We start from the raw sequence: 57,671 nt of genomic DNA, 5'->3' as shown, positions 1-57,671 counted from the left end.
GCGGGACCGCGGCGCCGGGTGGTCAGCCGGTGGCCTTGCCGACGAACTCCGTGGTGTACGTCTTGGACAGGTCGATCGACCCCTCCTTGCCCTTGACGTCCGGGTGGAACGCCGCGAGCACCGAGAGCACGGTCTTCGGGCCGTCGGCCGGCATCACGCCGTCCGTGGTGAACATCGGCAGCGTCGCCTTGATCGCCGCCGCGTACTGCTCGGCGCCGCCCTGCGCGTAGTCGGCGGGCATCTTCGCGGCGATCTCCTCGGGGGTGTGGGTGGACATCCACCTGAGGGTCTTCACGAAGGCGTTGGCGAGCTTCTGGGTGGTGTCCTTGTTCTTCTCCACCCAGTCGATGTTCATGTACAGCGAGGACGACGGGTACAGCCCGCCGAGGGCCTGGCGGGAGCCCTCGGGGGTGCGCATGTCGTAGAGGACCTTGCCGAGGCCCTTGTCCAGGATGGTGGTGACGGTCGGGTCCGTGGTCATCCCGGCGTCGATGCTGCCCTGCTGGAGGGCGGCGATGAAGGTCTGGCCGGCGCCGACCGCGATCGGGCTGAACTCGCTGACGGCGGCGCCGTTCTTGACCGCGAGGTACTTGGTGAGGAAGTCGGTCGAGGAGCCGATGCTGGTGACGCCGAGCTTCTTGCCCTTGAAGTCGGCGCCGGACCTGACGGCGTCGGCCTGCTTGGTGGAGACCACCTCGACCTCGCCGGGCGCCTGGGCGAACTGCACCACGGACTCGACGTTCTTGCCCTTGGCCTGCAGGTCGATGGTGTGGTCGTAGAAGCCGACGGCGCCCTGGACGTCCCCGGCGAGCAGGGCGGTGGTGGCGTTGACGCCGGCGGGCTCGGTCATCAGCTCGACGTTGACGCCGGCCTCGGCGAAGTAGCCGAGCCGCTGGGTGAGCATCGCGGGCAGGTAGATGACCTTGTCGAGGCCGCCGACCATGATCTTGACCTTGGGCCCGTCGACCTGCTGACCGGCCGGGGCGGCGACCGCCCCGTGGCCGACGGTGGCGGCGTCGTTGGCGCAGGCGGAGAGCGGGAGGAGCAGGGCGGCGGCGAGGACGGTGGCAGCGGCTCTGCCAGTGGAGTTCGGGCGCATGGGTGGGGGTGCCTCTCTCTTCTTACCGGCGGGGGGTGTCAGCGGCCGTCGCCCGCGTCGGCGGGCTTCCAGCGGAACAGCTTCTTCTCGGCGAAGGTCAGCAGCCCCTCGGTGAGCAGCGCGACGACGGCGAGGATGGTCATGGCGGCGTACACGCCGGCCGCGTTGAAGGTGCCCTGGGCGGCCGCGACGAGCAGGCCGAGGCCCTTGGTGGCGCCGATGTACTCGCCGACGATGGCGCCGATCAGCGCGAAGCCGAAGCTGACGTGCAGGCTGGTGAAGATCCAGGTGGTGGCGGCCGGGATGACCACCTGAAGGGTGACCTTGCGGTTGTCGGCGCCCAGGATGCGGGCGTTGGCGACGAGGTTGCGGTCCACCTCGCGGGCGCCCTGGAAGGCGTTGAAGAAGACCGGGAAGAACACCAGCACCACGGCGGAAGCGACCTTGGAGGCCGGGCCGAGGCCGAACCAGATCAGGAAGATCGGCGCCAGCACGATGCGCGGGATCGCGTTGAGCACCTTGATGTACGGGCCGAACACGTCCGCCAGGAAGCGGATCCGGCCGAGCGCGATGCCCAGCAGCACCCCGCCGACGACGCCGATCACCCAGCCGGTGAGGGCCTCGTAGAGGGTGTATCCGATCTGCTCGCCGAGCGAGCCCTGCGCGGTGCCGTGGGTGATCCACTGCCAGATCTGGTCCCAGATCCTCGACGGCTGCGAGAAGTTGAACGGGTCGATGACGCCCGTCCGGGCGCAGACCTCCCAGAGGCCGAGGAAGGCGGCGAGGACCGCGGCCCTGACGCCGTGGACGCCCAACTTCCGGTTGCGGGCGGCCCGTTCACGGGCCTCGGTTCTCGTCGTGACGGCCGGGGGCTTCCCGGCGACGGGCGATGCGGTCTCGGACGCGGTCTCAAGCGGCACGACCCGCTCCTCTCTCCCGGGTGATGCGCACCTCTTCGCCGAGCGAGGCCCAGATCTCGCGGTACAGCTCGACGAACCTCGGTTCCAGCCGGACGGCCTCCACGGTGCGCGGTCGTGGCAGGTCGACGGTGAAGACCTCCTTGACGGTGGCCGGTCCCGCGGTCATGACGACGACCCGGTCGGCGAGCGCAATGGCCTCGTCCAGGTCGTGGGTGACGAAGACGACGGACGAGCCCGTGCCGGCCCACAGCTCCAGCAGCTGGTCCGACATGAGGGCGCGGGTCTGCACGTCCAGCGCCGAGAACGGCTCGTCCATCAGCAGGATCGCCGGGTCGTTCACGAAGGTCTGGGCGAGCGCGACGCGCTTGCGCATGCCGCCGGACAGCTGGTGCGGGTAGCGGTCCTCGAAGGCGGCGAGGCCGACCCGGCCCAGCCAGTCCCGGGCCCGTTCCCTGGCCTCGGCGGCGGGCACGCCGCGGAATCGCGGGCCGGCCATGACGTTGGACAGGACGGTGCGCCAGGGGAAGACGGCGTCCTGCTGGAAGACGAACCCGACCTTCGGGTCGATCCCGCCGACGGGCTCGCCGTACACCCGGACCTCGCCCTCGGTGGGCTCCTCCAGACCGCTGACCAGGGTCAGCGTGGTCGACTTGCCGCAGCCGGTGGGGCCGACGACGGCGACGAACTCGCCCTGGGCGACGGTCAGATCGAGATCGCGGACGGCGGTGTGCAGGGCCCCGGACGGGGTGCGGAACCGTTTGGTCGCGCCGGTCAGCTCGATCGCCGGGGTTGTGCTCATTCGTTCCTCCCGGGTCAGTGCTTGCCCCGGAAAGGTAGGAGCGGCCCCGGCCCCGGCGGGAGCCTTCTTCGCGTAGTGCGACTTCTCCGCATTGAGGGGTGTTCTGCTCGTTTTGCTTCCGCTACAACTGCGGGGACGCGGCTGACAGAAACCCGCCCGAAACGTAGGGTGTCCCGACCCCCACCCGCGGACGCCCCGGCTCCTCCCGAGCACACGCCCCCGCCCCAGAACCGCCCCCGCCCGAGAACCGCCCCGCTCCCCCGCAGAACCAGCCGGACGCAGAACCACCCGCAGCACCGCCCGCCCCCAGGACTCCCCGCACCCCGCACCCCCGCACCCCCGCGAAACCGCCCGAAGCCGCCGAGAGGAGGCCCGGATGAAGCTCCCCCACTGGCCCCGCCGGGTCTTCGCCCAGCTGCTGCTGAGCCAGACCGTCGTCACCGTCGGTGTCACCGCCGTGACCGCCGGGCTGTTCCTGGCCCCGGTCAGCAGCGAGCTGGACCACGACGCGATGCAGCGGGCGCTGTCGATCGCCCAGGCCACCGCGACCGACGAGACGATCGCCCGGGCCGCCGACGCCCGCGACGTGGTGACCGCGCAGCGCAACGCCGAGCAGATCCGCCTGGCCACCGGCGCCAGCTTCGTGGTGGTCACCGACCTGGACGGGATCCGGCTCTCGCACACCGACCCGGGCCGGATCGGCCACCGGGTCAGCACCGACCCGGAGCCCGCGCTGGCCGGCCGCAGCGTCACCGCGATCCAGGAGGGCACCCTGGGCCGCACCGCGCGCGGCAAGGTTCCGCTGCGGATGTCGGACGGCCGGATCGTCGGCGAGGTGTCGGTGGGCATCAGCGACGACTCGATCCGCCGCCGGCTGCTGACGATGCTCACCGGGATCCTGCTGTGCGCGGGCGCCGGCCTGGCCGCCGGTACGGTCGCCACACTGGCGCTGGCCCGCCGGCTCAAGCGCCGCACCCACAACATCGCGCTGGCCGACATCTCCGCACTCCTGGTGGAGCGGGAGGCGATGCTGCACGGCATCCGCGAGGGCATGCTCGCGCTGGACGAGCGCGGCCGGATCCGGCTGGCCAACGACGAGGCGGTCCGGCTGCTCGGCCTGCCCGGGGACTGCACCGGCCGCCCGATCGCCGAGGTGCTGCCGCCGGGCCGGCTGACCGACGTGCTGACCGGGCGGATCACCGGCGCCGACCTGCCGGCCGTCCGGGACGACCGGGTGCTGGTGGTGAACCGGATGGCGACCGCCGCGGAGCTCGGGGACCGACCCGTGGGCGGCGCGGTGGTCACGCTGCGCGACCGCACCGAGCTGGAGTCGCTGGTCCGCGAGCTGGACACCACCCGCAGCCTCACCGAGGCGCTGCGCGCCCAGGACCACGAGCACGCCAACCGGATGCACACCCTGTTGGGCCTGCTGGAACTGGGCCGGCACGAGCAGGCCGTGGCGTTCATCTCGGAGCAGTCCGGCTCGCACGCCGTGGTCGCCGCGCGGATCGCCGAGCAGGTGCAGGATCCGCACGTGGCGGCGCTGCTGGCGGGCAAGACGGCGGTGGCCGGCGAGCGCGGGACCCGGCTGGCGCTGGCCCCGGCCGCACACCTGCCGGACGCGGTGGTGGACGCGCGGGCGCTGGTGACGGTGCTCGGCAACCTGATCGACAACGCGGTGGACGCGTTGACGCCGGGTGGGGGCGGCCGGGTGGAGGTGAGCCTGGCGGCGTCCGGCTCCACCCTGCTGCTGCAGGTCGCGGACAGCGGCCCGGGCGTGCCGGAGGAGCTGCGCGAGCAGGTCTTCGAGGAGGGGTGGACCAGCAAGGACGCACCCGCGCACCGTCCGCGCGGGCTGGGGCTGGCGATGGTGCGGCGGCTGGTCGAGCGGACCGGCGGCCGGATCGTGCTCGACGCCGGGCCGATGGGCGGCGCCCGGTTCACCGTCGAGCTGCCCGAGGCACTGCTCACCGATCGGCTCGTGGAGGCGTGATGATCGACGTACTCGTGGTGGACGACGACTTCCGGGTCGCCGACGTGCACGCCGCGTACGTGGCCAAGGTGCCGGGCTTCCGGGTCACCGGCACCGCGCACTCGGCCGCGGAGGCACTGGCCTCGCTGGAGCGCCGCCCGGTGGACCTGCTGCTGCTCGACCACCACCTGCCCGACGAGACCGGCCTGGCCCTGGTGCGTCGACTGCGGGAACGCCAGGTGGCCTGCGACGTCATGATGGTGACCGCCGCCCGCGACGTGTCGACGGTGCACGCCGCGATGCAGCACGGCGCGCTGCAGTACCTGGTCAAGCCCTTCACCTTCGCCGGGCTGCGGGACAAGCTGGCGGCGTACGCGCAGCTGCGGCACGCGCTCGCCGCACCGGCCCGGGAGGCCGGCCAGGACGAGGTGGACCGGCTGTTCGCGACCCTGCGCAGCGCCGCCGCCCCGGCCGGGACGCTGCCCAAGGGGCACTCAGCGCCGACCACCGACCTGGTGCTCGGCGTGCTGCGCGGGGCGGGTCGGCCGCTGTCCGCCCAGGAGGTCGCCGACGCCACCGGGCTGAGCCGCTCCACGGCGCAGCGCTACCTCAAGCAGCTGGAACGGGACAGCCGGCTGCGGCTGACCCTGCGCTACGGCGACACCGGCCGCCCGGAGCACCGCTACGGGCTGGCGGCCCGCGCATAGCCCCGGGCCTGCGGCGCGGCGCCGGGGCGACGGTCACGGCCCCTGACCGGGTACGGGCTCCGGGCCTCCCGACCGCCGACCACACCAAGGGGCGGGGACAGGGACAGGCCGCGGGAACCGGCCCCGGACACGGGGGAACCCCGGCGGCCCCAGGCCCGCCGGGGTTCCCCGGGCGCGACGGCTCAGGCCGCGCCCGCACCGGTGAGGGCACGCACCTCCAGCTCGGCGAACCGGTCCGCGTCGGCGGGCTCGGGCGAGGTGATCGTCCCGATCCAGCCCGCCAGGAAGCCGAGCGGGATGGAGACGATGCCGGGGTTCTCCAGCGGGAACCAGTGGAAGTCGAGGCCGGGGAACAGCGCCACCTTGGTACCGGAGACCACCGGCGAGAAGACCACCAGCACGATGGCCGGGACCAGCCCGCCGTACACCGACCAGACCGCGCCGCGGGTGGTGAACCGCGACCAGAACAGGCTGTACAGCAGGACGGGCAGGTTGGCGGAGGCGGCGACGGCGAAGGCCAGGCCGACCAGGAAGGCGACGTTCAGCTGCTGGGCGTAGAGGCTGATGACGATCGCCGCCGCGCCGATCCCGCCGGCCGCGAACCGGGCGACGACGACCTCCTGTTGCTCGGCGGCTCCGGGTCCCGGCTCCTCCGCCGCCCGGGACGTCGCGACGCCCTCGGCCGACCGGGTCGCCGGGACGGCGTCGCCCCGACGGCGGCGCCCCCGGGCGCGCGCTGCCCGTGCCCGCCGCGGTCGGGTGCGCCAGGCCCCGGCCCAGATGTCGTGGGCGAAGGCCGCCGAGGAGGCCAGGGTCAGCCCGGCGACCACGGCGAGGATGGTGGCGAAGGCGATCGCCGAGATCAGCGCGAACAGCACCACCCCGCCGGTGCTGCCGTTGCCGCCGCCGAGCACCAGGGCGAGCAGCGGCACGGCGGTGTTCCCGGCCGCGTTGGCGTGCCGCACCTCGGCCGAGCCGACCAGCGCGGTGGCGCCGAGGCCGAGCGCGATGGCCATCAGATAGAAGCCGCCGACCAGGCCGATCGCCCACATCGTGGAGCGGCGCGCGGCGCGTGCGGTGGGCACGGTGTAGAAGCGGGACAGGATGTGCGGCAGGCCGGCGGTGCCGAGCACCAGGGCGAGGCCGAGGCTGAAGAAGTCCAGCCGGCTGGTGAAGCTGCGCCCGTACTTGAGCCCGGGTTCCAGGTAGCGGTGCCCGGCGCCGCTGTGCTGCGCGGCCTGGCGCATCAGCTCGCCGAGGTCGCCGTGGAAGCGGACCACCAGCAGCACGGTGAGCAGCACCGAACCGGCGGTGAGCAGGAAGGCCTTGATGATCTGGATCCAGGTGGTGGCCCGCATCCCGCCGATCGTGACGTAGACGATCATCAGGGCGCCGACCGCGATGATGGTCCAGGTCCGGGCGTGCGGGCTGTCGGTGCCGAGTAGCAGGGCGACCAGCGAGCCGGCGCCGACCATCTGGGCGACCAGGTAGAGCAGGGTGACGACGACGCTGGCGCCGCCGGCCGCGGCGCGCACCTTGCGGCGGCGCAGCCGCAGCGCGAGCACGTCGGCGAGCGTGTACCGGCCGGCGTTGCGGACGAGTTCGGCGACCAGCATCAGCACCACCAGCCAGGCGACCAGGAAGCCGATGCTGTAGAGCACGCCGTCGTAGCCGTACAGGGCGATCAGCCCGGCGACGCCCAGGAAGGACGCGGCGGAGAGGTAGTCGCCGGAGAGGGCGAAGCCGTTCTGCAGCGGGGTGAAGTCGCGGCCGCCGGCGTAGAAGTCCTCGGCGGCGTTGCCCTGGCGGCCGACCCACAGGGTGATGCCGAGGGTGACCAGGACGACGACGGCGAACAGCACGATCGCGAGCGAGTGGTGGTCGCCGGTGGGGGCGACGGGGGGCGGGGTGGCGGTCGTCAGCACGGTCGTCACCGTGCTCCGCACCGCACCGGTCATCAGGGTCGTCATCACGCTCGTCATCGCAGTTGGTCCTGGGTGTCCCAGCGCAGGCCCAGGGCGGCGCGGTCGCGCTTGGTCCGGGCGTTGCGGGCGTAGAGCCAGGTGAGCAGGAAGGTGGAGGCGAACTGCAGCAGGCCGAGCAGCCAGGCCACGTTGAACGGCCCGGCCACCCGGGTGCGCATCAGGCCGGGGGCGGCCGCCTGGGCGGCGACGTACAGCAGGTACCAGCCGAGGAAGGCCCCGGCGACCGGGAAGACGAACGAGCGGTGGCTGCGGCGGATGTCCTGGAAGGCCGCGCTGGCCTGGACGGCCCGGTAGACCTCGGTGCGGTCGACGGCCTCCGGACCGGCCCCGGCGACCGGCCCGTCCCGGTGGGGCGACGGGTCGGCGGGCCCGGCCGCGACCGGCTGCTCCGGACGGGCGGGGGCCGTGTGACCCGGGGCCGCGTGAGCCGGGGCCGTCCGGGCGGGCACCGGCTGCGCCGGCACGACCGTTCGGCGGTGCGGCGCCGACGGCTCGGACGGGACGCCGGACGGAGCGCCCGGCACGACGCCGGACGGGGCGTCGGCCGGGGCACCGGACGGCGCGTCGGACGGGATGCCGGTGGCCGGAGCGGCCCACCAGTCGAATCGCTGCCCCTGGCCGGGACTGCTCGCCTGTTGCTGTGGCACTGCTGCTCCTGGACGGCCGGACGTTCTGACCCGAACCATGATGGTGGCCGCCGGACAGCCCCTCCGACCATCGCAGATACGTTCACTCGATGAGGTGATCGATCATCCGACAGACACTCATCCGACTACTGCTGCGTACCGGTGATTCCGTGTCGGAACGCGTACGCGACCGCCTGCGCGCGGTCCCGGACGGCGGTCTTCGCGAACAGGTTGTTGATGTGCGTCTTCACCGTGGCCTGGCTGACGAACAGCCGTTGGGCGATCTCGGCGTTGGAGAGCCCCTCCGCGATCAGCGCCAGCACCTCGGCCTCCCGGGCGGTCAGCCCGTCGGGCAGTTCCCCCGGCCGGGCGGCGGGCCGTTCGACCGTCGGCACGGACCGGCCCTGCTGCTCCGACAGCCTTTCCAGCAAACGGAGTTGGACCTGCGGCGAGAGCCCGGCCGCGCCCGACCGGACGTCCGCGATGGCCCGGGCGATCTCGTCGGCTCCGGCGTCCTTGGTGAGGTAGCCGCGTGCCCCGGCCTGCAGGGCCGGGAACAGCGAGTCGTCGTCGGCATAGGTGGTGAGGATCACGACTTCGGTCTCCGGGTGGGCCGCCCGGATCCGCCGGGTCGCCTCGACGCCGTCGCAGCGCGGCATCCGGAGGTCCATCAGCACCACGTCGGGGTGATGCCGCTCCACCAGGGTGACGGCCTCCTCCCCGTCCCCCGCCGCGCCGACCACCTCGATGCCGGGCAGCAGCCCCAGCAGCATCACGATGCCCTCGCGCACCACCGTCTGGTCGTCCGCCACCAGCACCCTGGTGACCGCCTCCGTCATGCCGGCACCCGCAGCAGCACGCGCCACCCTCCGTCATCCGGGCCCGCCAGCAGCGTGCCGTCGAGCAGTTCCGCGCGTTCGCGCATTCCCAGCAGACCGTACCCGCCACCACTGGCGGCCAGCTCGCCGGAGGACTCACCGCGCGGCGACCGGGTGTTGCGCACTTCCAGCTCGACCACGTCGTCCAGGTAGCGCAGTTCGACCGAGCAGCGGGCGCCCGGCGCGTGTTTGCGGACGTTGGTCACCGCCTCCTGCGCCGTGCGCCGCACCGCCAACGCGGCCTCGGCGGCCAGCGGCCGGGGTGTACCGGTCACGGTGAGCGGGGCGCGCTCCCGGTCGGACAGTTCGACCAGGAACTCCCCGACCGGGGTGAGCTCGCCGCGCAGCGCGGACAGCGCCTGCCGGGTCTCGGCCAGCCCGTCCTGCGCCATCCGCCGGGCGGCGACGACCCGTTCGCGGATCTGCGCGCGGTCGGTGTCGCGCTCCAGCATCAGCCGGGCCGCCTCCAGGTGGACGAGCTGCGCGGAGAGGCTGTGGGCGAGCACGTCGTGGATCTCCCGGGCGATCCTGGCCCGTTCGGCGAGCGCCGCGCTCTCCGCCTCGGCCGCCCGGGCGGCCCGCTCCTGGACCAGCAGCCGGCGGGCGGTGCCGCGCGCCTCGATGTCCAACCGCAGCAGGAATCCGACCAGGACGGAACCCCCGACGGTGGCGCAGACGCTGAGCCAGCTCGCCGGGGACGCCGCCGTGTAGGAACCCAGCGCGGCCGCGGCAGCGAGCAGCGCGGGCGCGGGCGGCAGTCGGATCAGTACCGTGACGGCCAGCCCGATCCAGAGGAAGTCGGCCAGTGTGTGGGCCAGCCCCCGGTTGGCGAGCCAGGCGCCGCCGACCAGGGCGGCGGACAGCAGGTACGAGGCCGTCGGGCGCTGCTCCCGGGTGACGCGCAGGTACAGCGCCCAGAGCGCGACGGCCACGACCAGCCCCGCCGCCGCGGCCGCCGCCGCCCAGCCGGCGTACTTGCCGTCGGAGAAGGTCCCCCAGCCGACGACGGCCAGCAGGACGGTCCGGCCGAACACGCTGAGGACCCGCCGCGGCCGGCTCTCGGCCTCGCGTTCCAGCCCCTCGCGGGACGGCCAGCGGGTCCAGTGCCACCCGGCCACGGGTGCCTCCTCGGTGCTCACGGCGGTTGATCAGTGCAGGTGGATCAGTGCAGGTGGATCAGTGCAGGACGGCGGTGGTCGGCGCGGGGTCCAGCATCCGGGCCCGCCAGTTCACCACGAGTGAGCGGACCAGCAGCATGACCGCCATGCCCAGCATCAGCGAGCTGCCCGACTGGTGGACGTGCAGCGCCGAGCCGATCCCGTACAGGCCGACCCGGACGGCGATCATCCCACCCCAGGCGGCCATGGTGGCCTTGGTGCCCTTGGCCAGCACGGCGCCGTCGGTGTCCCGCCAGAGCCGTACCGTCCAGCCCCAGATCGAGCCCATCGCGAGCACCGTGACCAGTCCGGCGGCCAGCAGGGCCGCCGAGAGCCCGGTGTGCTGGTGGTCGATGATCTGCGGATCGCGCAGCGCGAGCGCGCCCAGGATCAGCGGCAGCAGCCAGAAGCGGCGCTCGGTGTCCAGGCGCTGGACGCGCATCTGGCGCTGGACAACCACGACCACCACCACGGCGATGACGAGGAGGTTGGCGATGGCGCTCATGGGGATCTCCGTCCCGACGGAAGGCTTCTGCTGACCTCTCCGACGCTACGGACCGGGGCTTTCCCGCTGATCGGAGCCGGGGTGGACCTCGGGTGGAACGCAAACGCGCGGGCCCTCCACCCGTGGGTGGAGGGCCCGCGCGGACGGCCGGCGTCAGGCGTCGATGCGCGAGCGGTCCAGGGTGGCCGCGGAGTCCACGATGAACTCCTTGCGCGGGGCGACGTCGTTGCCCATCAGCAGGTCGAAGATCCTCTCGGCCTGCTCCAGGTCGCCCAGGTTGATCCGGCGCAGGGTGCGGTGGCGCGGGTCCATGGTGGTCTCGGCCAGCTGGTCGGCGTCCATCTCGCCGAGGCCCTTGTAGCGCTGCACCGGCTCCTTCCAGCGCATCCCCTTGCGCTGGAACTCCAGCAGGGTGGAGCGCAGTTCGGCGTCGGAGTAGGTGTAGTGGTACTTCTCCTGGCCGCGCTTGGGGCTGGTGAGCTCGATCCGGTGCAGCGGCGGCACCGCGGCGAAGACCCGGCCCTGCTCGACCATCGGCCGCATGTAGCGGTGGAAGAGGGTGAGCAGCAGGGTGCGGATGTGCGAGCCGTCGACGTCGGCGTCGGCCATGAAGATGACGCGGCCGTAGCGGGCCTGGTCGATGTCGAAGGTGCGGCCCGAACCGGCCCCTATCACCTGGATGATCGCGGCGCACTCGGCGTTCTTGAGCATGTCGCTCACCGAGGCCTTCTGCACGTTGAGGATCTTGCCGCGAATCGGCAGCAGCGCCTGGAACTCGGAGTTGCGGGCGAGCTTGGCGGTGCCGAGCGCGGAGTCTCCCTCGACGATGAACAGTTCGCTGCGGTCGACGTCGTCGCTGCGGCAGTCGGCCAGCTTCGCGGGCAGCGAGCTGGTCTCCAGCGCGGTCTTGCGGCGCTGGGCCTCCTTGTGCTGGCGTGCGGCGACCCGGGTGCGGGCGGCGGCGACGACCTTCTCCAGGACGGCCCGGGCCTGGAGCTTCTCGTCCTTCTTGGCCGAGGTGAGGAAGGCCTTGAGCTCCTTGGCGACGACGGCGGCGACGATCCGGTTGGCCGCCGAGGTGCCGAGCACCTCCTTGGTCTGGCCCTCGAACTGCGGCTCGGCGAGCCGGACGGTGACGACCGCGGTGAGGCCCTCGGTGGCGTCGTCCTTGGTGATGTCGTCCTCGGCGACACGCAGCAGCTTGCCCGCCCGCAGCGCCTCGTTGACGGTCTTGGCCAGCGAGCGCTCGAAGCCGGTGACGTGGGTGCCGCCCTTGGGGGTGGCGATGATGTTGACGAAGGAACGCAGGGTGGTGTCGTAGCCGGTGCCCCAGCGCAGCGCGATGTCCACGCCGAGGTGCCGGGTGACCTCGGTGGGGGTCATGTGGCCGAGCTCGTCCAGGACGGGCACGGTCTCCTTGAAGGTGCCCTCGCCGCGCAGTCGCAGCACGTCGCAGACCGGCTTGTCGGGGGCCAGGAACTCGCAGAACTCGGCGACGCCGCCGTCGTAGCGGAAGACCGACTCCTCGATCTGCTCGCTCTCGGTGAGCCGTTCGTCACGCACGACGATGGTCAGGCCGGGGACGAGGAAGGCGGTCTGCCGGGCGCGGCTGTGCAGCGTCTCCAGGGAGAGCTTGGCGTCCTTGAGGAAGATCTGCCGGTCGGCCCAGTAGCGGATCCGGGTGCCGGTGCGGGTCTTGGGCACCTTGCGGGCCTTGGTCAGGCCGTTGGCCGGCTCGAAGGGCGCGTCCGGGCTGGTCTCGGTGAAGATGCCGGGGGTGCCGCGGCGGAAGCTGATCGCGTGGGTGTGGCCGCTGCGGTCGACCTCGACGTCCAGCCGGGCGGAGAGGGCGTTGACCACCGAGGCGCCGACGCCGTGCAGACCGCCGGAGGCCGCGTAGGAGCCGCCGCCGAACTTTCCGCCGGCGTGCAGCTTGGTCATCACGACCTCGACGCCGGACAGCCCGGTCTTGGGCTCGACGTCGACCGGGATGCCGCGCCCGTTGTCGCGGACCTCGACGGAGGAGTCCGGGTGCAGCACGACGTCGATGCGGTCGCAGTAGCCGCCGAGAGCCTCGTCGACGGAGTTGTCGATGATCTCCCAGAGGCAGTGCATCAGGCCGCGGCTGTCGGTCGAGCCGATGTACATGCCGGGGCGCTTGCGGACCGCCTCCAGGCCCTCCAGGACGAGCAGGTGCCGCGCGGTGTAGTTGGAACCGTCGTCGCCGGCCAGCAGCGCGGACGGCACGGTCGTTTCGGCACTCACGCGGCACTCTCCTCGGTGAAGTTCTGTCTCATCGGTCACATCCGGACGGATCCGGACCAAACGCCAGTGCAGCACGCCGCACCGACATTCGTCGCTCTGCGTGCCCACACCCCTCCGCCGGGTGCACAGCACGTCGGCCCGGCCCCGCGCAGCTTGTACGCGCTGCGCGAACAAGGACCGCTCCGGGGCGTGGGCCCCGGGGGCGCCATCTCCTCCCGGTAGCACCGGTCCTGGCGGATCGTGGGGCCCGGTGCAGGCTCCGGAACTGCCGTTATGCAGGCTACCGGGGCCCGGGACGGGGCTTATGCTCCAACCCGGCAGAGGATTATGCTACGCGGAACCTCGAACCCGATCCCGATCGGACGTTCGAGCGATGGGCGGATCCCGGGTTTTCGGCACGCATGAACCACCGGCCCCCGGGGCACGTCCTCATCAACACAGCAGAATCCTCAGAGAAGAAAAGCCACGAGCGGGAACGTTTTCGGCCTGGTTGGATGTTGACCCTGGTACGACAGCTCGTCGAGCTAGAGAAGAGGCGACGTGACTACTGTTCTGACACCTGCGAGCCCGCTCACCGCGGCTGACCGCTGCGACCGCTGCGGCGCCCAGGCCTACCTGCGCGTCGTGCTCGCAAGCGGCGGAGAGCTGCTCTTCTGCGCCCACCACGGCCGGAAGTTCGAGCCCGAGCTCAAGAAGATCGCCGTGGAGATACAGGACGAGAGCGGCCGTCTCAGCGGCACCGCCGCGACGGCCGACGACGACGAGCGCTGATCCCAGGCGCCACCACCGGCAGCCGACGTCGAGCTGTGTCCGGTCGCGCACCGCGCGCGACCGGTGAGCCGGGCGACCGACCCCCTCGGGGGCCGGTCGCCCGGCTCTGCTGTTCCAACGGCGGCTCTTGCGCCGCGGACGACTGCTGCTCCACGGGCGGCTCCTGTTCTACGGACGGCTCTCCCGCGTTCACCCGCCCCGGCCCGCACCGCCCGACACGGCGTCAGAAAGTGACCGCCCCATCACCCACCGCGAGCTTCGCGGCGGCCTGGGCCGCTCACAGCACCGAGTGCACCGCGTCCGCGACCGAGGACACCCGGGTGTAGACGCCCGGGTGGGCCGCCTCGGCGCAGCCCGTCCCCCACGAGACCAGGCCGACCAGCCGCCCGTCGACGATCAGCGGGCCGCCGCTGTCGCCCTGGCAGGCGTCCTTGCCGCCCTTCTCCTCGCCCGCGCAGACCATGCCCCGGGCGTCGAACTTGCCGTCCTGCCCGCCCGGGTAGGCGTGCGCACAGGACTCGTCCGGGACCACCGACACCTCCACCCCGCGCAGCACCGGCGAGTAGTCGCCCCGCCCCGTGGTGTCACCCCAGCCGAACACCTGCGCCCTGGTCCCGGCCGCGTACGGCGCGGTCTCGCCCTGGCCGACCAGTTCGACCACCGGCCGCGAACCCTGGGACTCGGCGAGGGTGAGCACCGCGACGTCGTTCATGTTGGCGGCGAAGGAGTAGTCGGGGTGGACCCAGACCGACCGCACCGGCACCTCGCGCCCGGACGTGCCGCGCATGTCGTCCCGGCCGACGATCACCTTGAGGCCCGGCCGCTCCACCCGCCCCTTGGCCTCGTCGTAGAAGCAGTGCGCGGCCGTCACCACCTTGGTCGGGCTGACCAGCGCGCCACCGCAGAACTGACCGGAGCGGCCGCTGCCGAACTGCTGACGGCTGGCCAGCGCCACGATCCACGGGTGGTCGACGGTGCTCGCCGAGTTACCGCCGACCACCCGGCGCTGTGCCTCGGCCGGCGCCGCCCCGAGGGCGACCAGCGGGACGGGTACGGCGGCGAGCAGCGCCAGCGCGGCGGCCCGGCGACGGCGGTTCGCCCGGGCGACGGCCGGGTCGCTCCGCGGCGGGGCGGGGTTCGGCAGGTCAGTGCGGTCCGGCTCGGTCGGCACCGTGACTCCAGAGGGCTCGGCAGCAGGCAACCGGCACAGCGTAGGTGACCGGCTACACCGTGCGACCGCATCCGGACGCGCCGCCACCCGGACGAGCGACAACCACCACCCGGACGCTGACACACCGGGTCCGAACAGCCGCGAAGGCCCGGAACCGTACGGCTCCGGGCCTTCGCATCGACGGATCGTTACCGATCCGATCGCTACCGATCAGTCCAGGTAGTCGCGCAGCACCTGGGAACGGGACGGGTGGCGCAGCTTCGACATGGTCTTCGACTCGATCTGGCGGATGCGCTCACGGGTGACCCCGTACACCTTGCCGATCTCGTCGAGCGTCTTCGGCTGGCCGTCGGTCAGGCCGAAGCGCATCGAGACCACACCGGCCTCGCGCTCGGACAGCGTGTCCAGCACCGAGTGCAGCTGCTCCTGGAGCAGGGTGAAGGAGACCGCGTCGGCCGGGACGACCGCCTCGGAGTCCTCGATGAGGTCACCGAACTCGCTGTCGCCGTCCTCGCCCAGCGGGGTGTGCAGCGAGATCGGCTCGCGGCCGTACTTCTGGACCTCGATGACCTTCTCGGGGGTCATGTCGAGTTCCTTGGCCAGCTCCTCCGGGGTGGGCTCGCGGCCCAGGTCCTGGAGCATCTGGCGCTGGACGCGGGCCAGCTTGTTGATGACCTCGACCATGTGCACCGGGATGCGGATGGTGCGGGCCTGGTCGGCCATGGCGCGGGTGATCGCCTGGCGGATCCACCAGGTGGCGTAGGTCGAGAACTTGTAGCCCTTGGTGTAGTCGAACTTCTCGACCGCACGGATCAGACCCAGGTTGCCCTCCTGGATCAGGTCCAGGAAGAGCATGCCGCGGCCGGTGTAGCGCTTGGCCAGCGAGACCACGAGGCGGAGGTTGGCCTCCAGCAGGTGGTTCTTGGCCCGGCGGCCGTCCTCGGCGATGATCTCCAGCTCGCGCTTGAGCTTGGGGGCGAGCTTGTCGGCGGCCGAGAGCTTGTCCTCGGCGAACAGGCCGGCCTCGATCCGCTTGGCGAGCTCGACCTCCTGCTCGGCGTTGAGCAGCGGGACCTTGCCGATCTGCTTCAGGTAGTCCTTGACCGGGTCGGCGGTGGCACCGGCGACGGCGACCTGCTGGGCCGGCGCGTCGTCCTCGTCGTCGTCGGAGAGGACGAAGCCCTCCGACTCCTCCTCCGGAGCCTCGGCCTCGGCCTTGTCAGCCGGCAGCGCGGCGTCCTCGAGCAGCTCCTCCTCGCCGAGCAGCTCCTCGTCGCCACCCTTGCCGGCCTTGGCGGCGGTGGTCTTCTTGGCGGCGGCCTTCTTGGCCGGCGCGGCGGTCTTCTTGGCGGCGGCCTTCTTGGCCGGAACGGCCTTCTTCGCCGGGGCGGCCTTCGCCTCGGCGACCGCGACGGCCGCGCCCTCGACGGTGATCTCGGCGGAGACCGTGGGCGCCGGCGCGGCGGCGGCCGCGACGGCCGGAGCCGCGACGGGAGCGCCGGGGGCGATCCGCACGGGCGGCTTGGTCGGGGCCGACGGGGTCCGGGTGGTGACAGCCTTGGTGGCGGTGCGCTTGGTGGGGCTCTTGGCGGCAACGCTCTTGCGCTTGGCGCCGGCCGGTTCGGCCGCGCTGACCATGAGGTCCACACCCTCCTCAATCAGCACCTGATTGAGGCTGCGCATGACGTTCTTCCACTTGGTGACCGGGATCTGGTCCGCCTCGAACGCCTGGCGCACGTCGTCACCGGCGATCTGCCCCTGGGCCTTGCCCCGCTCGATGAGCGCCAGCAGAGCCGCGGACTCGGCGATCTCGGGGGGAAGTGAACGGGATGTGCTGGCCGACACGAACAACCTCTCGGACGATGAGTGGACTCGAACCCGTACCGGCCGCCCGAGCGGGCGGGGAAGGAGATCGCGCGCTGGACGCGCGGTGTCGATTCCGACCGACTCGGGCTTGAGGACTGGGTTTGCAGGACGGCAGCAGCGCCGCGGACCAACACAGCATTCTGACATGTTGGAGTATTCCGGAGCTGCTCCCGCTCAGGAGACATCGCTGCTACTCGTCAAGTGTTACGCATGGCCTTCGTGTCGCGGGTCACACCACTCGGCGCCCACGGCCACGCGGCCGGATTCCATCATCGCGCACTCGCGCCGAAACCTATTGTCATGGCTTGGGCAGCCTTGCGGGGGCCGCAGGAGCAGGACCGGCGGGAGCAGGACCGGCAGGAGCAGGACGGGCAGGAGCGGGGCCGACGGGGTGGGGCCGGCTATCTGAGCCCGGGGAGACCGGGGCGGTCGGGGGCCGCGGTGATCGGAGCCCCGCGGGCCTCCGCATGCGGAGGCCCTCCGGCTGCGCCGCGCGGTGCGGCCGGAGGGCCCTGGCGGAGCGGACCGCCGGGCCCGGCGCCTCCGCTCGTCGGAACAGCCCGCTCAGTGCTCCCGGGGCGCGGGGACGGACGGCTCGATCTCGGGATGGACGGTGAGCAGCGCCCGCATCGCGACCTCGCCGGCGGCGCCGTCGCCCGCCCCCAGGGCGTCCACCAGCCGGGCGTGCAGGCCGACCGAGGACTCGGAGGGCCGCTCGCAGGAGATCGCCGGGCCGCCCGAGACCTGCAGGGCGCAGGCGACGATCCCGGACAGGTGCTCCAGCATCCGGTTGCCGGCCATCTGCAGGACCAGGCCGTGCAGCTCGGCGTCGGCCCGGGTGTAGGTGGAGAGGTCGGCCTGCGAGGCGGCGTGGCCCATGATCTCGACCAGCTCGACCAGCCGCTGCTGGACGTCCTCCCGGCCGTGGCCGGCGGCCAGCCGGGCGGCCAGCGGCTCGATCGCCCAGCGGAGCTCGAAGAGCTCCCGGCGCTGCTCGTCCCGCTGCGGGCCGAAGGCGCGCCACTCGATGATGTCGGGGTCCAGCAGGTTCCAGTCGCCGACCGGACGGACCCGGGTGCCGACGTTCGGCCGGGCGCTGACCAGGCCCTTGGCCTCCAGCACGCGCAGCGACTCGCGGACGACGGTCCGGGAGACCTCGAAGCGCTGGCCGATCTCCTCGGGGACCAGCGGGCGGTCGGCGCCGAGGTCACCGGAGACGATCATCTGGCCGAGCTGCTGGACCAGCTGGCCGTGCAGACCGCGGCCGCGGCTGCTGGTGGTCTTGCGGCCGACCCGGGAGATGTCGGACTCGGCGCCCTCCCAGCGGGGCGCCGGCGGGGTCGGCCGCTCGGCGTACGAGAAGCGGTCCAGGTCGCCGGAGCCGTGGATCGGCCCATCGGCGGAACGGGCGGGGGTCATGGTGGGGTGCGCAAGGGTACTCACGCCTCCTTTGTCGGCGATCGGCAGGCGCGGCTTGAGAATTCTCGTGAAAAGCACACGAAAGGGTGATCGACCGTGACTGGATAATTGACTTCTTATCAGGAAGAACCGCTCATTACGGTCACTGCTGGTCGATCTTGGTCCTTCGGGGCGCTCGGCTCCCGACCGCTTGCGGCGGCGGGCTCCACGGAGAGCGGCAGCGGGCCCTACAGCGCGCGGCGGCGGGCCAGGACGAGCAGCGCGGCGAGCAGCAGGACGGCCGCGGGGGCCGCGACCGCCGCCAGCAGCTCCGGGTCCGTCAGCGCCGTGCTCCCGGCCGACGCCCCGCGCGCGCCGCCGTACACCCAGCCGTAGGCCCACTCGATCCCGGACTGGAACGGCAGCAGCTCGGCCGCCCGCACCGGCCACGGCCGGCCGGTGCGGCGCAGCAGCAGGGCGACACCGGACTCCAGCAAGGGTGGCAGCGCACACAGCAGCAGCACCCCGGCGGCGGCACTGCGGGTCAGCGCCGCGGCCAGCACCCCGGTCCAGGCGGCCACGACGGTCAGCAGGACGAACGCCAGCAGAGCTGCCGGCACCCCGTGGCCGGCGACCAGCGCCAACGGGGCGAAGGCACCCGGCAGGTCGGACAGCCCGGACAGCCCGGCGCCGCTCACCGCCCCTGACACCCGCTCCGACAGCGCGCCGGGCTCCGCCCAGGCCGCCACCGTCACCCCGTCCGGCAGCGCGAGGTGCACGGCCGCCGCGTCGAGCAACAGCGTGGCCGGCGCCAGCAGCGCTGCCACCGGGCCGACCACCAGCAGCTTGGCCAGCAGCAGCCGCACCCTGCGCGGGTACGACACCAGCGAGGCCGGCAGCCCCGGATGGCACACCTCGTGCCCGTACGAGAGCGCGCCCAGCACGCCGGCGCCGAGCGCCGCGAACGGCAGCGGGATCAGTGGGACGGCGGCGGTCAGCAGCCGCACCCCGGCGGGGGCGGCCAGCGGGCCGTCCGGGGTCTGGCTCGCCAGGACGGCGGCCACGGCGGCGTCGCCGAGCAGCACGGCGGCGAGCAGCAGCCAGGTGGAGCGCAAGCCGCGCAGACGGCGCAGTTCGTAGGCCAGGACACGCACGGTTCACTCGCTCCGGTGGTCGTCGGTGGTGGCGGGCGCCGGGGCGGCGGTCGCGCCCGAGGTGAGGCGGCGGAGGCGGACGGTGTCGTCGGTGAGGAGGTCGGGGTTCTCGCGGCGGCCCGGGGGCTTGGCCCGGGCGGTCTGCCCGACCGGGGCCGGCTCGTCGCGGAAGAGCCGGTCGACGGCGACGGTGGGGGCCGGCTCGCCGGACCTCGGGCGCTCGGCGGGCCGGCCGGGATCGGTGGACGCGGCCCGCGGGGCGGGTGTGCCGAGCCCGGGGAGGGCGGCACCGACCACGGCGACGGGCAGCGCGCGGGTGGGCAGGGACCCGTCGTCCTGGGGGTTCGGCACCCGGCGCTGCGGGGTGGTGGCCTCCGGGGCGAGCTCGGCTTCCGACGGGCCGTCCGACGCGCCGTCCGGTCCGGCGGCCGACGGGTCGTCGGGTTCGACGGAAGGCCCGACGGCGGGGACGGGCCCGACCACGGGGGCGGCTCCGGCGGAGAGCCGCGCGGGCTCGTCGACGGCTTCCGGGCTCGGCTCGGGGCTCGGTTCGGTGTCCGCTGCCGGACGGACCCGGAGGTGGCCGGAGCGGCCCGAGGCGGCCGGCAGGAGGACCCGGGGCACGGGCTGCTCGACCACCCGGTCGGCCAGCTCGTGCAGCAGGATTCCGTGGCGGTAGGCGAGTTCGCCGATCTCGGTGCGGTCGACGCCGGCCACGGCAAGGCCCACGCTGCCGTCCCGGCGGACGTTGGCGCCCTGGCTGACCAACAGGTCCGCCAGCCGCGCCATCTGCGGCCCCCGGACGGCCACTTCGGGGCTGAGCCTGGTCCGGCGGAACTCCGTGACCGGCTGGTCGGCCACCAGGCGGCCGTGGTCCAGGGTGACGACCCGGTCCGCGACCTGGGAGGCCTCCTGCGGGGTGCGGGTGGTCACCAGGACCGTTCCGCCGGCGACGGCGAAGGAGCGCAGGAAGGAGTGGAACCACTCGATGTTGCGCGGCGACAGGCCCTCGGTCGGCGCGTCCAGCAGCAGCGTGCCGGGGTCGCCGAGCAGGGCGGCGGCCAGGGCCAGCCTGCGGTGCATCCCGGGCGAGAAGGTGCGCAGCCGTTGCCCGGCGACGGTGGCCAGCCGGGTCAGTTCCAACAGTTCGTCCGCCCGCCGGGCCGGGACGCCGACGGCGGCCGCGAGCATCCGCAGGTGGCCGTTCGCCCGGCGGCCCGGGTGCCCGGCCACCGCGGCCACGCCCTCGCCCGGACCGGGCAGCAGCACGCCGACCTCGCGCTCGGGGCGGCGGAGCCGACGGTACGGGCGGCCGTCGAAGAGCGTGACGCCCTGACCGCGTTCGAGTTCCAGCATCAGCCGCAACGCGGTGGACTTGCCCGCACCCTCGGCACCGAGCAGCGCGGTCACCGTGCCGGGCCGGGCGTCGAAGGTCAGATCCAGCACGGCGGGCGGAGCGCCCTTGCGGTAGACCTTGGTCAGTCCGGTGATCTGGATCATCGCTGGCTGCTCCCATGCCCTCGGCCGACCTGCTCGACGCGGAGCATCCCCTGGTGGGCCGGCGTACGCCCGCCGCACGGCTCCGCGCCAGCACATTAGGGGGCGGCGACGGGTATTTCGGGCATTGCGGGAACGGCACGGGCCCGCCGACTGCCCACCTCACCCGATCAGGGGAAAATCCGATCCTGCGATTCACGGGGCGGCCTGTCGCGGGGTCGCGGGCACGAAGGGCACCGCGCACCCGCCCGCACACCTGCCCGCTGTCCTACTGGGGCGGCCAGGGCAGCCGAGGGAGCGTCTCGTCGCCACAGACCGCCCGGAACTCGTCGACGGCAGCCTGGCCCTCGACGGCGATCTGGCCCAACTGCTCGCGCTCGGCGGCCAGCCTCTCCTGCACGGCGGCGATCGTCTCGGGTGCGGCCTGCTCGGCCTGCAGTCGGGCCAGCTCCCTCTCCGTGGCGGTGGTGGTCACGTCCAGGCTCTGGTAGTCGGCCACCAGCCCCTCGATGAGGAATCGCTGGTGCGCGCAGTCCTTGAGGGCCATCGCGGGGCTCCTGGGGTCCGGAAGGCCTCCGGCCCGGCGGCCGAAGCGTCCACCGACACTCTGCGCCGGTGCCCCCGTGGTCGCAGCCAGGCCGGGCCATTCGGCTGCCCGGGCAGCGGGTGCGGGCGCCGCTGCGGGCGCCGCTGCGGGCGCTCAGGACTCCGGGCGGAGCATGGGCGGGTTGAGGACCGTCGCGCCGCCGGCGGTGAACAACTGCGCCGGGCGGCCGCCCTGACGGGTCGTCGTGCCGCCGGAGGGCAGCAGGAAACCGGGGGTGCCGGTGACCTTGCGGTGGAAGTTCCGCGGGTCAAGCGCCACGCCCCAGACCGCCTCGTAGACCCGGCGCAGCTCGCCGACGGTGAACTCGGTCGGGCAGAACGCGGTCGCGAGGGAGGAGTACTCGATCTTGGAGCGGGCGCGTTCCACGCCGTCGGCGAGGATCAGCCCGTGGTCGAAGGCGAGGGGGACGCCGTCGGCCGGGTTGTCGCCCAGGAGCTCGCCGACCGGGGCCCAGCGGGCGCTGCTGGCGTCACCGCCGGCCCGGGGCGTCGGCAGGTCGGGGGCGAGCACCAGGTAGGCCACGCTGACCACGCGCATCCGCGGGTCGCGCTGCGGATGGCCGTAGGTCGCGAGCTGCTCCAGGTGGGCCCCGGCCGCACCGGGGCCGACCGCGTCGTGGCCCGGGGCCGAGTGCGCGCGCAGGCCGGTCTCCTCGGCCAGCTCCCGGGAGGCGGCCTCGGCCAGGCCCTCGTCCGGGCGGACGAAGCCGCCGGGCAGCGCCCAGTACCCCTGGAACGGCGGCTCGCCACGTCTGACCAGGAGGGCACAGAGCGCGTGATCGCGCACCGTCAGCACCACCAGGTCAACCGTGACAGCGAACGGGGGGAAGGCCGACGGATCGTAACGCGACATGGCGACGATCATAGTCGTCTCTCTGACGATAAGCACAGGCCCTGCGCACGGCCCTGCCGAGGCCGGTGGCCCGCCCGCCCGGCACGGTTCGCGCACGGGCGGGCGTGACCTCCGGGCCCGGATCCACCGAGGTGGTGTCACCGGCGCGGTATCCCGGGCCGGTGACACCGGCGGGGGTGCCACGGCCGCAGTGCCACCGGCCGCAGTGCCACGAGGCGCGGTACGACCGGGCCGGGGAAGCGTGGCCGGAGCGCGCGGTCAGCGGGCGACGAGTTGCAGGTCCCCGGAGGCCTCCTCGACCATCGCCACCCCGATCCGGCTCACCCGGACGGAGAACGGCTCGCCCGCCACCCGCAGTCCGGTCAGCTCCAGCTCGCCGAGCGGCGCGGTGCTTGCCGGGCGGACCAGGACCCGGCCACCCGGGACGTCCGGGCGGACCCCGGCGAGGGCGAACACCGCGTGCGCGGCGCCGGCCGCGGAGACCGCCGCCGGACGGCAGGCCGCCGGGTGCGGCACGGGCGGGCAGCCGGGGGTGCGCTGCTCCCCCGCGTACATCTCCGGCAACCGCCCCTCGAAGTGGGCGGCCGCGGCGAGCAGGCCCTCCAGCAGGGTGCCGGCCTCGTTCTCGTGGCCGACCTCGGCCAGTCCGGCGATCGCCAGCGCCGTCTCGTGCACCCGTACCGCGCCGCCGCGGTGACCCAGCGGGTTGAAGCGGGGCGACTTGGCGCTGAGCGTGCGCAGGCCCCAGCCGCTGTCCAGCTCCGGTGCGACCAGACGCTGGGCGAGCAGCCGGGTCTGCTCGCGGTCGAGCAGGCTGTCGTGCCGACCGCCGTCGGCGGCGAGCCCGGTGTCCAGCAGGTGCACCAGGCAGGAGGCGAGGGCGGGCAAGGGTTGGCCGCCCGGGGCCAGCCCGGCGGCGGGGCGGCCCCCGGAGAGGTCGTCGATCCAGAACCGCTCGCGGAAGCGCCCACGCAGCTCGGCGGCCCAGCTCCGCCAGCCCTCGCCGCCCGGGCGGCCGAAGGCCTCCAGCAGCTCGGCACCGTGCAGGGCGGCCCGGTGGGCCTGCGCCTGGACCTCGGCACGGGCGGCGACCGGGTGGGCGGAGCGCTCCTCGGCGGGACGGCTCAGGTCGGTCACGAAGCCGTCGACCAGTCCGTCGCACAGGGCGGCCAGGGCGCGCTCGGCGGCCGGGAGCAGCTCGGCGACCTCCGCCCGGGGCAGGCCCCAGCGCCAGGCCTCGGCCAGCACGGTGACGAACAGCAGGGTGGCCTCGGTGGCGGTGCAGGTGGGCGGCAGCTCCGGGCCGCCGTGCCGCAGGCCTCCGGGCAGCAGGCCCTCGGTACGGCCCGGGGCGGGGGCGAGCTGCTGACGGCGGGCCAGTGCCCGGAGCGTGCCCGCGGCCAGCCGGGTGCCGAGCGGCAGGGTCAGCCGGGCGGCCCAGAGCGCGTCGGCCGGGGCGAGGCCGAAGCGCCAGGGCGCACCGGAGGCCGGGTAGAGGTCGGTCGGGCGGTCCGGGTCGGCGAACAGCAGCCCACCGAGGGCGTCCAGGGACCGCGAGACCAGCGGGGCGGCCCGGGAGTCGTCGCTGCGGACCTCCGGCTCGGACCAGGGCAGGGGGACACCGGTGCCGCGGCCGCCGGGTGGGCGCGGGCCGGTGGCGGCGCTCTCCAGCTCGGTGCGCAGCTCGACCGACCAGCGGGCGCCGGGCTGGACCTCCAGGTCCCAGCGGAGCACCCCGGCGCCGGCCAGCACGGCGTGCGGGGAGGGCTTGGCGCTGACCACGGCGCTGTGGACGGGGCCCGTCCAGCGCAACCCGGCGGACTGTACCTGGCCCGGCAGGTCCGGCGGGCGGTGTCCGGCGGCGATCTCGGCAACCGGGCCGAGGTCCGTGCCGAGGGCGATCTCCAGCGGCAGCCGGGCGGGCCGCGGGCCGGTATTGCGCACGACGACGGTCTCCACGCCGTCCGCGTGGCGCAGCCGCTCGACGGTGAGCGCCGGGTCCGGGTCGAGGTCGCCGGGGACGCGGACGGCGCCGAGGAAGCGGGCCTGGGCGGTGCTGGTCAGGGCGCCCTGGAGGGGCAGCGGCTCCATGCCGCCCAGCCGCAGCTCCATCCGGGCCAGGGCCCGGACGCCGTTGCGGTAGAAGCCGTGCAGGCCGTGACCGCGCAGCTGGCCGTCGGGGCCGGAGGCCGCCATCGCCGGGGCGTTGACGCAGATCACCGCGTGGTGGACCGCGGGCGGCTGGGGGCGCGGCGGGGCGGTGGGCCGACCGAGGCCGGCGGGTGCGCTCCCGGGGCCGGCCGGCGGGACCAGGTCGGGGCGCCCGACCGGTCTCGGCGCGCCGACCACGCTCTCGGCCGGCATGGCCTGTGGTGGCCTCATGGCGGTCACCGGACTCTCCTCCCCTCGGCGGTCCGGTGGCCGGGTCAGGCCGGTGGGCCGCGAGCATGCTCGATCGCGTGCTGATGGTGCCGGGCCGACGGGGTTTCCCGTCGGCGGGTGTGCCGTGTCTGGCCGTACCCGGCGGCGGGTCGTGCCATGCGGTGCCCGGTACCGGACCGGTACCGGCGCGCCGCGCCTTCGCGTCGAGCCCTCACGCGCCCGGCGCGCCGTCAGGTCCGGTTTCCCGGCCTGCCGGTGACGCCTGCCCCGTGGCCCGCCCCTCGGGCCGGCCGGGCACCGGCCGGCCGCCGTCCGGGCGTGGGGCCCCCGGGGTGAACGCCGCGCACCGCCACCAGGTCACGCCCCGCCGTGATCGCCGCTGGTCGGGACGGGCCCCGCCGGGCGGTTCTGCCGCTTGCGCCGGAGCGTCGCCGGGGCCTCACCACGGGCCGTCGGCGCCCACGGCCGGGGCCTGGTTCCGGGCCTCCCTGGCGGCCGTCCGTACTGCTCGGACCGGGCGTGGGCCGCGGTCGGCCGCCCGGTCGGTCGGACGGGGGCGGTCGAACCGGCGCTCGATCGCCGCCAGGATACGGTGCGAGGGTCGCGGCCCCGCACCCGGTGACCCCGTGACCCGCGACGCCACCGCTGTGACCAGCAGAGACCGAGGAGTTCCATGTCCACCGTCAGCCGGCTGCCCGGGATTGTCACGACCGACCACGTGTTCCAGGTCCCCCTCGACCACGCCGCCCCGCAGGGCGAGCAGATCGAGGTGTACGCCCGCGAGGTGGTGGCCGCCGGCCGCGAGCGGGACGATCTGCCCTGGCTGCTCTTCCTCCAGGGCGGGCCCGGCGGCAAGGCCGCCCGCCCGGTCGGCCGGGACGCCTGGCTGGAACGCGCGCTGGACGACTACCGGGTGCTCCTGCTCGACCAGCGCGGCACCGGACGCTCGACGCCCGCGACTCGGCAGACCCTCGCCCGGCGCGGCGGCCCGCAGGAGCAGGCGGACTACCTGGCCCGCTTCCGCGCGGACTCGATCGTGCGGGACGCCGAGCTGATCCGCACCCGGCTGCTCGGCGCCGACCGGCGCTGGAGCGTGCTCGGCCAGAGCTTCGGCGGCTTCTGCACGCTCACCTACCTCTCCATCGCTCCCGAGGGCCTGACCGAGGCCTTCATCACCGGTGGCCTGGCCGGCCTGGGCAGCTCGGCCGACGACGTCTACCGCGCCGCCTACCCGCGTGTGGTCCGCAAGAACGAGGACCACTACGCCCGGTTCCCGCAGGACGTCGACGCGGTGCGACGGATCGCCGCCCACCTCGCGGACTCCCCCGCGACCCTGCCGGACGGCGGGGTGCTCACCGTCGAGGCGTTCCAGGCCCTCGGGCTGCTGCTCGGCGGCGGCAGCGGCTCCGCCGTCCTGCACTACCTGCTGGAGGAGGCCTGGGTGGAGGGCGCGGCCGGGCCGGAGCTCTCCGACACCTTCCTGGCCGGCGCCCAGGCGCAGCTCTCCTTCGCGGGCGGCCCGCTGTACGCCGTGCTGCACGAGTCGATCTACGGCCAGCGGTCGGTGGACCAGGGCGGCACCGCCTGGTCCGCCGAGCGGCTCCGCAAGGAGTTCCCGCAGTTCGACGCCCGGGCCGCGTTGGAGTCCGACGCCCCGGTGCTGTTCACCGGGGAGATGATCTACCCCTGGATGTTCGACACCGACCCGGCGCTGCGGCCGCTGAAGGAGGCCGCGGAGCTGCTCGCCGCCCGCACCGACTGGCCCGACCTGTACGACCGGGCACGCCTGGCCGCCAACGGCGTGCCGGTCGTCGCGGCGGTGTACCACGACGACATGTACGTGGACACCGCCGACTCGCTGGAGACCGCCCGCGCGGTGCGTGGCCTGCGGACCTGGATCACCAACGAGTGGGAGCACGACGGCCTGCGGGCGAGCGGCGGGAAGGTGCTGGACCGCCTGATCAAGATGGCGCACGGCGAGGCGTAGCGACCGGAGGGCCGGTGCGGCGGCGAGCGGCTCAGTGGGCACGGCGGCTTCCCCTCGCCGTCCGCCGGACCCCGCGGCACCGGTGCAGGCCGGTCCCGGGGCGGGCGGCCGCGGGCACGCACGCCGCCGCACGGCCGAGCCGCAGGCTCCGGGCGGAGCGCTCCCCGGCCGGCCGGGCACGCCCGGACGACGCGGCCCGGCCGGGCGCGGACAGCACGGCCACCGGACCGGGGGCGCTCCCGTCCGGCGCCGGGCCGCCGGGGCCCTGATCGGTCGGCGCCGGCGCAGGTGCCGATGCCGGTGCCGGTGCCGTGGGCGAGCCCTTGCGGCGGGTACCCCGGCGACGTCGGCGGGCGTCGGCCGCCCGGCCGGGCCGCTCACCGGGGGCTTCGCCCACCGAGGCCGCGGGCGCCGGCCCCGCTCCCCCAGCGGGCCGCGGCGGGTCGTCGGCCGGGGCCGACGCGGGCGCGTGCTGCTCGCGCCGCCGTCGCTGGGCCTCCACCGCGGCCAGCAGCGCCCCGGGCGTCATGCCGTCGTTGAGCGACTCGAAGAGCAGCTCGGCCAGTAGGTAGCCCGGGTCGAGCCGCAGGACGTGGCCGAGCACCACCCTGGCGGTCGCCGTGTCCCCGGCGACCCAGGAGGCCCAGGCCAGCAGGGTGAGCGGGGCCACCGCGCAGCCCTCGTACGGCGGCACGGCGTGCCGGGCGAGGAAGCGCCAGAGCCGTTCGGCGGGAGCCAGCTCGGCGGACCGGGCGTACTCGACGCCGCGGTCCCGCACGACCCGGTCGCGCAGGGCGAACAGCAGCCGGGCCGTCCGCTCCGGATCGAGCTCCCGGGCACCGGCCGCGAACTCGGCGACGGCCTGGTCGAGCAGCCCGATGCCCTGCTCCCGGGAGACCGAGCCCACGGCCGCCTCGGCCCGGACGAGCGCCTCGCGCGGGGCGGCGTCACCCGGCGGCCCGATCGGGGCCAGCCCGCCGATGATGGCCTTCCGGCTGCCGCGCGGCACCAGGCCGGCGACCGTCGCGGCGGCGGCCGCCGGGCCCGGATCGGGACCGCGCCGCACCGGGTTTCCCGCCGGATCGCAACACCCGGTGCCGCGGCACAGGAAGGACCACCAGCGGCCGCCCGAGACGCACAGCGACTCCTTGACCACCACGCCCCGGCGCCCGAAGGCCGCCCGGAGGTCGTCCGCCAGCGGCCGCAGGCCGTCCACCACCGGCGGGGCGTGCGGCGCGCCGGGATCCTGGCAGAGGTAGAGGAGCACCTGGGGCGGTCGCGCGCCGTGCCGCTCGGAGAGGGCGACCAGCAGGGCGGCCGTCTCCTCCGCGGCAGCCGGCCACTGCGCGGGCGAGTCCGGCAGGTCCGCCCGGATCACCCCGCCCTGGTACAGGTCGGGGCCCTGGAGGCCGACCGCGACGATGCTGTCGTCGGGGTAGAAGCCCAGGAGGTAGGGCAGCAGCTCGGCCATGTCGGCCGGACCGCGCATGACGACCGGCCGGTGCTCGGAGGCCGGGCCGAGGGACAGAATGACGTGTTCGTTGTTCATCGCGTTCATGGCGGCAAGACTGGACGCAATCCGCGGGCGGCACCGAAACCGGATTTTTTCTGTGGATAACTCCGCCTCCGAATTTCCCTTAGCTCATTCGGCGCAAGCGACACGCCCTCCGCGGGGTGATTTTTGACCGCCGTTCAGCGGACCAGCAGATGAAATACACCTCTCCTTCCCCGACCGCCGCACCCCGGCATTCGCTCCTTGTCGGCGATACGGGGTTACATGGACGCCATGCAGCAGCCCGACACCCACACCACCGCCACCGCCGACCGCGCCGAGGTCCGGGCGCGGGCCGAGGCCGTCCTGCGCGAGCTCGCCGGCCCCGGCGCCACCCTGCGCGAGGACCAGTGGACGGCCATCGAGGCCCTCGTGGTCGACCACCGCCGCGCCCTGGTCGTCCAGCGCACCGGCTGGGGGAAGTCCGCGGTCTACTTCATCGCCACCGCCCTGCTCCGGGCCCGTGGCGCCGGGCCGACGGTGATCGTCTCGCCGTTGCTCGCCCTGATGCGCAACCAGGTCGACTCGGCGGCCCGGGCCGGCATCCACGCCCGCACCATCAACTCGGCCAACACCGACGAGTGGGACGAGATCCAGGCCGAGGTCGCCGCCGGGAAGGTCGACATCCTGCTGGTCAGCCCCGAGCGGCTGAACAACCCGGACTTCCGCGACCAGGTGCTGCCCAAGCTCGCCGCCTCCACCGGCCTGCTGGTGGTCGACGAGGCCCACTGCATCTCGGACTGGGGCCACGACTTCCGCCCCGACTACCGCCGGCTGCGCACCATGCTCGCGGAGCTGCCGCCCGGCGTCCCGGTGCTGGCCACCACCGCGACCGCCAACGCCCGGGTCACCGCGGACGTGGCCGAACAGCTCGGCACCGGCACCTCCGACGAGCACGCCCTGGTGCTGCGCGGGCCGCTCGACCGGGAGAGCCTCACCCTCGGCGTGCTGGCCCTGCCCGACCCGGCGCACCGGCTGGCCTGGCTGGCCGACCACCTCGACCGGCTCCCCGGCTCGGGCATCGTCTACACCCTGACGGTGGCCGCGGCCGAGGAGGTGACGGCCTTCCTGCGCGAGCGCGGCTTCCCGGTGGCCTCCTACTCCGGCCGCACCGAGGACGCCGAGCGCCGTACCGCCGAGGCCGACCTGCTGGCCAACCGGGTCAAGGCCCTGGTCGCCACTTCCGCGCTCGGCATGGGCTTCGACAAGCCGGACCTCGGCTTCGTCGTACACCTCGGCTCGCCCAGCTCGCCCATCGCCTACTACCAGCAGGTCGGCCGGGCCGGGCGTGGCGTGGACCGGGCCGAGGTGCTGCTGCTGCCCGGGCGCGAGGACGAGGCGATCTGGCGCTACTTCGCCTCGCTGGCCTTCCCCCCGGAGGAGCAGGTGCGCCGCACCATCGACGCGCTGGCCGAGGCCGGCCGCCCGCTCTCCACCGCCGCCCTGGAGCCCCGGGTGGACCTGCGCCGGGCCCGGCTGGAGACCATGCTCAAGGTGCTCGACGTGGACGGCGCCGTCCGCCGGGTCAAGGGCGGCTGGACGGCCACCGGGCAGAGCTGGGCGTACGACACCGCCCGCTACGCCAAGGTCGCCGCCTCCCGGGAGGCGGAACAGCGGGCGATGCGCGACTATGCGGCGGCCACCGGCTGCCGGATGGAGTTCCTGCGCCGGCAACTGGACGACGAGCAGGCCGCGCCGTGCGGGCGGTGCGACAACTGCGCGGGACCGCTGCACACCCCGGACGTCTCCGCCGAGACGCTGGCGGCCGCCCGGGCCGCGCTCGGGCGCCCGGGCGTGAGTTTCGAGCCGCGTCGGCTCTGGCCGACCGGGATGGACGCGCTCGGAGTGCCGCTCAAGGGCCGCATCCCGGCGGGCGAGCAGGCCGAGACCGGCCGGGCGCTGGGCCGGCTGTCCGACATCGGCTGGGGCAACCGGCTGCGCACCCTGCTCGCCGAGCAGGCGCCGGACGTGCCGGTCCCCGGCGAGGCGGTGGACGCGCTGGTGGCGGTCCTCGCCGACTGGGCCCGCGGGCCGGGCGGCTGGGCCGGTCCCGCGACGGCGGAAGGCGCCCGGCTGGAACGGCCGGTCGGCGTGGTGACCATGGCCTCCTCGACGCGCCCCCGGCTGGTCGGCAGCCTCGGCGCGCGGATCGCCGAGATCGGGCGGATGCCGCTGCTCGGCCGGATCGAGTACGCCGGCGGGCTGCCGCCGCACGGGGCCCGCAGCAACAGCGCCCAACGACTGCACTCACTGGCCGGGTCGCTGGTCCTGCCGCCGGAGGTGGAGCAGGCGGTTGCGGCCGCCGGCGGGCCGGTGCTCCTGGTGGACGATCTCGTCGACTCGGGCTGGACGGTCACCGTGGCCGCCCGGCTGCTGCGCCGGGCCGGGGCGACCGCGGTGCTGCCGCTGGTGCTGGCCGTACAGGGGTGACGGGACGGCGGAAGGCCGTCGAGGGAACAACGGCCTTCACTCGAATGGCCTAACAGAAAGGATCAAGCCAAGCGATTTCGATCACACCGGCCAACCGACCCGGGAAAGGGGTGGTCACCGTGCCGAAGACGGTTCACCTCACGCTTGGAGCGTTGTGGATCAAGGCGTGTCGGCACCCCGGCAACGCCCGGGCGATGGTGGAACATATCCGGCAGACCATGGGCTATCGGATGGCGTTCATCATTTCATCGTTGCCGCTCTGCCCCCGATGCCCCGAGAATTGGGAGGTACCCGAAACTCGGTCCACCAGACCCGCCCTTCGGCGTACCCAGGCACCCACCTGCCCACGGGTCAGGAAGGAGGATCGTGATCAACGGTATCGGCCGAGGTCAGCATCCCCTCTCCCGGAGTTCGGTACCCAGACGGGTGCTGGACCTGGAGACCTGGGCCGCCTCGGGGATCCCGTTGCTGCGCGACCCCCGCGAGTTCGTCCTGGAACTGCACCAGCGCCACCTGCCCCAGCCGGGCACGGTCGTGGTCGGCATCCTGGACGCGCTCCACCGCCTCGCCGCCTCGGCCTCCTTCAGCCCCTGGTCGCACGACACCGACGGCTGGCAGCACCGGAACGCCCTGCTGGCGCACCTGCGCCGGATCGTCCCGCACGACCTGCGCCTGCCCGAGCCGACCCGCACGGCCGTACTGCTGCGCTGCCGCGACGGCGCGCCCGGCTGGACGGAGCAGGACGGCGCCTGGATGTGGGCGCTGAGGGACGCGGCCGTACTGCACGGGCTGCGCTGCGGCGCGTACATCGGGCTCACCCCGGCGGGCTGGCAGGTCCTCGGGGACGGGCGGAGCGGACGCAATCCGCACGCGGGCTCGTGGGCGGACGGGCCCGTGCACACCGTGACCGAACTGCCGCCGCGCTCGGCGCTCGACGCCCCGCGCGGTCAGCGCGCCCACCGACCACCGGTGGAGCAGGGCGAGCACGGCCCGGACGCGCAGCGCTCCCCACAGTCCGAGCCCCCGTGGATGCCGGCGCGGGTCGCGGCGGCCGAGCCCACCCGCCGTACCGGCACCCGCTGAGGCTGGCCCAAGCCGCCGAGGCCCCCGAGGCCACCGGACCCACCGAATCCACTGAGCCGACCGAACCCCACCGAGCCGGCTGAGACGGCCACCGGCCACCGGCCACCGCTCACGCAGGTCCGGCGGTGCCGTGTCACCCGGCGCAGGACGGGCTCGGCGCGGAAACCGCCCGTCGCCGGACGGAGTTCGGGCCCGGCACCGTACGGCACCGGGCCCGGAGCGGGACGGCTTTGGTCAGGCGTTGACGGGGCGGCCGGCCGCGGGCGCGGCGGCGGCCGTTCCCACGGTCGCCGGGCCGGCCTCGCCGCAGACCACCAGCAGGGCGGTCGCGCGGCCGAGCGCCTCGGTGTACGCCTCGGCGGCCCGGGCGGGCGTTCCGCCGTTGACCACCAGGACGACCACCTCGCGGCGGACCGGACGGGCCAGCGCGGCGTCGGCGTAGAACACGTCCCCGCCGTCGGCGAGCTGCGCCCAGTAGCGCTCCTCGCCGAAGGACAGCTCGTGCTGCTGCCAGGGGTGCGCCTCGCCGACCGTCAGCACCAGGATGGTGCCCGGGTCGCGGCCGGCGTCCAGCAGCAGGTCGATCGCGTCGTCGGCGTGCTCCACCGCCCGGGCCGGGGTGGCGGCGATCCGCTGGACCTCCACCTGCGGCGTGGCGGGGGCAGGGCGGCGCGGCCCCTGACCCGGCTTGGGGATCGGCAGCGGCGGACCGGGCCGGGCGGCGCGCGGCGGGGCCGGGCGCGGGGGCGCCGGGCGGGGGCCTGGCACCGTGGCCGGAGCGGCGACGGTGGTGGGGGCGGTGGCGGGCGCGCCGCCGGTGGCAGGCGCGTTGAGGGCTTGTGCGTCCGACTCGCGGGGGAAGGGAACGCCGGGGCCCGGGAGGCTCTCGTGAATCTCCGGCTCCTCGGGGAAGACAGGCATACCCGGATATCTATCAAATGCCGGTCGAACGCGCACGGGCGCCCCACCCATTGGGCACCGAACACCCACGGCCCCCACCCGGGGCAATTCCAGACGGACCGTCAGAAACCGAGCGTCAACTGTTCGTCGGCGGATCCCCGACTCCCGCCCACTTCCTCCCGAACGCGCTTGAGATGACGCCACTTCGGCAGTCCGTCCATGAATGCCCAGGAGACCCGGTGCTGCTCGGTGGGGCCGAGTTCCTCCAGCGCGGCGCGGTGCACCGGGGACGGGTAGCCGGCGTTCTCGGCGAAGCCGTACTGCGGGTACCCCTCGCCCAGTTCGGCCATCAGGCCGTCGCGGTGGACCTTGGCGAGCACCGAGGCGGCGGAGACGCAGATGCAGGACTGGTCACCCTTGATGACCGTGCGCACCCGCCAGGGGCCGCCGAGGTAGTCGTGCTTGCCGTCCAGGATCACCGCGTCGGGTTCGACCGGCAGCGCCTCCAGGGCGCGGACGGCGGCCAGCCGCAGCGCCGCCGTCATGCCGAGCTCGTCGCACTCCTGCGCCGAGGCCTGCCCGAGGGCGTACGCGGTGACCCAGTCGGCGAGGACAGGGGCGAGCGCGCGACGGCGCAGTTCGGTGAGCAGCTTGGAGTCGGTCAGCCCCTCCGGCGCCTTGCGCAGGCCGGTGACGGCCGCACCGACGGTGACCGGTCCGGCCCAGGCACCGCGCCCGACCTCGTCCAGCCCGACGACGATCCTGGCGCCGGCCCGGCGGAGCGAGCGTTCGACGGAGTGGGTCGGCGGGACGATGGGCATGGCGGATTCCGTTCAACTGGGGCAGCCTCCAGCCTAAGCCCGCCCCGGGTCCGCTTGATCCGCCGCCTTCGCCGTGGAAAGCCCTGACGGCCGGTCCCGCGTGGGCCCTCAGGCACGGATCATCGGCTGCAGCACCTCGTCCACCAGCCGGGTGGCGAAGTCCGGCCCCAGGTCCTGGAACCCGCGGATCTTGGCCTGGTAGAGCAGCATCGCCGGGATGACGTCGGCCACGAGCGGGGTGGCCGCGCCGGGCCGCACGTCCCCGCGCGCGGCACCACGGCGGAGGATCTCCAGGATGGTCTCCGTGGTCGGCTCGATGACGCGGTCGTTGATGAAGCCCTTGAAGACCTCCGCCCGCTCCTGGTCGATCTCGGCCATCAGCGCGTGGAGGGCTGCACCCACGCGGGAGCCCACCGCGGCCGTGAACCCCCCGATGAGCTGCAGGAGTTCATCACGGGCCGACCCGAGGTCGGGGGTGTCGTAAGGGCGTGGAAGAGTGGCGTCCAGGGCGTCGATGACGAGTTCGTCCTTTGAGGCCCAACGCCGGTAGAGCGCGGCCTTCCCGGTCCGCGCCGCGCCGGCGACCCCTTCCATGGTCAGCCGCGCGTAGCCGCCGGAGGTGAGCTGGTCGAGCGCGGCCTCGAAGATCGCGTTCTCCAACTCCTTCCCCCGCCGCCTCCCCGGCCGCGCGAGGGCCTGACGGGCGACCCGCACCGGGCAGTGGGCCGCTTCCGTACCCGGCCCCGGAACCACCGGACCCGGCCCACCAACCGTGACGCCCGAGACACCCGAGGTGCCCGAGGTGCCCGAAGCACCCGCGGCGCCCGAACCACCCGCGGCGCCCGGCGGCTCCGCCGACAAGGACGCCCCGCCCGCCGACGTGCCCGGCGCCCCGCCCGGCGACCGCCCCGACGGCCGACCGGACCGGTCCGCCACCAGGCGCCGCACCAACCGTTCCATCGCCACCCATCCTTAAGGAACGCTTGCGTTCACAATCGAGGCCAGGATATCGTCCAGATTAGTGAACGATCCCGTTCCTTCCCGGTCTGCGCAAGAGCGCAGTGCCACACCCGGGCACCGGCGGTCCGCCGGGTCCACAGCACCGAGCACATAGCCAGCAGGGGGCACATTCGTGGCTATCTCCGACACGCTCAGCAAGAACTCACCACCGCAGGCCGCGAAGGGGCAGGGCAAGGGCATCACCCTGGCCGTCATCGCAGCCACCCAGCTCATGGTGGTGCTCGACGCGACCATCGTGAACATCGCGCTGCCGCACATCAAGGACGCCCTGAACTTCTCGACCACCGACCTGTCATGGGTCATCAACGCCTACACGCTGACCTTCGGCGGGCTGCTGCTGCTCGGCGGTCGCGCGGGTGACATCCTCGGCCGGCGGCGGGTGTTCATCTTCGGCACCCTGCTGTTCGGGCTTGCCTCGCTGCTCGGCGGTTTCGCGCAGGACAGCAGCCTGCTGCTGGCCGCCCGCGCGCTCCAGGGCATCGGTGGCGCGATCTGTTCACCGACGGCCTTCGCGCTGATCGCCACCAACTTCGAGGAAGGGCCGGCGCGCAACAAGGCGTTCGGCGTGTTCTCGGCGGTGGCCGGCTCGGGCGCCGCGATCGGCCTGCTGGCGGGCGGTCTGCTCACCGAGTACCTGAACTGGCGCTGGGTGTTCTTCGTCAACGTGCCGATCGCCGTGCTGATCGCGATCGCCGCGCCGCGCTACATCGCCGAGTCCGAGCGTCACCCGGGCCGCTTCGACCTGCCCGGCGCGTTCACCTCGACGCTCGGCCTGGTCGGCCTGGTCTACGGCTTCATCCGGGCCGCCTCGGACGGCTGGTCCGACAGCCTCACGCTCGGCTCCTTCGCGGCCGGCGCGATCCTGCTGGCCGCCTTCCTCGTGGTGGAGAGCCGCACCGACCAGCCGATCACCCCGATGCACCTGTTCGCGGACCGCAACCGCACCGGCGGCCTGGTGATGATGCTCTGCCTGGCTGCGGCCATGTTCGGCATCTTCTTCTACGTGGTGCTGTTCGTGCAGGGCCCCCTCGGCTACAGCCCGCTGATGGCCGGCGTGTCCTTCCTGCCGATCAGCGTCTCGATCATCATCGCCGCACAGCTCGCGTCCACCCTCCAGGCCAAGTACGGCCCGAAGCCGTTCATGGCCGGCGGCGCACTGCTGGTGACCATCGGCCTCAGCTGGCTGACCCAGATGGGCAAGGACAGCGGCTACGTGGACGGGGTGCTCGGCCCCACGGTGGTGTTCGGTCTCGGGATGGGCATGATCTTCGTCCCGGTGATGCTGCTCTCCGTCGCGGGGGTCCCGGGCGAGGAGACCGGCGCCGCCTCCGGCCTGCTCAACTCGATGCAGCAGATCGGCGGTTCGCTCGGCCTGTCGATCCTGACCACGGTCTTCGCCCACTACGCCACGGCCGAGGCCACCGTGCAGCTGCCGAAGTTCATGCAGAGCGCGAACCCTGACCAGCTGGCCTACCTCCAGCAGCACCACGAGTTCCCGCCGGGCACGGACGCCGCCAACACCGTGCTCACCCAAGGCATTTCGCACGGCTTCATCGTGGGTGCCGCACTCGCGGCGGTCGCCCTGGTGGTCGCGGTCTTCGCGATCAAGGCCAAGGCCGGCGACCTGCCGAGCGGCGATTCCGCCGCCGTCGCGATGCACTGACAGCGCGGCAACGCCCAGGGCCGGCCGGGAGCAGCACGCTCCCGGCCGGCCCTGTCGCTGTCCGGAGCCCCTGTCGCCGCCCGAAGGTCCTGCCCAGGCACTTTCCGCTCCAACCAGCCCCGGCCCGCCCCAACCAGCCCCAGCCAGCCCCGGCCCGCCCCAACCAGCCCCGACCCGCCCCGGACGGCCCGCCAGGCCTAGTACGGCGACCCCGCCCGGTCGCAGAGGCTGCGGCCGATCATCGGCGTGTCCGCCGGCACCGGCCGCTCCGCCAGGATCTGCCGGGCCCTGGCGGCCGCGAGGTCGGTCGCGTACCAGGGCTTCCCGTCCCGCACGGCCAGCTGGATCAGCTGCAGCGAACAGCTCCGCTGCGGCTCGGGGAGCCGGTCCAGGGCGGGCACCGCGTCCGCCGAGAGCGTGCGGACGTTGCGCAGGTCGATGGTCGCGGTCAGGGGGTCGGTGCGCAGGGCCCGCTCGTAGCGGGACACGTTCTGGTTCGCGACGATCGCGTCCGGGCCCATCAGGCCGTAGACCGCCACGGTGAGCATCCCGCTGAGGACGACGACGCGCGGCAGCCAGGCGGCGCGGCGGGTCAGTCCGGAGGCGATCAGCAGCAGGAAGACGACGCCCAGCCAGATCTCGACCACGAGCACCCAGAGCCGTGCCCGGGTGAGCCCGGAGGCGTCCACGTAGAACCACATCCGGCCGAGCGCCGAGGCGACCACGGCCAGCGCCAGTACGCAGAGCATCCCGAGCAGGACCTTCGCGACCCGGCGGTCGGCGGCGGTGGTGCGCGGCGCCCAGCGCTTGGCGAACGTCACCACGACCAGGGTCAGCACGGTGATCACGCTCAGCTGCCAGAAGCCCTGCCGGGCGTACGCGGAGCGGCTCATCCCGGTGTTGCTCAGCACGGCGTCCGCGCCGCCGAGCACCACCACGGCCTGGATCACCGCGAAGACGCCGAACAGCAGGTTGAGCGCGACCAGCGGCAGCATCCATTCCGTCCGTCGCCGTTCCCGGCCGGGCCGGACCTCGGTCCGGTCCCAGCGGCGCGGGCCGGCCGCGATGTGCGCGAAGCCCAGCACGGTCAGCGTCCCGAGCACGAACAGCATCCCGCGCCCCGGGAGTTGGTCGAGGTCGAGGTCCGGGCTGAGGCCGCTCAGCAGGTCCGCCATGGCGGCGTCGGCGCTGGCGAACAGCAGGCCGAAGACGGTCAGCAGGGCGGCGGCGACCGCGAGCGCCTTGAGCACCGGGACGATCCGGTCGCGACCGCGCAGCGAGCGCCCCTCCATGCTGATCCAGGCCCACCGCACGGCGGGCACCGACTGCCAGAGGAAACCGGGCATGGCGAGCAGGACGCCCGTCCAACGGCGGCCACCGTGCACGGCCAGTGAGGCCAGGGCGAGGGCGCACCCGGCCGCCAGCAGGGTGGGCAAGGGGGCGCTCCACACGGCCGGGACGGCGAGCAGGGCGAGGGCGAGCAGACTCCAGGCGGCCGTCCAGGGCCGGATCCGACGGCCCGCCACCCGGGCGGCGAACCCGGCCCCGACGGCGGTCACGACCCCGCAGATCAGCAGGTTGGCGCCCAGACCGTCGTAGAGCAGCCAGGCCGTCAGCAGGCCGGTGAGCAGGGAGGCCAGGACGACCCGGGGCGTGGCCCCCGCCCGCCGCTCGGGGTCGCTGGTACGCAGCCGACTCGCTCGCTTCGACGCGGGCGCGGCGGCGGCAGCGGGCGCACGCCAGGGACCGGTCTCGCCGTACAGGTCCCAGGGGCTGTACGGCCGGCTCGGATCCTGCGACCCCGACCACGCCCCCGGCCCGGGCACCGGACCAGGCCCCGGCATCGGCCCCGCCCCCGGCACCGCCCCCGGAGCGGGTGGCGGATCGGCCGAGGCAGGCGTGGACAGACCGGACATGAGTCCCCCTCAGAGGTCGACGGGCATGCGGAAGCCACCCTCGGGGCAGTCCGCCGGGCAGCTCGGCGCCGCCGTCGTTGCCGACTGTAGACCATTCTGAACGGGTTCAAAAGTTGGTTCTGAACGCGTTCAGAACACCCGGCCCGCCATCCGTTCCTCCGGAGCCTCCGTCCGCTACCCCTTCACCGACCCGGCCAGCAGCCCCCGGACGAAGTACCGCTGCAGGCTGAAGAAGACGATCAGCGGCACGATGATCGACAGGAACGCCCCGGCCGTCAGCAGCTCCCAGCGGCCGCCGAGGGAGCCCGACAGCTGCGCCAGCCGCACCGTCATCGGCGCCACCTCCGGTGTGCCGCCCGCGAAGGTCAGTGCGACCAGCAGGTCGTTCCAGACCCACAGGAACTGGAAGATCGCGAACGAGGCGAGCGCCGGGGCGCTCAGCGGCAGCACGATCGAGCGGAAGATCTTGAAGTGCGAGGCGCCGTCCACCACGGCCGCCTCCATCAGGTCGCGCGGCAGCTGGGCGATGAAGTTGTGCAGCAGGAACACCGCGAGCGGCATCGCGAACATCGTGTGCGCCAGCCACACCGGCGCGTAGCTGCCCTTCAGGTCCACCGCCGGAATCAGCGTCAGCGCGCCCAGGTGCGCACCGCTGGAGAACAGTCGCAGCAGTGGGATCAGCGCCATCTGGAGCGGCACCACCTGCAGCGCGAAGACGGTGAAGAACACCGCGTCGCTCCCCCGGAACCGCACCCAGGCCAGCGCGTATGCCGCCATCGCCGCGAGCACCAACGGGAAGACGGTCGCCGGCACGCTGATCGCCAGCGAGTTCACCAGGAACGGCATCAGCCCGGTGGAGGCGCCGGAGCCGCCCTCGAACAGCACCGAGTGGTAGTTGCCGAGGCCGAAGTCAGGGTGGAGCAGCGCGCTCCACCAGCCGCTGGTGGTCACGTCCTGCTTGGGCCGCAGCGAGGTCACCAGCAGGCCCAGTGTCGGGATCGTCCAGAGCACCGTCATCGCGATCACGAACACCGAGGCCAGCGGGCTGCTGAAGGCCTTGCGGACCGGACCGCCGCGGCCGCCGACCGCCCGCGGGGCCGCCTTCGGAGCGGACGCCTCCGGGCCGGACGACGCGGGGCCGGACGCCTTCGAGTCGGAGGGCTCAGGGCCGGACGACGTCGGGTCGGAGGGCTCGGCGCCGGACGACGTCGGGTCGGAGGGCTCAGGGCCGGAGGACTTCCGCAGCGAGGTCACCGCACCTCACGCTCCTTCCGCAGTTGGACGATGTTGTAGGCCACCAGCGGCAGCACCGCGAGGAAGAGGATCACCGCGAGGGCGCTGCCCCGCCCGGAGTTGAACTGCACGAAGGACTGCGAGTACATCTCGTTGGCCAGCACCTGGGTGCCGAAGTTTCCGCCCGTCATGGTGCGGACGATGTCGAAGGCCTTCAGCGTGATGATCATGACGGTGGTCAGCACCACCATCACCGTGGTGCGGATCATCGGCACGGTGACGTACCAGAACAGCCGCACCCCGCTCGCGCCGTCCAGCCGGGCCGCCTCCACCACCTCGTCCGGGATCGCCTTGATGGCCGCCGACAGCACCACCATCGCGAAGCCGGTCTGCACCCAGACCATCACCGCCATCAGCAGGAAGGTGTTCAGCGGCTGCGAGAGCATCCAGTTCGGCGGGTCGTCCCAGCCCACCGCGACGGCGAGCCGGCTGAGCAGTCCGATCTGCGGCTGCTCGGGCCCGCGCGACTCGTAGACGAACTTGAAGATGATCGACGCGCCGACCAGCGAGATCGCCATCGGCATGAAGATCAGCGACTTGTAGAGCGACTGCCCGCGCATCCGGTCCACCAGCAGCGCCAGCACCAGCCCCAGCCCGGTCGCCACCAGCGGTGCGACCACCAGCCACAACAGGGTGTTGACCAGCACCTCTTGGACCGATTCGGTGGTCAGGGCCCAGCCGAAGTTCCCGCCGCCGACGAACCGGGTGCCGTCGTCGTTCTGCAGGCTCAGGTAGACCGTGCGGATCAACGGCACCACCAGGCCCACCGCCAGCAGCAGCACCGCCGGGCCGAGGAACACCGCGACGGCCAACGGACGGGCCAACCGGCCGCGGGCCCGCCCGGCGACCAGGAAGACCACCAGCAGGATGCCGAGGAATCCCGCCACGGCGCCGAAGGTGTTGCCGAACTTGACCGCCGCGTCGCCCCAGGAGCCGACCGCCAGTCTCTCGGTGGCCAGCACGGTGGCGGGTGACGGGGATCCGGGTACGGACATGGCTGCGCATCCCTTCGGGTGTGGTGGGAAGGGGGCGGGCGGTGCGGGTGGGTGGCCCCGCACCGCCCTCGACAGGTGGTCCTCTGGTGCGCCTGCTCCGGCCCCACCACGACACGGCGTGGGAGCGGAACGCCGGCCCCACCACGACGCGGCGTGGGAGCGGGGCGTCGGCCCGGTCGCGACGCAGCGGCGCCGGAACGGGCCCGCGGCCCGGTTACTGCGGCCAGGCGGCGTCGATGTCGGCGGCGGTCTTCTGGATCGACTGCCCCTCGGCGAACCAGGCGGTCAGCGACTTCCACTCCTGCCCGGCGCCGACCGCGGCCGGCATCAGGTCGGAGCCGTCGAAGCGGAAGGTGGCCCCGGGGTCGGTCAGCGCCTCGGCCGACAGCTTGTCGATCGGGTCGGTGTACAGGGTCTTGTCCACGCCCTGGTTGGCCGAGACCCAGCCGCTCGCGGTCCGCACCCGGCTGCTCGCCCAGTCCGAGCTGGACAGGTAGTTCTGCACCGCCTGCACCTCGGGCCGGCTCGCGAAGGCGGCCAGGAACTCGCCGCCGCCCTCGACCGGGTTGGCGACGGACGGGTTCACCGCGGGCAGGTGGAAGGCGAAGACGTCCCCGTCCGGGCCGACCTTGGTGCCCTTGGGCCACTGCGCCTCGTAGAACGAGGCCTGCTGCAGCATCATGCACTTGCCGCTCAGCACCGGCGTGCCCGCGTCCTGGAAGGTCGTGGTGGCGATCGACTTCACGTCGCCGAAGCCCGCGTTGGCCCAGGCCGGGTTCTGCATCCAGTCGGCGACCGTCTTCATCGCCGTGGTGATCTTCTCGTCGGAGAACTTCACCTGGTGGCCGACCCACTGGTCGTACACCTCACCGCCGTAGCTGCCCAGCACCACCTCCTCCAGCCAGTCGGTGGCCGGCCAGCCGGTGGCCGTACCGGAGGCGATGCCGCCGCACCACGGCTTGGGGCCGCCCGCCTTGGCGATCCTGTCGCTGAGCGCCATCAGGTCCGCCCAGGTCTTGGGCGCCTCGTAGCCGGCTGCCTTGAAGGCCTTCGGCGAGTACCAGACCAGCGACTTCATGTTGGCACTCATCGGCGCCGCGTAGAAGGTGCCGTTGACCGAGCCGTAGGTCTTCCAGATCGGGCTCCACTTGTCCTGGTTGGCGACGGTCTGGGCGGGCGGCTTCACCACCTTGCCGCTCTTCACCATCTGCGCCAGCAGGCCCGGCTGCGGGATGATCGCGAAGTCCGGGGCGTTGCCGCCGGCCACCCGCACCGGGAGCTGCGACTCGAAGTCGTTCGACCCCTCGTAACTGATCTTGATCCCGGTGCACTTGCCGAACTCGGCCCAGGACTTCTCCAGGTTGTCCGACTCCGGGCTCAGGATGGAGGCGAACATCGTCACGGTCGTGCCCGAATGCCCTGCGTACGGCTGGTACTTGGCGCAGTCGCCGGACAGCGACTGGGCCGCGCCGCCTCCGCCGTCCCCCGAACCGCCGGAGCTGTTGGAGCAGGCCGCGGTCAGCGCCAGCGCCGCCACCAGGGCGGGTACGGCGGCCAAGCGCCGACGGTGACTCGATGGCGGCGCGGTCGGGTTGGGGGTCAATGCGGTCCTCCTCGCCAGGGCATTGCTGCCGACGGTGGCTGAACGACATTGCGCTGTACCGGAGATGGGCCTACAGGGATCGCGGGCGGACGGCGGCCGAACTGATCGAAGACGTTAACGCAGCAGCCGCCCGGCGCCAAGGTCCACGTTCGACCTTCACAAGGCGGTGTCCCGACCGTGACCCACGACCAGCCCTGATCCGGACCGCAGCCACCAGAAGTCGAAGGCCCCGCCCGGAAGGCCGGACGGGGCCGCACTGCATGACGATGCGTCAGAACAGCCGGATCGGCAGATCCAGCAGACTGTTCACCACCAGCGACGGGCTCGGCCGCAGCTCGGCGTCCGGCACCGCGAGCGACAGCTCCGGGAACCGCTCGAACAGCGCCGGAAGCGCGATCCCCGCCTCCAGCCGGGCCAGCGGCGAACCCGGGCAGACGTGCGGGCCGTGGCCGAAGGACAGGTGCCGGGTCGGGTCCCGGGTGACGTCGAACAGCTCCGCCGTCACCCCGTGCTGCAGCGGATCCCGGCCGATCGCGTTGTACGAGACCAGCACCGGCTCGCCGGCCGGGATCACCACGTCACCGACCGGGATGTCCGCGGCGGTGAAGCGGAACAGGAAGTTGCTGGTCGGCGGCGTCCAGCGGAGCGACTCCTCCACCACCGCGTCCCAGGACACCTGCCCCGAACGCACCAGCTCCAGCTGGTCCGGGTGCGCCAGCAGCGCCCGCACCGCGTTGCCGATCAGGTTCACCGTGGTCTCGTGGCCGGCCGCGATGATCACCCGCAGGGTGGCCGCCGCCTCCGCGTCGGTCAGCGCCCCGCCCTCGGTGTCGGCCGCCAGCAGCACGCTCGCCAGGTCCTCACCGGGGGCCGAACGACGCTGCGCCACCAGGTCGTTGACGAAGGCGTTCAGCCCGGCGATGGTCGCCTGGATGCCCGCGGGGTCCGGCTTGATACCGAAGAACCGCTCGTACAGGTCGCGCAGCACGCCGTGGTCCGACTCCGGCACGCCCAGCAGCGAGCAGATCACCGTCATCGGCAGCGGGAAGGCGAAGGCCGTCTTCAGGTCGACCTCCGGCTCCCCCGCCGCCAGGGCGTCCAGCAGCGCGCGGGTGATCTCCTCGACGCGCGGGCGCATCAGCTCCACCCGGCGCGGGGTGAAGGCCTGCGCGACCAGCGCCCGCAGCCGGCGGTGCTCGGCGCCGTCCGTGGTCACCATGCTCGGGCCGGGCACCGCCAGGCCGATCAGCGGCCAGGTCTTCGGCACCTCGCCGCGCTGGTAGGCGCCCCAGTGCGCGGCGTCCTTCACCAGCCGGGCATCCGTCAGCAGCTCACGCGCCGCCGCGTGCCGGGTCACCGCCCAGGCGGCCACGCCGCCGGGCAGCTCGACCGGCACCACCGGGCCGGTGGCCCGCAGCAGGGCGCCCTCGGCCGCGTTGTCACGGGCCAGCGGGTCGAGGACGATCGGGGCCTGGGCAGCGGTCATCGCAACTCTCTTTCGGACGACGGGTGTCGACGGGTGTCGGCAGGTGTCGGCAGGTGTCGAACCCCGTCGACGATCGGCGACGGTCAGCGGCAGCCGGCAACGATCGGCGGCAGCCGGGGACGGTCGGCGACGGTCGAAGGGGTTCGACGGATCAGGCCGGGTGGCCCGGGGTGAACGAGACCGGCAGCGCCACCAGCCCGCGCACCCAGGCCGACGGCCGCCACACCAGCGCGTGCTCGGCGACCGCCAGCCGGAGGTCCGGCAGCCGGTCCAGCAGCACCTCGATCGCGGTGGTCGCGATCACCTCGGCCGCCTCCTGGGCCGGGAACGGGCAGCCGTGCTCGCCGTAGGAGTAGCTCATGTGCGCCCGGTTGCCCTCGGCCGGACGGCCGTCGGCCTGCCGCACCGACGGGTCCGCGTTCGCCCCGGCGAAGCCCAGCAGCACCATGTCGCCCGCGCCGATCCGCTGACCGCCCAGCTGGGTGTCCCGGACCGCCCAGCGCCCGGCGAAGATCTGCGTCGGGGTGTCCTCCCAGAGCGCCTCGTTCAGCGCCTGGCTGATGCTGCGCCGACCGCCCGCCAGCGAGGCGGCGAACCGCTCGTCGGTCAGCATCAGCCGCAGCGCGTTGGAGATCCAGTACGAGGACGGCTGGTGGCCGGCGATCAGCAGCACCCGCAGATCGCGCATCACCTCGTCGTGGTTCAGACCGGCCTCGTGCGCCAGCATCCGCGAGGCGACGTCGGCGCCCGGGTGCTCGGCCTTCTCCTCGACCAGGGCGAGCATCAGCTCCAGCAGCCGCTGGGCGCCGGCCGGCGCGTCCGGCCCCCCGTCCAGCATCGCCAGCAGCGCCGCGATCAACTGCGGCGCCTGCTCCTCGTCCAGGCCGAGCACCCGGCACAGCACCAGCAGCGGCATCCGGTGCGCGTACTCCGCGACCAGGTCCGCCTCGCCGCGGCCGGCGAACTCGTCGATCAGCCGGTCGGCGATCTCCTCGGAGTGCTTGCGCAGTTCGTACGGGTCGATCCCGGCCAGCGCGTCGGTGACCGCGCGCGAACGCCGGACGTGCTCCTCGCCCTCGGCGTACAGGATCGAGGGGACGGGCGCCATCATCGGCTTCAGCGGCCAGTCGGCGGGCAGCGTCTCCCAGGCGTTCCAGCGGCTGGAGTCACGGCCGAACAGCTGCGGCTGACCGGTCACCAGCTGCAGCTCGCGGTAGCCGATGACCAGCCAGGCGGGTACGCCGCCGGCCAGCTCGACCGGAGCGACCGGGCCGTGTGCGGCCCGCAGCTCGCGGTAGAGCTGGGCCGGGTCGGTCTGGAAGCGCGGCCCGTACAGCGGCGTGGCGCCGGCGTGCGCCGGGCAGCCCGGCGGCGGGGTGGCGGCGGGCTCGGTCACGGGGTGCTCTCCTCGTACATCGCGGTGGGGGCCGCTGCCGGGGCGGCAGCCTCGTCGGAGCCGGTCGGGTCGGCTGCAAGGGCACCGTCGGCACGGGCCGGGTGGGCACCGCCGGTGCCGTCCGTACCATCCGGGTGGGCGGCGGCCGGGTGGGCACCGCCGACCTCGGCCAGGTAGGCCTCGTCGGCCCCGGCCAGGGCCGCCAGGTGGTGGACCAGTTCGATCAGCACCCGCTTGCCGGACTCGCGGTCACGCGCGTCGCAGTCCACCAGCGGCACCTCGGCCGGCAGGTCCAGCGCCTCGCGGACCTGCTCCAGGGTGTGGGTCGGCTCGCCGAAGTTGTTGCGGGCCACGATGAACGGGGTGCCGTGGTGCTCCAGCCGGTCGATCGCGTACCAGGAGTCCTCCAGCCGCCGGGTGTCCACCAGGACGACCGCACCCAGGGCGCCGCTGAACAGGCGGTCCCACAGGAACCAGAAGCGCTCCTGCCCGGGCGCGCCGAACAGGTACAGCACCTGGCGCTCGGAGAGGGTGATCCGGCCGAAGTCGAAGGCGACCGTGGTGGAGCGCTTGCCCCAGGAACCGGCCGGGTCGATGCCCTCCCCCGCCCGGGTCATCACCTCCTCGGTGTTCAGCGGGCGGATCTCGCTGACCGAGCCGACCAGGGTGGTCTTGCCCACGCCGAAGCCGCCGACCACGACGATCTTCAGTGCGTTGTCGGCGGTCGCCCGCAGCGGAGTGCGCGCGGCGGGCCGGACGTCAGAGCCGTTGGAGGCCATGCAGCACCTGCTTCAGCGTGTCGAGGTCGGGCAGCCGGGCCTTGTTGGGCGCGAACCGGGGGTGGCGGGCGGTGACCGCCCCGGACTCCAGCAGGTCGCCGAGCAGGATCTTCACCACCGAGATGGGCAGCGCCAGCTCCGCCGCCACCTCCACGACGGCGGTCGGGGCCTCGCACATCCGCAGGATCCGGACGTGCTCCGACTGCATCCCGGGCGTCGGCTGCCGTTCGGCGACGATCAGGGTGACCAGGTCGAAGGCGTTCTCCGGGGCGCGGCTGCGGCCCTTGGTGATGGTGTAGAGGCGGTCCGGGTCGTCGTCACGGCCCGGCAGCACCGACCCGTCGGTCATATCCCCGCGCCCTCCGGTGTGGTGGCGCCCCCGTCCGTCGCCCCGTCCTCCGTGCTGCGGGCCGGGGCACTGAGGTGGACGCCGATCTGCTCGACCAGGCCGTGCATGTTGTGGCCGACCACGCCGACGTCCGCCTCGTCGTCCGTGACCACCGCGAGGTGCGCGCCCTCACCGGCCGCCACGATGCACAGGATGCCGCCGTGGAACTCGGTCATCGACTGCCGGACGCCGCCGCTGCCGTCGCCGAACTCGATCGAGGCGCCGTGCGCCAGGCTCTGCAGACCGGACGCGATCGCGGCCAGCTGGTCGGCCTGGTCGGTGCTCAGCCCGGCGGTGTGACAGAGCTTGAGGCCGTCGGCGGAGAGAACCAGGGCGTGCCGGGTGCCGGGGGTTGCCGCCAGCAGGTTTTCCAACAGCCAGTCGAGGTCGCGGTCGGGGGCGCTGCTCATCAGGTGTCCTTCTCGGTGACGGGGGAAGCGTCGGGCGTGGTGTCGGTGTCCGTGGTCGGCGTCGAGGTGGAGTGCTGCTCGCCCTCCACCGGACGGGCGGCGGCCCGGCGGAACGCGCCGAACCGGGCGGCCGCGCTCGCCGCGTCGGTGCGGACGGGCTTCGCGGCCCGGTCCGCCGCCGGAGCGGTGGCCAGCGTCTGCCCGCGTCGACGCTGCGGCAGGCCGCTGTCGGTCACCCGGGCGGGCGCGGGCGGCAGCGGGGCAGCAGTGACGGGTGCGGGCGCGGCCGGGGCCGGGCTGGTGCGCGCGGCCGGGACGGTGAGCGCGGTCGGTGCGGCGGGCGCCGGCGGCAGGGGGGCGGGGGCCGGGCGCGCGGGGGCCGGGCGCGCGGGGGTGAGTGCCGGGCGCGCGGACTCCGCGACCGGGGCCTTCGTCGGGACGGCCGTCGGGACGGCCGCCGGAGCGGGGTGCGAGATCAGCTGCTGCGGGATCAGCATCACCACTCCCGTACCGCCGCGCGCCGACGGCCGGAAGGAGATCTGCAACCCGTGCTTGCGCGCCAGCACGCCGACCACCGCGAGGCCCAGCCGGGTACCGGCGGAGAGCGTGGTCAGGTCCAGCGGCTCGGCGGAGACGGCCCGTTCGGCCCGGCGCAGCCAGCTGTCGCCCAGGCCGAGCCCACTGTCCTCGACGGTGACCACCAGCCCGGCCGGCACCTCCTCGACGTAGACGTGCACCTCGGCCGGCGGGGCGGAGAAGTTGGTGGCGTTGTCCAGCAGCTCGGCCAGCGCGTGCATGACACCCTCGGCGGCGTACCCGGCGACCGCGGCGGTGCTGGCGTTGTGCAGCCGCACCCGCTGGTAGGCAACGATCCGGCCCAGCGCACCGCGCAGCACCGACTCGACCGCGATCGGCTTGGCCCAGCGGCGGCCCGAGCGGGCCCCGGTGAGCACCGCGATGCTGTCGGCCATCCGGCCCGCCTGGGCGGTCGAGTGGTCCAGGCTCAGCAGATCGCCGAGCACCTCCTCGTCGTGCCGGTGCTGCATCTCGCGCAGCTCGGCGTGCATGCTCGTGGCCAGTGCCTGGACCCGCCCGGCGGCGGTCGCGCAGACCGCGAGCGCCGCGGCCCGCAGTCGCTCGCCCCGGCCGATCTCCTCACCGACGGCGCGCAGCAGCGCGTACTGCGGGTGCTTGCGGTGGGCGGCCAGCGCGCTGTCCACGGCCGCGCCGCCGCGCAGCTTCTTCACCACCTCGGGCAGGACGCCCTCGGCGATCAGGTCCAGCTCGGCGCGCTCGGCCTCGGCCCGCGCCCGCTCCGCTTCCAGGCCGGCCCGCTCGGCGTCCAGCTCGGCCCGTACCCGGGTCAGCTCGGCATCCAGCTCGGCTCGTACCCGGGTCAGCTCGGCGTGCGCGGCGGAGACGTCCGCCTCCGCCCGGGCCTGCTCGGCGCGAGCGGCGTCCCGCTCGGCCTCCGCGGCCGCGGTGCGACCCTTGGCCGCCGCCTCGGCCTGCCGGGCCGCGCCGGCCACGACCAACGCCGTCATCGCCTCCTGGTGCTGCTCCTCCACGTCCTCGGCCAGCTTGCGGGAGCGTTCGGTCCCGATCGCGGCGAGGCCGACGGCGATCAGCCACAGGACGGTGACGGCGGCCACCGCGAGGGCAGTGAGCGGCTGGTGCGCGCCCAGGGCCCGGCTGACGCCGACCGGTGCGGCGACCAGCGCCAGCAGGACGGCGGCCGCCGTCAGGGCGACGGTGCGCGGTGCGGGCCGTCGGCGCGGCCGGCCGTCGGGGCTGATGGCTTCTCTCATCGGTGCGGTCCTCGGCAACGTCGGCGGGCGGCGGCACGGCGGCGGATCGGCGACGGTCGCGACCGCCGACAGCTGGTGGGGCGCATACCAGACCGCCCGGCGACGTCGCGAAACGTCTCCGGGCGGCTGATCGGTTCACGCTATCGGCCGATCATATCGATTCAGACATTGGCCTCAAGAGGCCAGTTGACGGGCAGTCTCCTCCATCCACGACCCGTACACCGATTCACGACGCAAACGACGCAACCGCCGCACGACCGAGTGGCGCGGCTCACAACCGGCCTCACCCCAGCGTCCGCTCGACCGCCTGCCGGACGGCCTTCGGGTCCAACCCGTGGTCGACGACCACCCGAACCCCCAACCCCTCACCCTCGCGGAGCACACCGAGCAGCAGGTGCCCGACCCCTATCTCCCCCGACTTCAGCCGCAGCGACTCCCGCAGCGACAGCTCCACCGCCTTCCTCGCCCGCGCCGTGAACGGAATGTGCCCGCCCCTCGCACCGCCGGAGCGGAACCAGCCCCGACGCTTCGGCGCCTCCTCGGGCGGGGCGTCCAGCGCACCCTCCCCGAAGACCGACTCGACCGCCTCGCGCACCGCGTCCAGATCGACCCCGATCGAGGCGAGCGCCTGCGCCTGGCCGGTGTCCCCCAGCAGGCGGCGCACCGCCTGCCGAGCCGTCCCGTGGTCCAGCCCGGCCTCCGTCAGCACCCCGACGGCCGGCTCCTCCGACCGGCCCAGGATCGCCAACAGGAGGTGCTCCGTGCCGACGTAGCCGTGCCGCAGCTCCCGCGCCTCCTGCTGCGCGGCGACCACGACCTGCCGCGCCGACTCGGTGAATCGCTCGAACATCCCTCAGCCTCCGTCCTGGTCCGTGCCGGTTCCGCGCCGGGCGTACTTCTTGTGCACCGCCTGTCTGGTCACCCCGAGGCAGACCGCGATGTCCTGCCAGGACCAGCCCTGCGACCGGGCATTGCCCACCTGCAGGGCCTCCAGGCGGTCCGCCAGATCACGCAGGGCGCGGACCGCCCGGAGCCCCACGGCGGGGTCACGGCTGCTCGCCGCGGCCGTGAGTTCTCCGCTCTCGCTCATGGTGTCAACTTTGGTTGACATCAGCGCGGATGTCAACCCTGGTTGACAGCCTCGTTCGCGGCTCCGATCGACGGCCCGGATCGACGGCTCGGGCATCAGCGGCCGCCGAACCGACGCTCCAGCGCCTCCTCGAAGGTCCCCCGGCCCACCGCCCGCTCCGGCGCCAGGTTCCCGCCCGCGCGCAACCCCCGGCCCGCCGCCCCCGGGATCCGCACCGGCAGCAGCATCCGCCGCTTGCCCGCCGCCCGCAGGTACGCCCCGGCCAGCTCCCGGTACGTCCGCACCTGCGGCCCGCCCACCTCCGGCGCGAACCCCGCGGGCTCCTCCCCCACCAGGGCGACGACCGCCGCGGCCACCTCCCGGACGTCCACCGGCTGGAACCGCGCCCCGCCGAGCACCGGGAACACCGGAAGCTTCACCGAGGCGTCGAAGAACCTCAGCAGCAGGTCGTGGAACTGCGTCGCCCGCAGCACCGTCCACCCCAGCCCCGACTCCCGCACCACCTGCTCACAGGCCAGCTTCGTGTTGTAGTACGCCATCGGCACCCGGTCGATCCCCACGATCGACACGTACACCAGGTGCCGGACGCCCGCCTCCCGCGCCTGCGCCACCAGTGTCCGGACCGCCGCCACGTCCGCCTTCCTCTGCGTGGTCGCGCAGTCCACCACCACCTCGACCCCGGCCATCGCCCCGGCGATCCCGGCCCCGCTCACCAGGTCCCCGACCACCCACTCGACCCCGTCGTCCCCGCCCCGCGCCCGCCGGCTCAACCCCCGCACCGCCGCCCCGCGCGCCACCAGCAGCCGCACCACCTCCCGCCCCAACGTCCCCGTCGCCCCGGTCACCAGCACAGTCCCGTTCACCACACCGCTCCTCTCGTCGAACGCCTTCTCCCTACGGACCGGACACGGCCCTGATCTGTGACATCGGCGGGTCGGGAAACGGAAAAGAGGCGGGGCGAGGACCTGAAGTCCTCGCCCCGCCTCGGGTTTCACCTCATCAGGTGAGACCGGGGTCGAACACGATCAGCTGCAGCCACTGGTGGAGCCGCACCCCTCGCAGAGGTAGCAGCTGCCGGCGCGGCGCATCTTGGTGCCGCAGGAGAAGCAGAGCGGGGCGTCGGCGTTGAGGCCGAGCTGGATCTCCATCAGCTCCGTGGAGTTGTGGGCCTGCTTCGGGGCCGCCTTGGGCGCCTCGACGGCCGGGGCCGGCTTGGCGGCCACCGGGGCCGACTGGGCGAGCGACTCGGTGTCGAGCTCCTCGGCCTCCAGCGGCTCGTAGGAGCCGGTCTCCAGGTGGCGCGTGCGCTCCTCGACGGAGTGGATGCCGAGCGCCGAGCGGGTCTCGAACGGCAGGAAGTCCAGCGCCAGGCGGCGGAAGATGTAGTCGACGATCGACTGCGCCATCCGCACGTCCGGGTCGTCGGTCAGACCGGCCGGCTCGAAGCGCATGTTGGTGAACTTCGAGACGTACGTCTCCAGCGGCACGCCGTACTGCAGGCCGACCGAGACGGCGATCGAGAAGGCGTCCATCATGCCCGCGAGGGTCGAGCCCTGCTTGGACATCTTCAGGAAGACCTCGCCCAGACCGTCGTCCGGGTAGGAGTTGGCGGTCATGTAGCCCTCGGCGCCACCGACCGTGAAGGAGGTGGTGATGCCCGGGCGGCCCTTGGGCAGACGCTTGCGGACCGGACGGTACTCGACGACCTTCTCGACCGCGGCGGGGGCCGTGGCCTCCTCGGCCTTGGCCTCGGAGTCCTTCTTCTTGGCCGAGAGCGGCTGGCCGACCTTCGAGTTTTCGCGGTAGATGGCGAGCGCCTTGACGCCCATCTTCCACGCCTCGAAGTAGATCTCCTCGACGTCCTCGACGGTCGCGGCGGCCGGCATGTTCACGGTCTTGGAGATGGCGCCGGAGATCCACGGCTGGATCGCGGCCATCATCCGCACGTGGCCCATCGGCGAGATGGAGCGCTCGCCCATCGCGCAGTCGAACACCTCGTAGTGCCCGGACTTGAGGCCCGGCGCGTCCACCACGTTGCCGTGCTCGGCGATGTGGGCGACGACCGCCTCGATCTGCTCGTCCTGGTAGCCGAGGCGCTTGAGGGCGCGCGGGACGGTGCCGTTGACGATCTGCATCGAGCCGCCGCCGACGAGCTTCTTGAACTTGACCAGGGCCAGGTCGGGCTCGACGCCGGTGGTGTCGCAGTCCATCATCAGGCCGATGGTGCCGGTCGGGGCGAGGACCGAGGCCTGGGCGTTGCGGAAACCGTTCTCCGCGCCGATGCGCACGACGTCCTGCCAGGTCTTGTTGGCCGCCAGCCAGACCGGGGCGTCCAGCTCGTCCACCGAGTCGGCGTCGAGCGAGGCGTCCGCGTGCTGCTTCATGACCTGCCGGTGCGCGGCCGCGTTGCGGGCGTAGCCGTCGTACGGGCCCACCACGCCTGCGAGTTCGGCACCGCGGCGGTAGGCGGTGCCGGTCATCAGGGAGGTGATGGCGCCGGCCAGGGCGCGGCCGCCCTCGCTGTCGTAGGCGTGGCCGGTGGCCATCAGCAGGGCGCCGAGGTTGGCGTAGCCGATGCCGAGCTGGCGGTAGGCGCGGGTGGTCTCGCCGATCTTCTCGGTCGGGAAGTCGGCGAAGCAGATGGAGATGTCCATCGCGGTGATGACCAGCTCGACGACCTTGGCGAACCGCTCGGCGTCGAACGAGTCGTCGTCCCGCAGGAACTTCATCAGGTTGAGCGAGGCGAGGTTGCAGCTGGAGTTGTCCAGGTGCATGTACTCGGAGCAGGGGTTGGACGCGTTGATGCGGCCGGACTCCGGGCAGGTGTGCCAGTGGTTGATGGTGGAGTCGTACTGGATGCCGGGGTCGGCGCAGGCCCAGGCGGCCTCGGCCATCTTGCGGAACAGCTTCTTCGCGTCGACGGTCTCGATGACCTCGCCGGTCATCCGGGCGCGCAGGCCGAATTCGGTGCCGTTCTCGACGGCGGTCATGAATTCGTCGGAGACGCGGACCGAGTTGTTGGCGTTCTGGTACTGGACGGAGGTGATGTCGTCCCCGCCGAGGTCCATGTCGAAGCCCGCGTCGCGCAGGGCGCGGATCTTCTCCTCCTCCTTCACCTTGGTCTCGATGAAGGCCTCGACGTCCGGGTGGTCGACGTCGAGCACGACCATCTTGGCCGCGCGACGGGTGGCGCCGCCGGACTTGATGGTGCCGGCGGAGGCGTCGGCGCCGCGCATGAAGGAGACCGGGCCGGAGGCGTTGCCGCCGGAGGACAGCAGCTCCTTGGAGGAGCGGATCCGGGAGAGGTTGAGGCCGGCGCCGGAGCCGCCCTTGAAGATCATGCCCTCTTCCTTGTACCAGTCGAGGATCGACTCCATGGAGTCGTCGACGGCCAGGATGAAGCAGGCGCTGACCTGCTGGGGCTGCTTGGTGCCGACGTTGAACCAGACCGGCGAGTTGAAGCTGAAGACCTGGTGGAGGAGGGCGTGGGTCAGCTCGTGCTCGAAGATCTCGGCGTCGTCCGGGGTGGCGAAGTAGCCGTGCTTCTCGCCGGCGGCGCGGTAGGTGAGCACCACGCGGTCGATGATCTGCTTGAGGCTCCACTCGCGCTGCGGGGTGCCGACGGCGCCGCGGAAGTACTTGGACGTGACGATGTTGACGGCGTTGACCGACCAGAAGTCGGGGAACTCGACGCCCCGCTGCTCGAAGTTGATCGACCCGTCACGCCAGTTGGTCATGACGACGTCACGCCGCTCCCAGCGGACCGCGTCGTACGGGTGCACGCCAGGAGTGGTGTGGATGCGCTCCATCCGGAGACCGCCCTTCGGGGCCTTGGCGCCCTTGGCCGCGGCCTTCTCGGACTTCGACCCGCGTGCGGAACCGCTCGTGGTGTCTGTCACTTCTCGCTCCTCCTCCTGGGCAAACGCCCGAAGTGCCCTGAAAAGTCCGGGCACTGCTGGTTCGTTCTTCCGGTGTGCGGGCAGGCGGGGACCCTGCCTGCCTTCGCACGGTTTGTAGTGTTCTGCGCCCCGTTTCCGGGCACGCCGGGGCCCCGTGGGGCCTTGTGGTGCGGCCGGGCCCCGACTGGGGCCGGCGAGCCGGCGCCTCCTAGGGCGCGGCGGCGGAGACGGACACGCGGGCGTCGTCCGTCTCCGGGGTGCGGGGCCGTTCGGCGCGGAGTTCCGCGATGGCGGCCTCGAAGTCTTCCAGTCCGTCGTAGGCCTGGTACACGCTGGCGAAGCGCAGGTAGGCGACCACGTCGAGTTCCTTGAGCGGGCCGAGTATGGCCAGCCCCACGTCGTGGGTGGTCAGCTCGGCGCTGCCGCTGGCGCGCACGCACTCCTCGACCCGCTGGCCGAGCTGGGCCAGCGCGTCCTCGGTGACCGGTCGGCCCTGGCAGGCCTTGCGGACGCCGGTGATGACCTTCTGCCGGGAGAACGGCTCGGTGACGCCGCTGCGCTTGATGACCATCAGTGCGGCCGTCTCCACCGTGGTGAAGCGGCGGCCGCAGTCCGGGCACTGCCGACGGCGGCGGATGCAGCTGCCGTCCTCGGTGGTCCGGCTGTCGACAACGCGGCTGTCGGAGTGCCGGCAGAAGGGGCAGTGCACCTCGGGATCCCTCCCTGGCAGATCGTGCGGACCAGTCGAGTCTATGCGATGCGCCCCCGGCCTCGGCAAGCTGATCATGCGCGGCGACCACTAGTACTGGGCACGGAGAGGACTGTAGCCACTACATCTAGGCCTCCGGGGGAAGTGACACCCCTGGCGTGTCGGCGCCGATTAGACTGCCGGAGTCGGGTTCCGATCGAACATTTACTCGATGTACAACAAAGCCTTGATCGAGTCAGCCAACTCCCGAATAATTCACTCGAACGTGTGTTTGGCGCAACCTTTCGATAGGAGGTGCGTTGGGCTGGAAAAGGGAGAGGACAGCCGTCGAGAGGGGCCGCCGTGAACACGATCGAAAGCAACACCATCCCGGTGCAGGAACACTCCCAGTTCAAGGTGGGGCAGCGCACCACGAATCAGCAGAGCGTGGACATCAGCATGGACCGCAGTGAAGACCACCGGCTCTCCGGCACGGCCCTTTCCGGCTCCAACCGTGTGCCCGACCAGCCGATCGAACACTCCTCCGTGATGGACGACACCCACTCCTCGCCGGCCCGCGCGATGCCGGGCCGCCCCCCGGGCATCCGCACGGACGAGGCCGGGCTCACCGAGCGCCAGCGCCGGGTGATCGAGGTCATCCGGGATTCCGTCCAGCGCCGGGGCTACCCGCCGTCCATGCGCGAGATCGGCCAGGCCGTCGGCCTGTCCAGCACCTCCTCGGTGGCCCACCAGCTGATGGCCCTGGAGCGCAAGGGCTTCCTGCGCCGGGATCCGCACCGGCCGCGCGCCTACGAGGTCCGCGGCGTCGAGGTGGCCCGCCCCAACACCGCCGAGACGGCCGGCCGCCCCTCCACCTCCTACGTGCCGCTGGTGGGCCGGATCGCCGCCGGCGGGCCGATCCTGGCCGAGCAGACGGTCGAGGACGTCTTCCCGCTGCCCCGCCAGCTGGTCGGCGAGGGCGAGCTGTTCGCGCTCACCGTGCGCGGCGACTCGATGATCGAGGCGGCCATCTGCGACGGCGACTGGGTCACCGTGCGCCGCCAGCCGGTGGCCGAGAACGGCGACATCGTGGCCGCGATGATCGACGGCGAGGCCACGGTCAAGCGGCTCAAGCGCGAGGACGGCCGGATCTGGCTGATGCCGCACAACCCCGCGTACGAGCCGATCAACGGCGACAACGCGACCATCCTGGGCAAGGTCGTCGCGGTGCTGCGCCGCCTCTGACAGCCCCCGACGCCCTCGGACACCCCCGGACACCCTCCGGCGGCCCACGGCAACGGGAAGGGGCTCACCGCGATCCGCGGGGAGCCCCTCCGGCGTTCGCGGGCCGTGCGGTCCCTTCCTGCGGGGGAAGGGACATCACGACCCGGATCGATCAGCCCCGCTTCACCACCGGCCGCACCGGCGCCGCCGAGGCGTCGATCGCCGCCAGCGAGCGGCGCACCTGGTTGCGGTCCGTGGTGTACCAGAACTCGGGCATCGACGAGCGGAAGAAGCTCCCGTACCGCTTGGTCTCCACCCGCGGGTCGAGCACCGCCACCACGCCGCGGTCGTCCGCCGCGCGCACCAGCCGGCCCGCGCCCTGCGCCATCAGCAGCGCCGCGTGCGTCGCCGCGACCGCCATGAAGCCGTTGCCACCGCGCTGTTCGACGTCCCTCTGGCGGGCGCTCATCAGCGGGTCGTCCGGCCGGGGGAACGGGATCCGGTCCATCACGACCAGCTGGCAGGCCGAGCCGGGCACGTCCACGCCCTGCCAGAGCGAGAGCGTGCCGAACAGGCAGGTGGACGCGTCCGAGGCGAACTCGCGGATCAACTCGCCGAGGGTGTCCTCCCCCTGGAGCAGGATCCGCTGGTCGAGCCGCTCCCGCATCGCCTCGGCGGCGGTCTGGGCGCCGCGCATCGAGGAGAACAGGCCGAGTGTCCGCCCGCCGGCCGCGCCGATCAGCTCGGCCAACTCGTCCAGCATGTCCGGCCGTTCGGGATCGCGCCCGGGGTCGGCCAGGTGCTTGGCGACGTACAGGATGCCCTGCTTGGGGTACTTGAACGGGGAGCCGACGTCGATCCCGCGCCAGTACGGCACCGCGTCCTCGCCGAAGCCGGGGCCGGGCTCGGGGTTGTCCCCGGCCGTCCGGACGTCCGGCAGCCGGGTCTCGGAGGGCAGGCCGACGGAGGCGGCGACGCCGTTGAAGTCCCCGCCGAGCTTGAGCGTGGCCGAGGTGAGGACGACCGAGCGCTCCTTGTACAGCCCCTCGCGCAGCAGCCCGGAGACGCTCAGCGGGGCGACCCGCAGCGAGGCGGTGCCCAGCCCGTAGCGGTCGCTGCGCTCGATCCAGACCACGTCGTACTCGGAGTCCTCCAGCAGCCGCTCGGCGGTCTCGTGCAGGGTCTCGGCCGAGGCCATCGCCTGCTTGCGGACGGCGTCCTCGTCGCTGAGCCCCTTGTCCCTGGTCTCGCCGAGCGAGCTGATCACCTGGCGGGCGGCGTCCCGGATCGCGGTGACCGCGTACGCCAGGTACTCGGGCAGCTCCTCGACCCGGCCGGGCTGGGCGGTCTCCATCAGGCCGTGGTAGTTCTCGGCGGCGGCCTGCAGGGCGTCCACGGCCTTCTCGTTGGCGAGCCGGGCGGACCGCTTCACGGCCCGGTTGACCGCGCCGACGGTCAGCTCGGCAGTGGCCGCACCGGTGACCCGGTTGACCAGCTCGTGCGCCTCGTCCACGATCAGCAGCCCGTGCTCGGGCAGCACCGGTGCGCCCTCGATCGCGTCGATCGCGAGCATCGCGTGGTTGGTGACCACGACGTCCGCCAGCTTGGCCCGCTCCCGCGCCTTCTCGGCGAAGCACTCCTGCCCGTACGGGCAGCGGGTGGCACCCAGGCACTCCTTGGAGGTGACCGACAGCTGCGCCCAGGCCCTGTCGGAGACGCCGGGGCTCATGTCGTCCCGGTCTCCGGTCTCGGTCTCCTCGGCCCAGTCGCGCAGCCGCAGCACGTCCTGCCCGAGTTTGCCGGTGGGCCCGCCGAGCGCGTCCACCGGGTCGAAGAGGCCCTCGCCCTCGTCGCTCGGGGTGCCCTCGTTGGCCCGGTGCAGGCACAGGTAATTGGAGCGGCCCTTGAGCATCGCGAACAGCGGGCGGCGGCGCAGCACCGGGTGCAGCGCCTCGACGGTGCGCGGCAAGTCCCGCTCCACCAGCTGGCGTTGCAGCGCCAGGGTGGCGGTGGCGACCACCACGCGGTCCCCGTGGGCGAGCGCGGGCACCAGGTAGGCCAGGGACTTCCCGGTGCCGGTGCCGGCCTGGACGAGCAGGTGCTCACCGTGGTCGACGGCGTCGGCGACGGCCTCGGCCATCCGGACCTGGCCGGGGCGCTCGACGCCGCCGACGGCCGCCACCGCGGCGTGCAGCAGCTCGGGAATCCGCGAGCGCGGGACGGCCACGGCTTCCTCGGCGTCGTCGCCGAGGTCCGCCGCCCGCTGGGATTCGGAGTCGTGGGATTCGGAGTCGTTCGTCATGACCCTCCCACCCTACGGGGCGGGGGTGACAATCCGGTCCCGTCGCGCGGGCGGCCGCACGTCCACCGCCACCAACGCGTTCGGCACGGTCCCGAACCGGGCGGCGTGCGGGCGGTGCGGGCGGTCCTGGTAGCCGTCGAGGAGCAGCCGGTTGCGGTTGAGGCAGAGCCGGTCGATCCGGGGCCGGAACAGGTCGAACAGCTCGAAGCGCTCGCGCAGCTCGGGGAAGCGGTCCTGGTGGCGCAGGACCTCGGCGCGCAGCAGGGCCCAGAACTCGGTCTCGGGCAGTCCGGTCTGCGCCTCCAGCAGCGGGGCGAGGTAGCGGAA

46 protein-coding genes and 1 pseudogene (1 of these 47 only partly in view) are annotated in these 57,671 nt (G+C 73.4%); 9 read left to right on the top strand and 38 right to left on the bottom strand.

The window, feature by feature from the left end:
- Positions 1 to 22 precede the first annotated feature (22 nt).
- Genes ABTY56_RS15140 through ABTY56_RS15130 form a run of 3 tightly spaced genes read right to left on the bottom strand, consistent with a single transcriptional unit; the run spans position 23 to position 2,818 of the window.
- Entirely contained in the window at positions 23 to 1,099 is a 1,077-nt protein-coding gene (locus ABTY56_RS15140) for an ABC transporter substrate-binding protein (RefSeq protein ID WP_350629203.1), read from the bottom strand.
- 38 nt (positions 1,100 to 1,137) lie between these two features.
- Positions 1,138 to 2,019, bottom strand: a complete 882-nt coding sequence (locus tag ABTY56_RS15135; protein WP_350629202.1) for an ABC transporter permease — start codon at positions 2,017 to 2,019, stop codon at positions 1,138 to 1,140.
- Positions 2,009 to 2,818, bottom strand: coding sequence for an ABC transporter ATP-binding protein (locus ABTY56_RS15130; RefSeq protein WP_350523335.1), 810 nt, complete (start codon positions 2,816 to 2,818; stop codon positions 2,009 to 2,011). Before ABTY56_RS15130 ends, ABTY56_RS15135 begins: the two co-directional genes overlap by 11 nt.
- A 376-nt stretch (positions 2,819 to 3,194) precedes the next feature.
- Here ABTY56_RS15130 and ABTY56_RS15125 point away from each other — a divergent pair, with 376 nt between their 5' ends.
- Both ABTY56_RS15125 and ABTY56_RS15120 read left to right on the top strand, forming a co-directional pair.
- The gene (locus ABTY56_RS15125; protein WP_350629201.1) at positions 3,195 to 4,811 is read left to right on the top strand and encodes a sensor histidine kinase; all 1,617 of its coding nucleotides are present in this window, start codon (positions 3,195 to 3,197) and stop codon (positions 4,809 to 4,811) included.
- Positions 4,811 to 5,497 (top strand): response regulator, encoded by a 687-nt coding sequence (locus ABTY56_RS15120; RefSeq protein ID WP_350629200.1) that lies wholly within the window; start codon positions 4,811 to 4,813, stop codon positions 5,495 to 5,497. The genes ABTY56_RS15125 and ABTY56_RS15120 overlap by 1 nt, the downstream gene beginning before the upstream one ends.
- Before the next feature lie 182 nt (positions 5,498 to 5,679).
- Here ABTY56_RS15120 and ABTY56_RS15115 read toward each other — a convergent pair whose 3' ends face one another.
- The 6 genes from ABTY56_RS15115 to ABTY56_RS15090 all read right to left on the bottom strand — a co-directional run bounded on the left by ABTY56_RS15115 (position 5,680) and on the right by ABTY56_RS15090 (position 12,913).
- A complete protein-coding gene (locus ABTY56_RS15115; protein ID WP_350629199.1) occupies positions 5,680 to 7,479 on the bottom strand; it encodes a solute symporter family protein in 1,800 nt (599 codons plus the stop codon).
- On the bottom strand, positions 7,476 to 8,129 hold the full coding sequence (locus ABTY56_RS15110; protein WP_350629198.1) for a DUF485 domain-containing protein: 654 nt from the start codon (positions 8,127 to 8,129) through the stop codon (positions 7,476 to 7,478). Before ABTY56_RS15110 ends, ABTY56_RS15115 begins: the two co-directional genes overlap by 4 nt.
- Positions 8,130 to 8,254: 125 nt before the next feature.
- Positions 8,255 to 8,947: a response regulator transcription factor gene (locus tag ABTY56_RS15105; RefSeq protein WP_350629197.1), complete on the bottom strand. Its 693-nt coding sequence runs from the start codon at positions 8,945 to 8,947 to the stop codon at positions 8,255 to 8,257.
- Entirely contained in the window at positions 8,944 to 10,104 is a 1,161-nt protein-coding gene (locus tag ABTY56_RS15100; protein WP_350629196.1) for a sensor histidine kinase, read from the bottom strand. Before ABTY56_RS15100 ends, ABTY56_RS15105 begins: the two co-directional genes overlap by 4 nt.
- Positions 10,105 to 10,162: 58 nt before the next feature.
- On the bottom strand, positions 10,163 to 10,648 hold the full coding sequence (locus tag ABTY56_RS15095) for a DUF1453 domain-containing protein (protein WP_350629195.1): 486 nt from the start codon (positions 10,646 to 10,648) through the stop codon (positions 10,163 to 10,165).
- A 153-nt stretch (positions 10,649 to 10,801) separates the two neighbouring features.
- Complete coding sequence (locus ABTY56_RS15090) at positions 10,802 to 12,913, bottom strand: DNA gyrase/topoisomerase IV subunit B (protein WP_350629194.1); 2,112 nt, start codon at positions 12,911 to 12,913, stop codon at positions 10,802 to 10,804.
- Positions 12,914 to 13,453: 540 nt separating this feature from the next.
- On the opposite strand from ABTY56_RS15090, the gene ABTY56_RS15085 reads away from it, so the two are divergent.
- Entirely contained in the window at positions 13,454 to 13,684 is a 231-nt protein-coding gene (locus tag ABTY56_RS15085; protein WP_350629193.1) for a DUF7455 domain-containing protein, read from the top strand.
- A 277-nt stretch (positions 13,685 to 13,961) separates the two neighbouring features.
- Here ABTY56_RS15085 and ABTY56_RS15080 read toward each other — a convergent pair whose 3' ends face one another.
- The 8 genes from ABTY56_RS15080 to ABTY56_RS15045 form a co-directional block, all read right to left on the bottom strand.
- Positions 13,962 to 14,828 carry a S1 family peptidase gene (locus ABTY56_RS15080; protein ID WP_502893122.1) on the bottom strand — a complete coding sequence of 289 codons (867 nt, stop codon included), beginning with the start codon at positions 14,826 to 14,828 and terminating at the stop codon, positions 13,962 to 13,964.
- Between the two features lie 237 nt (positions 14,829 to 15,065).
- Positions 15,066 to 16,706, bottom strand: coding sequence for an RNA polymerase sigma factor (locus ABTY56_RS15075; protein WP_350629192.1), 1,641 nt, complete (start codon positions 16,704 to 16,706; stop codon positions 15,066 to 15,068).
- Between the two features lie 579 nt (positions 16,707 to 17,285).
- Positions 17,286 to 18,218 carry a FadR/GntR family transcriptional regulator gene (locus ABTY56_RS15070; RefSeq protein WP_350629191.1) on the bottom strand — a complete coding sequence of 311 codons (933 nt, stop codon included), beginning with the start codon at positions 18,216 to 18,218 and terminating at the stop codon, positions 17,286 to 17,288.
- A gap of 149 nt (positions 18,219 to 18,367) precedes the next feature.
- Entirely contained in the window at positions 18,368 to 19,273 is a 906-nt protein-coding gene (locus tag ABTY56_RS15065; protein ID WP_350629190.1) for a hypothetical protein, read from the bottom strand.
- A 3-nt stretch (positions 19,274 to 19,276) separates the two neighbouring features.
- On the bottom strand, positions 19,277 to 20,773 hold the full coding sequence (locus tag ABTY56_RS15060) for an ATP-binding cassette domain-containing protein (protein WP_350629189.1): 1,497 nt from the start codon (positions 20,771 to 20,773) through the stop codon (positions 19,277 to 19,279).
- A gap of 265 nt (positions 20,774 to 21,038) precedes the next feature.
- On the bottom strand, positions 21,039 to 21,317 hold the full coding sequence (locus ABTY56_RS15055) for a hypothetical protein (protein ID WP_350629188.1): 279 nt from the start codon (positions 21,315 to 21,317) through the stop codon (positions 21,039 to 21,041).
- A gap of 153 nt (positions 21,318 to 21,470) precedes the next feature.
- Positions 21,471 to 22,229: an NUDIX hydrolase gene (locus ABTY56_RS15050; protein ID WP_350629187.1), complete on the bottom strand. Its 759-nt coding sequence runs from the start codon at positions 22,227 to 22,229 to the stop codon at positions 21,471 to 21,473.
- A gap of 258 nt (positions 22,230 to 22,487) precedes the next feature.
- On the bottom strand, positions 22,488 to 24,611 hold the full coding sequence (locus ABTY56_RS15045; RefSeq protein WP_350629231.1) for an amylo-alpha-1,6-glucosidase: 2,124 nt from the start codon (positions 24,609 to 24,611) through the stop codon (positions 22,488 to 22,490).
- 673 nt (positions 24,612 to 25,284) lie between these two features.
- Between ABTY56_RS15045 and ABTY56_RS15040 the strand changes: the two genes are divergently transcribed.
- The gene (locus tag ABTY56_RS15040) at positions 25,285 to 26,598 is read left to right on the top strand and encodes an alpha/beta fold hydrolase (RefSeq protein WP_350629186.1); all 1,314 of its coding nucleotides are present in this window, start codon (positions 25,285 to 25,287) and stop codon (positions 26,596 to 26,598) included.
- A 31-nt stretch (positions 26,599 to 26,629) separates the two neighbouring features.
- Here ABTY56_RS15040 and ABTY56_RS15035 read toward each other — a convergent pair whose 3' ends face one another.
- Positions 26,630 to 28,156, bottom strand: a complete 1,527-nt coding sequence (locus tag ABTY56_RS15035) for a DUF4192 domain-containing protein (RefSeq protein ID WP_350629185.1) — start codon at positions 28,154 to 28,156, stop codon at positions 26,630 to 26,632.
- 228 nt (positions 28,157 to 28,384) lie between these two features.
- On the opposite strand from ABTY56_RS15035, the gene ABTY56_RS15030 reads away from it, so the two are divergent.
- Positions 28,385 to 30,580: a RecQ family ATP-dependent DNA helicase gene (locus tag ABTY56_RS15030; protein ID WP_350629184.1), complete on the top strand. Its 2,196-nt coding sequence runs from the start codon at positions 28,385 to 28,387 to the stop codon at positions 30,578 to 30,580.
- Between the two features lie 378 nt (positions 30,581 to 30,958).
- On the top strand, positions 30,959 to 31,663 hold the full coding sequence (locus tag ABTY56_RS15025; RefSeq protein ID WP_502893121.1) for a hypothetical protein: 705 nt from the start codon (positions 30,959 to 30,961) through the stop codon (positions 31,661 to 31,663).
- Between the two features lie 234 nt (positions 31,664 to 31,897).
- Here the strand turns inward: ABTY56_RS15025 and ABTY56_RS15020 are convergent, their stop codons facing one another.
- From ABTY56_RS15020 to ABTY56_RS15010, 3 genes are all read right to left on the bottom strand, one after another.
- Positions 31,898 to 32,584: a hypothetical protein gene (locus ABTY56_RS15020; protein WP_350629182.1), complete on the bottom strand. Its 687-nt coding sequence runs from the start codon at positions 32,582 to 32,584 to the stop codon at positions 31,898 to 31,900.
- A gap of 101 nt (positions 32,585 to 32,685) precedes the next feature.
- A complete protein-coding gene (gene rnhB / locus ABTY56_RS15015) occupies positions 32,686 to 33,384 on the bottom strand; it encodes a ribonuclease HII (protein WP_350629181.1) in 699 nt (232 codons plus the stop codon).
- A gap of 108 nt (positions 33,385 to 33,492) precedes the next feature.
- On the bottom strand, positions 33,493 to 34,044 hold the full coding sequence (locus ABTY56_RS15010) for a TetR/AcrR family transcriptional regulator (RefSeq protein WP_350629180.1): 552 nt from the start codon (positions 34,042 to 34,044) through the stop codon (positions 33,493 to 33,495).
- A 142-nt stretch (positions 34,045 to 34,186) separates the two neighbouring features.
- Here ABTY56_RS15010 and ABTY56_RS15005 point away from each other — a divergent pair, with 142 nt between their 5' ends.
- Both ABTY56_RS15005 and ABTY56_RS15000 read left to right on the top strand, forming a co-directional pair.
- Positions 34,187 to 34,360, top strand: a complete 174-nt coding sequence (locus ABTY56_RS15005; protein ID WP_350629179.1) for a hypothetical protein — start codon at positions 34,187 to 34,189, stop codon at positions 34,358 to 34,360.
- Between the two features lie 162 nt (positions 34,361 to 34,522).
- On the top strand, positions 34,523 to 36,067 hold the full coding sequence (locus tag ABTY56_RS15000; protein ID WP_350629230.1) for an MFS transporter: 1,545 nt from the start codon (positions 34,523 to 34,525) through the stop codon (positions 36,065 to 36,067).
- Between the two features lie 197 nt (positions 36,068 to 36,264).
- Here the strand turns inward: ABTY56_RS15000 and ABTY56_RS14995 are convergent, their stop codons facing one another.
- From ABTY56_RS14995 to nrdR, 15 genes and pseudogenes are all read right to left on the bottom strand, one after another.
- A complete protein-coding gene (locus tag ABTY56_RS14995) occupies positions 36,265 to 37,911 on the bottom strand; it encodes a DUF4153 domain-containing protein (RefSeq protein WP_350629178.1) in 1,647 nt (548 codons plus the stop codon).
- 246 nt (positions 37,912 to 38,157) lie between these two features.
- Positions 38,158 to 39,237, bottom strand: a complete 1,080-nt coding sequence (locus ABTY56_RS14990; protein WP_350629177.1) for a carbohydrate ABC transporter permease — start codon at positions 39,235 to 39,237, stop codon at positions 38,158 to 38,160.
- Positions 39,234 to 40,271 carry a carbohydrate ABC transporter permease gene (locus ABTY56_RS14985; RefSeq protein ID WP_350629176.1) on the bottom strand — a complete coding sequence of 346 codons (1,038 nt, stop codon included), beginning with the start codon at positions 40,269 to 40,271 and terminating at the stop codon, positions 39,234 to 39,236. Before ABTY56_RS14985 ends, ABTY56_RS14990 begins: the two co-directional genes overlap by 4 nt.
- A gap of 214 nt (positions 40,272 to 40,485) precedes the next feature.
- Positions 40,486 to 41,829 carry an ABC transporter substrate-binding protein gene (locus ABTY56_RS14980; protein WP_350629175.1) on the bottom strand — a complete coding sequence of 448 codons (1,344 nt, stop codon included), beginning with the start codon at positions 41,827 to 41,829 and terminating at the stop codon, positions 40,486 to 40,488.
- 316 nt (positions 41,830 to 42,145) lie between these two features.
- Positions 42,146 to 43,360, bottom strand: coding sequence for a cytochrome P450 family protein (locus tag ABTY56_RS14975; protein WP_350629174.1), 1,215 nt, complete (start codon positions 43,358 to 43,360; stop codon positions 42,146 to 42,148).
- Between the two features lie 151 nt (positions 43,361 to 43,511).
- Entirely contained in the window at positions 43,512 to 44,756 is a 1,245-nt protein-coding gene (locus tag ABTY56_RS14970; RefSeq protein ID WP_350629173.1) for a cytochrome P450, read from the bottom strand.
- 185 nt (positions 44,757 to 44,941) lie between these two features.
- Positions 44,942 to 45,535 (bottom strand): annotated as a pseudogene (locus tag ABTY56_RS14965) (GTP-binding protein); the annotation flags it as partial.
- Positions 45,516 to 45,884 carry a DUF742 domain-containing protein gene (locus ABTY56_RS14960; protein WP_350523365.1) on the bottom strand — a complete coding sequence of 123 codons (369 nt, stop codon included), beginning with the start codon at positions 45,882 to 45,884 and terminating at the stop codon, positions 45,516 to 45,518. The gene ABTY56_RS14960 and the pseudogene ABTY56_RS14965, both read right to left, overlap by 20 nt.
- Entirely contained in the window at positions 45,881 to 46,333 is a 453-nt protein-coding gene (locus tag ABTY56_RS14955) for a roadblock/LC7 domain-containing protein (RefSeq protein ID WP_350629171.1), read from the bottom strand. Before ABTY56_RS14955 ends, ABTY56_RS14960 begins: the two co-directional genes overlap by 4 nt.
- Complete coding sequence (locus tag ABTY56_RS14950) at positions 46,333 to 48,141, bottom strand: sensor histidine kinase (protein ID WP_350629170.1); 1,809 nt, start codon at positions 48,139 to 48,141, stop codon at positions 46,333 to 46,335. The genes ABTY56_RS14955 and ABTY56_RS14950 overlap by 1 nt, the downstream gene beginning before the upstream one ends.
- Positions 48,142 to 48,424: 283 nt before the next feature.
- The gene (locus tag ABTY56_RS38840; RefSeq protein WP_502893120.1) at positions 48,425 to 48,991 is read right to left on the bottom strand and encodes a Clp protease N-terminal domain-containing protein; all 567 of its coding nucleotides are present in this window, start codon (positions 48,989 to 48,991) and stop codon (positions 48,425 to 48,427) included.
- 3 nt (positions 48,992 to 48,994) lie between these two features.
- The gene (locus ABTY56_RS14935; protein WP_350629169.1) at positions 48,995 to 49,231 is read right to left on the bottom strand and encodes an RNA polymerase subunit sigma-70; all 237 of its coding nucleotides are present in this window, start codon (positions 49,229 to 49,231) and stop codon (positions 48,995 to 48,997) included.
- Between the two features lie 95 nt (positions 49,232 to 49,326).
- Positions 49,327 to 50,094, bottom strand: coding sequence for an SDR family oxidoreductase (locus ABTY56_RS14930; protein ID WP_350629168.1), 768 nt, complete (start codon positions 50,092 to 50,094; stop codon positions 49,327 to 49,329).
- Between the two features lie 162 nt (positions 50,095 to 50,256).
- Positions 50,257 to 53,130, bottom strand: a complete 2,874-nt coding sequence (locus ABTY56_RS14925; RefSeq protein WP_350629167.1) for a vitamin B12-dependent ribonucleotide reductase — start codon at positions 53,128 to 53,130, stop codon at positions 50,257 to 50,259.
- Positions 53,131 to 53,338: 208 nt separating this feature from the next.
- Complete coding sequence (nrdR, locus tag ABTY56_RS14920; protein ID WP_350523372.1) at positions 53,339 to 53,839, bottom strand: transcriptional regulator NrdR; 501 nt, start codon at positions 53,837 to 53,839, stop codon at positions 53,339 to 53,341.
- 528 nt (positions 53,840 to 54,367) lie between these two features.
- On the opposite strand from nrdR, the gene lexA reads away from it, so the two are divergent.
- Positions 54,368 to 55,063, top strand: coding sequence for a transcriptional repressor LexA (gene lexA / locus ABTY56_RS14915; protein ID WP_270150969.1), 696 nt, complete (start codon positions 54,368 to 54,370; stop codon positions 55,061 to 55,063).
- Positions 55,064 to 55,214: 151 nt separating this feature from the next.
- On the opposite strand, the gene ABTY56_RS14910 is transcribed toward lexA, so the two are convergent.
- Together ABTY56_RS14910 and ABTY56_RS14905 are read right to left on the bottom strand one after the other, a co-directional pair.
- Positions 55,215 to 57,344 (bottom strand): ATP-dependent DNA helicase, encoded by a 2,130-nt coding sequence (locus ABTY56_RS14910; RefSeq protein ID WP_350629165.1) that lies wholly within the window; start codon positions 57,342 to 57,344, stop codon positions 55,215 to 55,217.
- Positions 57,345 to 57,356: 12 nt separating this feature from the next.
- A protein-coding gene (locus ABTY56_RS14905) for an IucA/IucC family protein (RefSeq protein WP_350629164.1) crosses the window boundary here: on the bottom strand, positions 57,357 to 57,671 show its 3' end. 1,509 nt of this gene lie beyond the right edge of the window; only the last 315 of its 1,824 coding nucleotides appear in the window; its start codon lies beyond the right edge, outside the window — the gene reads right to left on this strand; the stop codon is at positions 57,357 to 57,359.

It is taken from the genome of Kitasatospora sp. NPDC097691 (assembly GCF_040302665.1).
Classification (GTDB): domain Bacteria; phylum Actinomycetota; class Actinomycetes; order Streptomycetales; family Streptomycetaceae; genus Kitasatospora.
The sequence above is the reverse complement of the archived record's forward strand: the minus strand, read 5'-3'. Positions and strand labels throughout refer to the sequence as shown.

What these genes read in the sequence shown, in the direction of transcription:
- ABTY56_RS15140 (WP_350629203.1), bottom strand. Translation starts at nt 1,099, where the DNA reads ATGCGCCCGAACTCCACTGGCAGAGCCGCTGCCACCGTCCTCGCCGCC.
- ABTY56_RS15130 (WP_350523335.1), bottom strand. Translation starts at nt 2,818, where the DNA reads ATGAGCACAACCCCGGCGATCGAGCTGACCGGCGCGACCAAACGGTTC.
- ABTY56_RS15125 (WP_350629201.1), top strand. Translation starts at nt 3,195, where the DNA reads ATGAAGCTCCCCCACTGGCCCCGCCGGGTCTTCGCCCAGCTGCTGCTG.
- ABTY56_RS15120 (WP_350629200.1), top strand. Translation starts at nt 4,811, where the DNA reads ATGATCGACGTACTCGTGGTGGACGACGACTTCCGGGTCGCCGACGTG.
- ABTY56_RS15115 (WP_350629199.1), bottom strand. Translation starts at nt 7,479, where the DNA reads ATGACGAGCGTGATGACGACCCTGATGACCGGTGCGGTGCGGAGCACG.
- ABTY56_RS15105 (WP_350629197.1), bottom strand. Translation starts at nt 8,947, where the DNA reads ATGACGGAGGCGGTCACCAGGGTGCTGGTGGCGGACGACCAGACGGTG.
- ABTY56_RS15095 (WP_350629195.1), bottom strand. Translation starts at nt 10,648, where the DNA reads ATGAGCGCCATCGCCAACCTCCTCGTCATCGCCGTGGTGGTGGTCGTG.
- ABTY56_RS15060 (WP_350629189.1), bottom strand. Translation starts at nt 20,773, where the DNA reads ATGATCCAGATCACCGGACTGACCAAGGTCTACCGCAAGGGCGCTCCG.
- ABTY56_RS15055 (WP_350629188.1), bottom strand. Translation starts at nt 21,317, where the DNA reads ATGGCCCTCAAGGACTGCGCGCACCAGCGATTCCTCATCGAGGGGCTG.
- ABTY56_RS15050 (WP_350629187.1), bottom strand. Translation starts at nt 22,229, where the DNA reads ATGTCGCGTTACGATCCGTCGGCCTTCCCCCCGTTCGCTGTCACGGTT.
- ABTY56_RS15045 (WP_350629231.1), bottom strand. Translation starts at nt 24,611, where the DNA reads ATGAGGCCACCACAGGCCATGCCGGCCGAGAGCGTGGTCGGCGCGCCG.
- ABTY56_RS15040 (WP_350629186.1), top strand. Translation starts at nt 25,285, where the DNA reads ATGTCCACCGTCAGCCGGCTGCCCGGGATTGTCACGACCGACCACGTG.
- ABTY56_RS15035 (WP_350629185.1), bottom strand. Translation starts at nt 28,156, where the DNA reads ATGAACGCGATGAACAACGAACACGTCATTCTGTCCCTCGGCCCGGCC.
- ABTY56_RS15030 (WP_350629184.1), top strand. Translation starts at nt 28,385, where the DNA reads ATGCAGCAGCCCGACACCCACACCACCGCCACCGCCGACCGCGCCGAG.
- ABTY56_RS15020 (WP_350629182.1), bottom strand. Translation starts at nt 32,584, where the DNA reads ATGCCTGTCTTCCCCGAGGAGCCGGAGATTCACGAGAGCCTCCCGGGC.
- rnhB (WP_350629181.1), bottom strand. Translation starts at nt 33,384, where the DNA reads ATGCCCATCGTCCCGCCGACCCACTCCGTCGAACGCTCGCTCCGCCGG.
- ABTY56_RS14995 (WP_350629178.1), bottom strand. Translation starts at nt 37,911, where the DNA reads ATGCCGGGGCCTGGTCCGGTGCCCGGGCCGGGGGCGTGGTCGGGGTCG.
- ABTY56_RS14985 (WP_350629176.1), bottom strand. Translation starts at nt 40,271, where the DNA reads ATGTCCGTACCCGGATCCCCGTCACCCGCCACCGTGCTGGCCACCGAG.
- ABTY56_RS14975 (WP_350629174.1), bottom strand. Translation starts at nt 43,360, where the DNA reads ATGACCGCTGCCCAGGCCCCGATCGTCCTCGACCCGCTGGCCCGTGAC.
- ABTY56_RS14960 (WP_350523365.1), bottom strand. Translation starts at nt 45,884, where the DNA reads ATGACCGACGGGTCGGTGCTGCCGGGCCGTGACGACGACCCGGACCGC.
- ABTY56_RS14955 (WP_350629171.1), bottom strand. Translation starts at nt 46,333, where the DNA reads ATGAGCAGCGCCCCCGACCGCGACCTCGACTGGCTGTTGGAAAACCTG.
- ABTY56_RS14950 (WP_350629170.1), bottom strand. Translation starts at nt 48,141, where the DNA reads ATGAGAGAAGCCATCAGCCCCGACGGCCGGCCGCGCCGACGGCCCGCA.
- ABTY56_RS38840 (WP_502893120.1), bottom strand. Translation starts at nt 48,991, where the DNA reads ATGTTCGAGCGATTCACCGAGTCGGCGCGGCAGGTCGTGGTCGCCGCG.
- ABTY56_RS14935 (WP_350629169.1), bottom strand. Translation starts at nt 49,231, where the DNA reads ATGAGCGAGAGCGGAGAACTCACGGCCGCGGCGAGCAGCCGTGACCCC.
- lexA (WP_270150969.1), top strand. Translation starts at nt 54,368, where the DNA reads ATGGACGACACCCACTCCTCGCCGGCCCGCGCGATGCCGGGCCGCCCC.
- ABTY56_RS14910 (WP_350629165.1), bottom strand. Translation starts at nt 57,344, where the DNA reads ATGACGAACGACTCCGAATCCCACGACTCCGAATCCCAGCGGGCGGCG.